Source organism: Mesorhizobium sp. M7D.F.Ca.US.004.01.2.1 (assembly GCF_003997785.1).
Classification (GTDB): Bacteria; Pseudomonadota; Alphaproteobacteria; order Rhizobiales; family Rhizobiaceae; genus Mesorhizobium; species Mesorhizobium loti.
Window position 1 is genome coordinate 1 of the sequence record NZ_RZRQ01000004.1, and the last position, 55,734, is coordinate 55,734.

Here is a 55,734-nt window from a genome sequence, read left to right on the forward strand (position 1 = left end):
CATCACCACGATGCGGTCGGCGTTCCGTAGCACCTCGCCCAGCACATGCGAGATCAGGATGCAGCTTTTGCCGCCGGCAACGAAGCGGCGTACGAAGGCCAGCAGCTGGCCCGCCGTATGCGCATCGAGCGATGATGTCGGCTCGTCGAGGATGACGAGGTCGAGCCGGTCTTGCGTCACCGTGAAGGCACGCGCCACCTCGACCATCTGGCGACGGCCGATCGACAGGTCGCCGACAATGTCCGACGCCGAGATGCTGTGACCCGGAAAGATCTCGTCGAGCTTGGCGGCGATCAGATCGGCCGCCTTGCGCCGCCAGCCGAAGCCACGCAGCGACGCATGGTTGATGCGTGTGTTCTCGGCGACGCTGAGATTGGGGCACAGCGACAGCTCCTGGAACACGCAGCGTATGCCGAGCTGCTGTGCCCGCGACACCGAGTAGTTGTCCTCGATGCCGCCATGCACGCCGATCTGCCCGCTGTCGGGCACCAGCGTGCCCGCCACCATGTGCATCAGCGTCGATTTGCCGGCGCCATTGTGGCCGACGAGACCGACACACTCGCCGGATCCGACGTGAAAATCCACGCCGCCCAGTGCGCGAACGGCGCCGAAATGCTTTTCGGCGCCGTTCAGTCTGATGATGTCAGCGTTCCCTTCAGGCATGCTCAACGATATCCGCTCGGCGATACGGACGGCAACGCTGCCGTGACATTCACTTGATGTTGGCTTTGATGGCCGCGATCGCATCTTCCTGCGTGTATTCGTGGCTGGCAACGCCGCCCTTGACGATCTTCGGCAGTTCGGCCTCGAAATCGTCCTGGGTGAAGGCCAGATACGGCACCAGCAAATCGTGCGGGATATCGGTGCGGCCGTCGAGCACCTGCTGCGCCACCCAGAAGGCGAGCGACGAGACGCCAGGCGCGATCGAGGCCGACCAGGTCTTGTAGCCGTCCTTGTCCTTCTGTTCCTTCCACCATTGCAGCTCGTCCTGGCGGTTGCCCATGATGATGGTCGGGCGCGGCTTGCCGGCGGCGGCGAAGGCCTGTGCGGCGCCATAGCCGTCACCACCCTGGTCGACGATGCCGACGATGTCGGGCAGCGACGGCAGGATGGTCGCCACCGCCTTTTGCGCCGTCGTCTGGTCCCAGTCGCCGGTCACCGAGCCGACGATCTTGAACTCGGGATGGGCAGCCACACCTTCAAGGATGCCGGCATGGATGGCATCGTCGATCGAGGTGCCGGCAAGGCCGCGGATTTCAAGGAGATTGCCGCCCTTGGGCTGGAATTTGGCCATCTGCTCGACTTCCTGCTTGCCCATGTCCTTGAAGTCGACGACGACGCGGTAGGCGCAGGGTTCAGTCACGGTGCCGTCGAAGGAGACGACAGTGATGCCGGCGTCGCAGGCCTGCTTGATGGCGCCGTTGAGTGCGTCCGGCGAGGCGGCATTGATGACGATCGCGTCATAGCCCTGCAGGATCAGGTTCTGCACCTGCGCCGCCTGCGTCGGCACTTCCTTGTCGGCGGTGGTGAAGATGTCGGCCGCGCCGACGATCTTGTCGGCGACCGCCTTCTTGGTGACGATGCCATAGCTGTCGAGCATCGCCTGCCGCCAGGAATTTCCGGCATAGTTGTTGGAGAAGGCGATCTTCTTGCCACTGGTGTCGGCCAGCGCCGTGCCCGAGGCGAGCATCGCCGCCAGGGCGCCCAAGACGAACAGTTTCTTCATGTCGTAATCCTCCCAGATGTTGACTGCTGCATTTCCCGCCGGCTTTGACCCCGGCCTCACTCCCAATCTGATTTGAGCACGGATCGTCGCGGGCTCAAAACAGTCTCAATCCCGGCACTCGCACCCGGAGCCGGTACAGCGACGTCGACGCGGCGATGTAGAGGCTCTGCAGGTCGTCGTCGCCGAAGGTGAAATTCGCGCAATTTTCCGGTGTCCGGATAACGCCGAGAATGGCGCCCGACGCATCGAAGACATGGATGCCACCGGGCCCGGTGCAGTAGAGATTGCCGCGGCTGTCGATCTTCATACCGTCGGGCGCTCCCGGCTCCTCGCCCTCGGTCACGGCCCAGACGGCGCCGCCATTGAGGTCGCCGTTCGCTTCCACGCCGAACACCCTGATGTGCCCCCGTTCGGTGTCGTTGATGAACAGCCGCGACTCGTCCAGCGAAAAGCAAAGCCCGTTCGGCTGGACAAAATCGTCGGCCAGCAATGTCAGCCGGGCGCCGTCGCCATCGATGCGGTAGACGCCCTGGAACGGCAGCTCCTGTGGCCGCGGCACGCCATAGAATTCCACCCGACCATAGCCGGGATCACTGAAGTAGATCGATCCGCCGGTGGCAACGACGATGTCGTTCGGACTGTTGAGCTGCTTGCCCTGATGGTGCGTGGCAAGCACCGTCACGCTGCCGTTGGGTTCGGCGCGGGTCACCCGGCTCGTCGCGTGCTCGCAGGTGACCAGCCGCCCGTGGCGGTCCAGCGTGTTGCCATTGGCCTTGTGGCTCGGTTCGCGGAACAGCTCGATCTCGCCCTCGGCACTGCGGCGGTACATGCGGCTTTCCGGAATGTCGGAGAAGACCAGCCACTTCTCGTAGGGGTGCCAGACCGGCCCTTCGAGGAAGCCGAAGCCGCTCGCCAGCGTCTCGATCGTCGCATCGCCGACGACGTCGTCCAGGCCGGAATGGCGGGCGCGCGCCGACACCGACATCACCGGCTCCCGGCGGTGCGAATCCGCATGGTGACGAATGGCATGAGCGCTTCCCCGATATATCTTCTTGTTGGGGTTGAGCGTAGTTGCGGCGCCGGCGTGGCGATACGGGTCAAAGCGCATGGCCGACTGTGCGTTTGCACAGTCGCGCAGGGGCTAATCGGGGCAGAGTGTTAGCGGCTACGGCGAGGTCGGACTAGGGCCGGCGAACACCCAGCAAAAGCGCGGTCAAGGTCGCGCTCGCGCACGCCACCGCCACGAGCACGACCACGCCAGCAGAGTTGGATTTTTGCCCTGCGCAAAATGGGTTGTGCTGCGTGGGCAAGGGACTGTGAATCAAGGTTTTCAGATCGGACCTGCTGCCGTGCCTAATGGAATAGGCGCGCGTTAACTCGGCACCGAGAAGGAAAATTTCCGACGAATAGTAAACCCAGAGCAGTACGACGAGCAGACCACCCGCCGCGCCATACGAGGACGCAGTCGCGCTGGTGCCGATATACCAGCCGATAAGCGATTTCCCCAACGTGAACAGGGCAGCGGTCACAACAGCGCCAATCCCTACATCGCGCCATTCCAGGGTTCGATCGGGCAAAACTTTGTAAATGGCAGCGAACATCACGGAAATGAGCGCAAACGAAACGACGCCGTTGATCCCACTGAGTATGATCGTTCCAAACGGCAGATGGACGTTGATGAAATCGCTCAGCGCCGAAATCGCAGCGCTTGCTATGAGAGAAACCAGCAACAGGAACCCGAGCGCGGCCACCAACCCTAGACTGGCGGCCCGTGCCCGCACCAGACGCGACAAGGAGTTGCCCTGCGGTTCAACCTTCCAAATTGTGTTCAACGACTGCTGCATTTCGCCGAAGACGCCAGAGGCGGCCACCAACAAGGTGGCCAGCCCTATGATTGCGGCCCACGTCCCGTACAGCTTGCTAGATGCACTTTGCAGTGCGGTCTTGAGGAGATCGGCGCTTTCCGGCCCCATCAGCCCGGAGATCTGGGCCGACAAAGCCAATTGTGCGGCATCATGACCGAATACGAGACCAGCAATCGCAACCACAATCAGCAAGATCGGCGCCAGCGAGGTGGCAGCATAAAAGGCCATCGCAGCACCGTGACTAAGAGCATTGTCGTTGATGAAGCCGGCTACGCTTTCACGCACCAAGTGCCATGAATCTGTGATTGAGGGTCGCACTTTGAGTCCGCAGGCAGTGAATTGGAATGGCGTTCACTAGCAATGCGCCGGAACTTCCGATGTTCCGGTTGGCCGTGCCACCAATTTCACGAACCCATCGGAATCGGGTGTGGACACTCCAGTCATGAGGCCGAGGCGCAGAAGACGAGGCCCGCTATTGCTCCGCCAGCCAGGCATCGAGCCGGTCCTGCTCGCGGCGCAGCGCATCGACGTTGATCAGGCCGCGCGCCATGGCGAGATAGATCGCCCGCGTCCGCGAGTTGAACACCGAAGCATCGCTGGCGCCGTCCTCCGCCGGAACGATGCCAAGCTTGTCGTAGACATGTTTAATGCGGCTCTGCGCGCCACGGATCGACAGGCCGCGGCGTGCTGCGATCGCCCGGTCGGTCAGGCCGAGCGCGATGTCGATCAGGCTTTCATATTCGCCGTCGGTGATGCCCTCGAACCTGTCCTGCACGCGGTGTTGGATGCCGCGGATCTCGCGGTCGATGATGCAGTGGCCATCGCGGAAAACGCCGCGCAGGGCGGACCGCATGCCCTCCTCCGTCGCCGATTTGAGCACATAGCCGTAGACCGAGCCCGGCGGCACGATGCGCGCCACGCCACGCACATAGGCCTCGTCGGCGAAATTCGACCAGAACAGGATGTGCGTGCCGGCGCGGCGGTTCCAGATCGCCCTAGCAACCTCGATCCCGGTCGCCTTCGGCATCTGCAGGTCGAGCACGACATGCGGCGGCTCGCGTTCAGCCGCCAGGTTGATCGCGTCCTCGCCGTCGCTCGCTTCGATCACCTCGACGTCGCCGGGCCACAATTGCTCTACGGTCCGGCGCGCGAAGGTGCGGTGCAACCCATCGTTCTCGGCGATCATCACAAGCATCACATGGCCTCCGACACGGCGAACTCGCCGGGTGCTGTTGCAGCCGCCGCAGCCGGTAACTCCCGCGACGGCGGGCGGTCGATCTCGACGACGACACGGGTGCCGCCGCTCTTGCGGCCGGCCTGGCCCATGCGCAGCCGCGCCCCGATGAGGGCGGCCCGTGTGTGCATATGGCCGATGCCGCCATGGGCGGCCGGATCGACAGCGCCGCAGCCCTGGCCGTCATCGGTGACGATCACCCGAAGCACGCTCGTTGTCGACGCCAGCAGCACGTCGATGCGGTGTGGCGCGGCGTGGCGAACGGCATTGTTGATCGCTTCCTGCACGATCCGGTAGAGCGCGGTGCGAACCGGCTCCGGCAGACTGTCGGCGCCACCGTCGCTGGTGTCGGCGATGTGCACGGCGATTGGCGGCTTGGCTCTGGCGACGCTGCGGTTGAGATGCGCCTCGACGGCATCGCGCAGGCCGAACAATTCGAGCACGCTCGGGCGCATGTCGTCGACGATGTGGCGCAGCTCCGTGAGACAACCGGCGACCTCCTGCTCGAGGTCGGCAAGCTGCGCCGCCCGCGCCACGCCCTGGCCGCGCAGGGCCGAAAGCTGGCGCGCGATGCGGGCGAGGTCGGCAAGCGTCTGGTCGTGCAGGTCCATGGCCATGCGCCGGCGTTCGCGCTCCATGCCTTCGGTCAATTGCGAGGCGCCGACCCGCAGCAGTTCGACGCGGTTGCGGGCCTCGCTCTCGGCAAGCATCGCCCGGCGGGCCTCCTCGGTCTGGATCAGCGCGAATATATAGGGCGCGATCAGATCGGCGCATTGCTGGGCGACGGCGACATCGGCAAGCGTGTAGCAATCGACCTCGTGCCGGCTGATGTTGAGCGCGCCGATGATGCCGCCGCGTGCCCTGAGCGGCACGACGATGCGGCTGCGCAGTCGGGCGGCGAAGATCGGCCCATCTATGGCCGTGGCGAAATGGAAGCGCTGGTCGCTCAACGCGTCGTCGGCGAGCAGATAGGGTACTTCGCCCCACAGCACCGAGCGGATCGGGCTGACTTCGGTCGGCAGCGGATGCTGGGCAAGCTCGCTCCAGCTGGTGTGGAAGCCGGCTTCATAACAGGCGTGCCGGCGGCCATCATGCGACAGCACCGCCAGATCCATGTGGTCGTGCGGAATGAGCGAGCCGATCTCGATGGCTGTCGCGCGGAACGCCGTGCCGGGGTCGATATGGCCGGCAAGCGCCCGCGAGATCGCCAGCAGCCGGTCGATCAGGACCAGGGACACCTCCGGCATTGGCTTTCACGATCCTCCCGTGCCGGGAAATAGTGGACGCATGCCGGCGCTGCTGTCAACGACGCGCCATTGGCGGTGTCCGATCAACTTGCGGTGCAATGATTGTAAAGGGTTCGCGTCCTGGTCTAGGGAGGGGGCCAGGAGACCGAAACAGAATGCCAGTGACGCCAACCGTTGCTCCGGGCGCCCCGGGAATTCCGGCCCGCTGGACGTCAAGCGCCAAGAGCGGCGTCGGAACGTCGCTTTCGCCAGCCGGCCAGATCTGGTTCACGATCAGCCACGGCATCCTCAACGAAATCTACTATCCGCGCGTCGACAGCGCCTGCACGCGCGATTTCGGCCTGATCGTCACCGGTCCCGACGGCTACTTCTCGGAAGAGAAGCGTGATGCCGCGCACACCATCGAACCGTTCGAGGACGGCGTACCTGCCTACCGGCTGGTCAACACGGCGAGCGACGGCGCCTGGCGGATCGAAAAGCGCATCCTCGCCGACCCGGCGCGTCCCGCTTTGCTGCAGGAAATCACCTTCACGCCGCTCAAGGGTGCGCCCGGCGACTACCGCGTCTATGCGCTTCTGGCGCCGCATCTGGTCAATGCCGGCATGGGCAACACCGCCTGGGTCGGCGAGCACAAGGGAAAGCCCGTGCTGTTTGCCTCGGGGCGCGGCTCTTGCCTGGCGCTGGCCTCGTCGCTGCCTTGGAAAAACAGCGCGGCCGGCTATGTCGGCTTTTCCGACGGCTGGCAGCAACTGCACGACACCGGCCAACTCGATCCGGCTTGCCAGCGGGCCGAGGACGGCAATGTCGCGTTGACCGGCGAGATCGGTTTTTCCGCCGCAAAGACCAAGGCCTTGCTGGCGCTGGGCTTTGGCGCAACGCCCGACGAGGCCGCGGAAAATGCCTTCGCCAGCCTGAAGCGGGGTTTTGCGGCGGCGGCCAAGTCTTACATCCAGAACTGGCGCAAGTGGCAGACTGGCCTGCTGTCGCTGGATCGGCACACAGCATCAGGCATCAACAGCTATCGCACCAGCACCGCGGTACTGGCGACGCACCGGTCGATCGTCGTGCCGGGCGCCGCGGTCGCCAGCCTGTCGATCCCGTGGGGCTTCAACAAGGGCGACGACGACCTCGGTGGCTATCATCTGGTCTGGCCGCGCGATCTGGTCGAGACGGCGGGCGGCTTCCTCGCCGCCGGCGATGCCGCGGCGGCATTGCGGATTCTCGGCTACCTGCGCTCCATCCAGCAGCCGGACGGCCATTGGCCGCAGAATGCATGGCTCGACGGGTCCCCCTATTGGCCCGGCATACAGATGGACGAATGCGCGTTTCCGCTGCTGTTGGCCGATGCTTTGCGGCGCGCCGGCCATTTGCCGCGCGCCAGGCTCATAACCTTCCTGCCGATGATCGAGGACGCCGCCAGCTATGTCGTGCGCAACGGACCGGTCACCGGCGAAGACCGCTGGGAAGAGGATGCCGGCTACAGCCCGTTCACGCTTGCAGTCGAGATCGCGGCCCTGCTAGCTGCGGCGGACTTGCTCGATGTCTGCGGCAAGGACGACGCCGCGACCTATCTGCGCGAGACCGCCGACGTCTGGAACGACCAGGTCGAGCGCTGGACCTATGTCAGCGGCACGGCGATCTGCAGGCAAGTTGGCGTTGACGGCTACTACGTGCGCATCGCGCCGCCCGACAGCGCCGACGCCGGCTCGCCGAAGGACGGCTACGTACCGATCAAGAACCGGCCGCCCGGCGACAGCGACCGGCCCGCCGAGGCAATCGTCAGCCCGGACGCGCTGGCGCTGGTGCGTTTCGGTCTACGGGCGGCCAACGATCCGCGCATCGTCAACACGGTCAAGGTCATCGACGCTCAATTGCGCTGCGACCTGCCGCAAGGGCCGCTCTGGTATCGCTACACCAGCGACGGCTATGGCGAGCACGAAGACGGCGCGCCATTCGACGGCACCGGCCAGGGCCGCCCCTGGCCGCTATTGGCGGGCGAACGCGCCCATTATGAGCTGGCGGCAGGGCGCAAGGACAAGGCAGCCAGCCTTCTCGAGGCGCTGGAAGGCTCGGCCGGACCGGGCGGTCTGTTGCCGGAGCAAGTCTGGGACGGCCCCGACCTGATGGAGCGCGAATTGCTGCATTGCAGGCCCTCGGGCAGCGCCATGCCTTTGGTCTGGGCGCATTCGGAGCATATCAAGCTGTTGCGCTCGCTGCGCGACGGTGCGGTCTTCGACATGCCGCCGCAAGGCGTCAAGCGCTACATCGAGGACAAGACCGTATCGCCGTTCAGGACCTGGCGGTTCAACAACAAGATCCGCACCATGCCGGCGGGCAAAACGCTGCGCATCGAGCTGTTGGACCCGGCAATCGTTCACTGGAGCAGCGACAACTGGGCAACTGCCCATGACAGCCAGACGGCAGAGAACGCTTTCGGCATCCATCTTGCCGATCTGCCCGTCGCCGGCCTCCCCAAGGGAAGCACGCTGACCTTCACTTTTTTCTGGCCCGCAACCGGCGATTGGGAGAATGTCGACTTCTCCGTCATATCAGGCGAGCAGGATAGCCAGTAGATCTTCCCCCGACAAACCCCGTAAATCTCCTAGAAAACAGGGACGAAACCATGCAAATCGGAATGATGGGACTGGGCCGGATGGGCGCCAACATGGTCCGGCGCCTGATGCGCGACGGCCACGAATGCGTCGTCTACGACATCAATCCCGCCAGCGTCGCGGCTCTGGTGACTGACGGCGCGCTAGGGGCGGCTTCAATGGAAGAATTCGTCGGCAAGCTCGCCAAGCCGCGTTGTGTGTGGCTGATGCTGCCGGCAGCCATCACCGGCAGGATCATCGATCAGGTGGCGGCCCTGATGGAGCCCGCAGACATCGTCATCGACGGCGGCAATTCCTACTATCACGACGCCGTCGACCAGGCCGCGAAACTGGCTGGCAAGGGTATCCATCTTGTCGATGTCGGCACCAGCGGCGGTGTCTGGGGCCTGGAGCGTGGCTACTGCCTGATGATCGGCGGTCCCGATGTGGCGGTGCAACACCTCGATTCGATCTTCGCCACGCTGGCGCCGGGCGCCGACGCCGGCTCCAATCCGCCCAAGGATGCCGGGACCGCGCCCTTTGGCTATCTGCATTGCGGACCGAGCGGCGCAGGCCACTTCGTCAAGATGGTGCACAACGGCATCGAATATGGTGTCATGGCCGCCTATGCCGAAGGCATGAACATCCTGAAATCGGCCAATGCCGGCAAGCGGCAGCGGACGGCGGACGCCGAGACCAGCCCGCTGGAAAACCCGCAATACTACCAGTTCGATATCGACCTTCCCCAGGTGGCCGAGGTCTGGCGGCACGGCAGCGTCATCGGCTCCTGGCTGCTCGACCTGACGGCCGGCGCCTTGAAAGGCGACCCGGGCCTGGCGAATTACGGCGGCCGCGTCTCGGATTCCGGCGAAGGACGCTGGACACTGAAGGCGGCGATCGACACCGGCGTGCCGGCGCCGGTGCTGTCCTCTGCGCTGTTCGACCGCTTCTCCTCGCAAGGCGAATCCGAATTCGCCGACAAGCTGTTGTCCGCCATGCGCTATGCCTTTGGCGGTCATGTCGAAAAGCCGAAGGCAGGCAAGTGACGGCGATAGGGGAGACACGCTCATGAGCCAGGAACGGTCCGACACGCTGGTGCTCTTCGGAGCAACCGGCGACCTCGCCCACAAGAAGATATTTCCGGCACTTTACCAGATGGTCGCCAAGGGCACGCTCACCGAACCGGTGATCGGCGTCGCCTTCGACGCCTGGGACCTCAAGCAGTTGCAGGCCCGCGCCCGCGACGGCATCGTCAATGCGCTGGGCAAGATCGACGAAAAGGTGTTCGCCAAGTTCGCCTCGCTGCTGCGCTATGTCAGCGGCGACTACCGCGATGGAGCGACGTTCGAGAAACTGAAAAGCGCGCTCGGCACCGCGCAGCGGCCGCTGCACTACATGGCGGTGCCGCCGACCATGTTCGAGACCGTCGTCCAGGGGCTGGAACAATCGGGCACCGCGCATGGCGCACGGCTGATGGTGGAAAAGCCCTTCGGTCACGATCTGCAATCGGCGCGCTGGCTCAACCGGGTCCTTCACCTGGTGTTCGACGAACAGTCGATCTTCCGCATCGACCACTATCTCGGCAAGGAAGCGATCCAGAACCTGCTCTATTTCCGCTTCGCCAACTCTTTCCTCGAGCCGATCTGGAACCGCAACTTCGTCGAGAGCGTGCAGATCACCATGGCCGAGGATTTCGGCGTCGAGGGGCGAGGCCGCTTCTATGACGATGTCGGCTGCATCAGGGACGTCATCGAGAACCACCTGCTCAACATCCTGTTGCTGCTTGCCATGGAGCCGCCTGTCGGCCGTTCCGCCGACGATTTGATCGACGAGAAGGTGCAGGTGCTGCGCGCCATCCGGACGCTGACCAAAGACGATGTCGTGCGTGGCCAGTTCACCGGCTATCTCACTGAACCGGGCGTGGCGCCGAACTCGCCGGTCGAGACCTTCGCGGCGGTGCGTTTCTTCGTCGACACCTGGCGCTGGCAGGACGTGCCGTTCTTCATCCGCGCCGGCAAGAACATGCCGGTGCATGTCACCGAAGTGGTGGTGCGGTTGAAGCGGCCGCCGCTCGACGTCTTCGATCCGATCAAGCCCGCCGACCAGAACTACGTCCGCTTCCGCATCGACCCACAGGTGGTGATCGCTATCGGCGCCCAGCGCAAGGCGCCGGGCGACGACATGATCGGCGAGCAGGTCGAACTGACGGCGCTCGACGACAGCAAGGGCGACATGCCGCCCTATGAGCGGCTGATCGGCGACGCCATGAACGGCAACGGCCAGCTGTTCACCCGCCAGGATGCCAGCGAGCTGGCCTGGCGCATTGTCGGCCCGGTGCTTGGCGACACCACGCCGCCGCACCTCTACGAGCCGGGAACATGGGGGCCAGCGGACGTCATGGCCGGGTTCGGGCCGCCCAATGGTTGGATTGATCCAGTGAAATGAGAGGGGACACGATGGCCAAGGCGGTGAAGCAACCAACGTTGGGTATTGAGACATCGGGCGCTGAGAAGATCGTGCTCTCGATCGATATTGGCGGCTCGCACGTCAAGATCCTGACCAGTGCCGGCGGCGAAGAGCGCCGCGCCGACTCCGGACCGGGCCTGACGCCGCAGCAGATGATCGATGCGGTGAAGAAGCTTGCCGAGGGCCTGCCTTACGATGTCGTCTCGATGGGCTATCCCGGCCCGGTCAATCACAACAGGCCGCTGACCGACCCCGCCAATCTCGGCGCGGGTTGGGCTGGATTTGACTTCGCAGGTGCATTCGGCAAACCGGTGAAGGTGGTCAATGACGCGCTGATGCAGGCCATCGGCAGCTATGAGGGAGGACGCATGCTTTTCCTCGGGCTCGGCACTGGCCTTGGTGCAGCGATGATTGCCGACAACGTCGCCCAGCCGATGGAACTTGCGCACCTGCCCTACAAGAAAGGCAAGAGTTTCGAGGATTATGTCGGCGAGCGCGGCCTCGAAGAGCGCGGCAAGAAGAAATGGCGCAAATATGTCTTCGACGTCGTCGACCGGCTTCGCGCCGCCCTGCAGCCTGACTATGTCGTCATTGGCGGCGGCAATGTCGACAAGCTCGATGAATTGCCCGCCGACTCCAGGCGCGGCGACAACACACGTGCGTTCGAAGGCGGATTTCGTTTGTGGCGCGACAAGGCACTGATAGTTTGATACTGTTATTGTTTAATATAGTTGTTCAAAATAACGTGTGATATGACACCAAGTCATTGCATTACGCAGATTTGCCGACTAGGAATTCCGCGCCACAACAACGCCATTCGTCCCGTGGACGCACGACGGACGCCATAGCATTTTTGATTTCGCGCATGATCCTTTCCGGAAATCGAATCCGATTTTCAGGTCATTCGCTGTAGACGGAGAAATAGAGTGACCGACGATAGCAACAGTGCCCGTAAAGACATCGACCTGCTCGAGCTGACCGCTCACATCGTGTCCGCTTACGTCGAGAAGAACCGGTTGCCCGCCTCCGGCCTGGCCGACCTCATCGCCAGCGTCAGCACCTCGATAAGCGGGCTCGGCAAGCCGGTGGTTCCGGTGGCTGCGCCCCTGGTCCCGGCGGTCAATCCCAAGAAGTCGGTGACGCCCGATTTCATCATCTGCCTCGAGGACGGCAAGAAGTTCAAATCGCTGAAGCGTCACCTCGGTGTGCATTTCGGCCTGACGCCGGACGCCTATCGCGCCAAGTGGGGCTTGCCGTCGGACTATCCGATGGTCGCCCCCAACTACGCGGCCTCGCGCTCGCTGCTGGCGAAGTCGATCGGCCTCGGCCGCAAGGCCGCCCCCGTGAAGGCACCTGTCAAGGGCAGGAAGGCCAAGGTTTCAGCCTGAGGCATGTCGCCCAAAAGCATGCCCTTGGGCTTGACCCAAGGGTGCGCAGCGCTTTTGGGACAACGACCTGCCTGAAGCAAAGACCTAATTCGGCCCTGAGCCAATAGATTGATTGGAACCTGCCGGCGAATCCGCCTTGGCAGGCTTCATGTTTTTATGGCTTGGATGGGGCCGACAAGGTCTTTGGGGGGAAGCCATGAACTACACCAGGATGGTGATCGAGAAAGAGGCGCCGGAGGAATACGGCTACGACCGCATCCGCTACAATCTCTCCGAAAGTTCGATCGCCGACCAGAAACTCTCGGACATCGGCCTGTCACTGCCTGATCTCACGCTTTTCTATGGCGAGCATCGCGGCGACAAGGATTTGCGCGCGCTGATATCGGCGCAGGACGCCGGCACTTCGCCTGACGATGTCCTGGTCACCGCCGGTGCCGCCGGCGCGCTGTTCATCATCTCGACCTCGCTCTTGTCGGCGAACGACCATCTCGTCGTCATCAGGCCCAACTACGCCACCAACATCGAAACCCCAAGGGCGATCGGCTGCGCCATCAGCTTTGTCGACCTGGCCTTCGAAGAAGGCTTCGCCATCGATGTCGAACGTGTCAAGGCGGCGATACAGCCGAACACGAAACTGATCAGCGTCACCTGCCCGCACAACCCGACCGGCACGATGATGAGCCGAACCGAGCTCGATGCGCTGGTGGCGCTCGCGGAAAGCAGGAACTGCCGTCTGCTGGTCGACGAGACCTACCGCGACCTCTCCTACGGCCGCCGCCTGCCGTCGGCGGCATCGCTCAGCCCGAAGGCGATCAGCGTTTCATCGCTGTCCAAGGCTTTCGGCATTCCCGGCATCCGCATCGGCTGGCTGGTCACCAGGGATGCGGCACTTCAGGAGAAATTCCTCGCCGCCAAGGAGCAGATCGGCATCTGCGGCAGCGTCATCGACGAAGGCATTGCGCGCGGCATGCTTGAGCGCCGGGACGCCTTCCTGGCGACGCTGCTGCCCGAAATGGCCAAACGCCGCGACATCGTCCAGACCTGGATCGACCGCGAACCACTGGTCGACTGGGTTCGGCCTGAAGGTGGTGTCGTCGGGTTCCCCCGCCTGAACGTCGATCCCGGCTTCGACCTCGACCGGTTCTATGTGAACCTGCTGGAGAACCACGGCACCTATGTCGGACCCGGCCACTGGTTCGAAATGGAGAAGCGCTTCTTCCGCGTCGGCTTTGGCTGGCCGACGGAAGCCGAATTGAGCGGCGGCCTCGACGCCATTTCCGCCGCGCTGAGGCAGTAACTTCCCCGTGCGGGCGATGAAGCAGGCTGAAAATTCCTTGATCCAGCACTGATTTTAACGCATATCCGCGGCGAACTTTACTAGAAGTTCCCTTGGTCGGAACAGCACCCATCCGGGAAGTGCCCCGCCGGCCGATGCCATCGCAACGGGGCCTCACTCCATGACATCAGCACAAACCTCGCCGGACCAGCGCTATGCCGCGTTCCGCCACCGCTCCTTCCTGAGCTATTGGGCGGCGCGCTTCCTCACCACCTTCGCCACCATGATCGTGTCCGTCGCGGTCGGCTGGCAGATGTACGATTTGACCCGTGACCCGCTCGATCTCGGCCTGGTCGGCATCGTCCAGTTCCTGCCGTCGCTGCTGCTGGTGCTGGTCACCGGGGTCGTCGCCGACCGCTTCGGCCGCCGCCTGATCATGGCGCTGGCCGTGGTGGTGGAAGCGATCTGTGCGCTGGCGCTGCTGCTCCTGACGCTGCGCGGTATCAGTGGACCGCTGCCGATCTTCGCCGTACTCGCCATGTTCGGTGTCGCCCGCGCCTTCTTCGGCCCGGCCTCGGCCTCGCTGTTCGCCAATCTGGTGCCATCGGAGGATTTCGCCAACGCCATCGCCTGGAATTCATCGGCCTGGCAGACGGCGACCATCGTTGGCCCGGTCGCCGGCGGCCTGCTCTACGGCGTTTCGCCGGAAGTGGCCTACGGCACCGCCGCTGTCCTGATGCTTGTGTCCGGGCTGCTGATCTTCACCATCCCGAAGCCGTCGCAGCGCACGGAGACGGAAAAGCCGACCATGCAGCACCTGTTAGGCGGGTTCAGCTATATCTGGAGCGAGAAGATCGTGCTGGGCGCCATCTCGCTCGATCTGTTCGCCGTGCTCCTGTCCGGCGCCTCGGCGCTGCTGCCGGTCTACGCGCGCGACATCCTCCAGCTCGGTCCCTGGGGGCTCGGCCTGCTGCGCTCGGCGCCCAGCGTCGGCGCCATTTGCGTCGCGATCTGGCTGGCCGGGCATCCGCTCCGCAACCACGCCGGCATGATCATGCTGGCCTCCGCCGCGTCGTTCGGCGCCTTCACCGTGCTGTTCGGCCTGTCGACCATCACCTGGCTGTCGATCGTCGCCCTTGCCTTCCTTGGCGCCACCGACATGTTCAGCGTCTACATCAGGGAGACCCTGATCCAGCTGTGGACGCCCGACCACGTGCGTGGCCGTGTTAATGCCGTCAACCAGGTCTTCGTCGGCGCCTCCAACGAACTGGGCGAATTCCGCGCCGGTACCATGGCGGCGCTGATCGGCACCGTGCCGGCCGTGGTGGTCGGCGGCGTCGGCGCCATCGTCGTCGCCGGCCTGTGGATGGTGCTGTTCCCGCAACTGCGTAAGGTCCGCCACCTCAACGGGCGAAACTGACCTTATCGCGCTGCCGGCTTGCCGAAAATCACCCGCAGGAATTCGTCCAGCCAGCGCTTGAGATGCATGTCCCAGATCAGCCGGCCGCCGAGATGATCGCGGCCGGGCTGCGCGCCCGGCAACTCGAAGCGATGCGCGCCGCGCACCACCCAGCGCTGCATCATCACCCTGGTCAACTCGCCATGGAACTGGATGCCCCAGGCATTGTCGCCATAGCGGAAGGCCTGGTTGGGATAGGTCTCGGCCGTCGCCAGCAGCGTCGCGTCCCTGGGCAGCGAAAAGCCCTCGCGGTGGAACTGATAGACCATCTCAGGCCAGTGCATCAGTTGCTTGCCGGCTTCGGTCGCCTTCAGCTTGTACCAGCCGATCTCGACCAGCCCTTCGCCATGCCCCACGACCTTGCCGCCGAGATGATTGGCCAGCATCTGCGCGCCAAGGCAGATGCCGAGGAACGGTCGGTTCTCCTTGAGCGGTATTTCCAGCCAGTTGGTCTCGCGGCGGACGAACTCGTCATCGTCATTGGCGCTCATCGGGCCGCCGAACACCACCGTGCCGGCATGGCCGTCCAGCGTTTCCGGCAAGGTGTCGCCCAGCGGCGGCCGGCGGATGTCGAGATCGAAGCCCTCCTCCAGAAGCATGTGGCCGACACGTCCGGGGCTCGAATTCTCCTGATGCAGCACGATCAGGATTTTGGGCTTCGAACTCGTTTGGCGCGGCATGGGTAGGCGAAATCCCGTCTATTCGTCGTTCGATGTTCCGGTGGCGCCGGGCGCGTGCGCCGCCGCCTTGCGGCGCGCCTCGACGCGGTCGCGGCGTTCGACGCCGATCAGCTCGGCAACGCGCCAGACGGTGTTATCCTCCAGCTCGTGCAGCTCGCCATCGGCATAGACGATCTCCCACATCAGGCCGATGAAGGCCTTGCGCGCATCGGCATCGAGATGGCGCTTCAAGACACTGGTGAAGGCATAGAGATCGATCGCCTCATTGTCGGCCCGCTCGCCGGCGGCGACGAGCGCTTCGAGTTCGGCGCCGCTGATCGAGTAGCTCTCCGCCAGCACCGCCTTGAACCGCTCCCACTCGACATCCTGGCGCACACCATCGGCATTCATCACATGGTAGAGAAGCGCCGAGGCCGCGATGCGCGGATCGTCCGTGCTGGCATGCGTGTCGGCGCCGGCCGGCAAATCCCTGAGAAATGACAGAACGCGTTCAAACATAAGTCCATTCCTCAGAGCATGATGCCGAAAAGTGTGAAGCGGTTTTCGGACGACATCGTGCTCTATCTCCTTGAGTCAGAGGGGGGCTGACGGCCGGCCCAATTCAAAACAGCCGAAACCGGCGCGGCGATTTTTCCGCTTCCTCGTCCGGATCGACGCCGGGATCGTCCGGCAGCCGTGCAAGCTCCTCGGCCGGCTCGACAGCCTCGGCATCGGTCGGCACCGCGGCGAAGGCCGCCGCCGTGATTGGCTTGACATGATCCTCGTGGCTCTCGGCGTCCTTGCCGCCTGCCTCGCCCTGACCGGCGTCATCGATCACGTCGGCCGGCTTTTTTTCGCTTATCGGCTTTGCCAGTGCTTCAATGACCGGCGCCGCGCTGGCTGGTGCATCCTCATGGCTGTCGATCAACTGGCCGAGACGCTCCATCGGCGCGCGCCATTCGAAGGCATCGAGCCGGCCGGTAATCGGTGACACCGGCGCCCAATGTTCGGACACCACGCCGTCGGCGACCCAGGCCGGATCGCGCGGCGCCCGCACCGCCCTCGACAGCAGTTGCCGCACCTTGCCCTGGTCGCCGGTCTCGGCCTCCTCGATGTCGGCGAGCAGCAGATAGGCGCCCTCGCGGCGATCCATCCGGATCGCGGCCTCGGCCTCGCGGCGGGCGGTCGAGAAATCCTGCGCGTCGAGTGCGGCGCGCGCCACCGTCATCGACGACTCGGCGTGGTTCTTCTTCATCTCCTGCAGCTTCTTCGCCCGGTTGAGGCGGTCGAGCACGGCGTCGCCCGGTCTGGCATGGGTATAGAGTTCGGCGACCTCCGGATGCGGCTCGGCCTTCCACGCCGCCTCGAGGATCTTTGAGCCCTTGCGCACGTCGTTCTGTTTGAACAGCGCGGCGGCGGCGGCAACGGCGGCGGGCGCGAAGTCCGGTCGCAGCCGGTTTGCCTCGATCGCCGCGGTTCTGGCGGCAGCGGGATCGCTGTCGGCAAGCGCCTGCGCCTTGGCGGTCAGCAGCACGGCGCGGCGGCGGGTGGCCGCGTCGCGTTCGATCTGCCGTGTCGACTTCTGCGCGTCGACCAGTTTCAAGGCGCCGTCCCAATCGCCGCGTGCGGTCAGCTCTTCCAGCGTCGATTCGGCTGCCCACGCCAGCTGCGGCGCCACAGCGGCAGCACGGCCGGCATAGTGCCGGGCGGCGTTGCGGTCGCCGAGCCGTTCGGCTTCGAGATAGAGCCCGCGCAAACCCAACAGCCGCATTTCGGGATCGTCGAGCATGCTCTCGAATTTCTGCCGCGCGCCTTCATGATCGCCTTCGAGCAGCGACGCCTGCGCCTCGAGCAGATGGATCAGCGGTTCCTGGTCGGAGCGGATCAGCTTGGCGGCTTCCTTGGTCTTCTTACGGGCCAGCGCGCCGTCACCGGCGCCGGCCGCGATCATGCCGGTCGACAACGCCTGATAACCACGGTCGCGGCGGCGGACACGGAAATAGCGCGAGATGGTGTAGGGGCTGTTCCACAGCGACTTGAGCAGCCACCAAAGGATCATCACGGCCGCGACCACGGCAACGACAGCCACCGCCGCCACCATCAGGCTGACCTGGTATTGATAACCGTTGAAAGTGACGACCATGTCGCCCGGCCGGTCGGCCAGCCAGGCAAAGCCCAGCCCGAGTGCGAAGACGACGATGAGGAAGGCGAGCAGGCGGATCATAGTGTTGCCCTCATGCCTTCATCGCGCCGGAGATCAGCGCGTCAACCTGGGTTTCGACCTCGATGCGTGCCTTCAGTTTGCCGGCAAAATCAGCGCCGGCAGCCTTGGCGGCTGCGGGCAGCGTGTCGTATTCACTGAGCGCCTTGGCGTAGTCGCCCTGGTTGACCGCCGCCTCCATGCGCGCGACGGTTTCCGGTGCACCGGCGCCCTCGACGGCGCCGATCGGCCTGACCTTGACCAGCGATTCGGCGCTCGACATCAGATTCTGCAGGAAGCCGGCATTCTCATCGACAGGCGTCGCAGCGGCGACCATGGCACTGGCGGCGGCATCCGCTTGCGTAGCGATCTCGGCGCGGGTCGGAACGCCCTTTTCGGCGTAGGTGCGCAAGATCGCAAGCTGCGGTGCGTCCGGCGAAATCGCGGCGAAGGTTTCGAGTTCGGCCGAGAACGGCGCGCCACGCTCGAGCGCCGCCTTCAATGCCGAGGCAGCGATGGCGAGCGCGATCTTCGGCTGTCCGGCCGCCGCCTCGACCTTGCCGGAAAGCTGCGACACCGACTGCTCCAGCGCGGTCAGCCGGCCATCCTGCGCCGTGGTCGCCTCGCCGACCGACTTCACCTGCGCGTCGAGACCAGCCAGTTTTTCGTTGAGCGGGCCGAGATCGACCGGGGCCGTGCTGCCGGCCTTGCCGAGCGCGGCGACCGCCGTTTCGATCTGCGCGACCTTGTCACCCAGTGCAGTGAGCCCGGCGGTGTCGCCTGCTCCACCTTTCTCGACCGCCGATTTCAGCGCCGCGACATCGGCCTTGACCTGCTCCAGGCCCGAGGACAGGCCGACCACCTTGGCCGCTGCATCGCTGTTGCCGCCAGAGTCCTTCAAGCCGGCGATTTCGACCTTCAGCGAAGCGATATCGCCATTGACGCCATCGAGCGAGACACTGGCGCCGGAGCCCGGTGCGCCGAGCAGGCCGGCAAACTGCAGCCCGCCGGCGCCGACCAGCGCGATGACACCGCCGATGATGCCGGCAGCGATGCCGTTGAGGCCGCCACGCTTTTCAGGGGGAGGTGCCGGCGCCATTCTGTCGTCCCGTGTCTCGGCTTCTGCCTTGCTGCTATCGGTCTGGGTGCGCTTTGCCGACGCATCCTCGAAACTGTAGTCGAAGGCTTTGGCGCGGTTGGGCGGAGCATCCGAACCGGGATAAGGGAGCTCTGGTTCGGCGGCCTTGGCTCCGGCATCTGCCGGCGCTTGCGTCTCCGCTGGCCCTGCGGCGGCATCCGCATGCTCCCAGGGCTCGAGATCGGTCTGGTCGGCATGAACCGGCTCTTCGGGAACTGCGGATCGAGAGGTTTCCGTGGCCTCCACTGGCGCTTCATCTGTGCCGGCCTGCGTCTTGGCGGCATCCTCGTCGGCGATGCGTGAGACGGCGCCCGGCTCCAGATCGATGGTCACCGGCTCGCGGCGGCTTTTTGAGTGTCGCATCTTCGGCGTCTTGACCATGCCTGGGCTCCGCACAATTCGCTTCGTCTCAACGCCCTGCGGCGCATGATGGTTCAGAAAGGGTCTAGCACATCACCAAGCGGTGAAAAGGGGCCGTGTGATGACGCGGCTCAGCTCACGCTCGCAAAAGCGCCAGCAGCGCTTCCTCGTCGGGCTGTGCGGCAATGCGGATTCTTTCGCTGGCGGTATCGTCGAGGACTGCCGCGATGCGGTTGGAAAGTGCGAAAAACCACGTTTTTTCAAAGAGCCCGTGCAGAGCGGGCCGTCTAGCCAGGACCTGCATCGCGGCAGCCGCCTTGGCTGAATAAAGCAGCACCGCATCGGCAGGTTGGCCGGACAGACGCTCGAGGATGGTTTCGTCCGAATAACCCATCTGTAGCGTGTCATATGTTTCGACGGCGTGGACCTGAACGCTCGCCGCCTTGAGCTCATGTTCGAAGGCCGGAAATCGCACGCGTCCACAGAGATAGACAATGGTCTTGCCCGAGAGATCAGCAGCAAGACTGCCGGCGAGACCTTCGGCATTGCCCGGGCCTTCGCTGACCGACAAGAACCCCGCTTTGCGCGCGGCTTCCGCCGTCCTTTTGCCGACGGCATGGCAAGGCAAGGCGGCGAGCGCCGCGATGACGTCTTCCGGCGCATGGCGCACGGCATTGGCGCTGGTGATGGCAACGGCGATGGCATCGTCCGGGACGAACCCGGGATCAACCGGCAGCGCCACCGTTTCGGTCAGAGGCAGAAGAATCGGCAGAAACCCTGTCTCCCGAAGCTGCCGCGCTGTGCGCGAGGCGCCCGGTTCCGGTCTCGTCACCAGGACGTGAAGCATTTCAGAGCCAGCCGTCGAAGAACTTTTCGCCGGCCTTGTCCCTCACCGTCCTGGCTGCTTCGGCGCCGATACGGGCGGCGTCTTGCGCCGGTCCCTGCAGCTCGACTGTGTGCGACAGCGTGCCGTCGGGCGATATGATCAGCCCTGCGAACGACAGTTTCCCGGCCTCGATCGCCGCATAACCAGCGATCGGCGTGCGACAGGAACCGTCGAGCGCCGCCAGGAAGGCGCGCTCGCAGGCCAGCGCCTGACCGGTCGGAACATCATGGATTGCCACCAGCATCTTTTCGGCATCGCGATCGCCGATGCGGGTCTCGATGCCGATCGCGCCTTGCCCTGGCGCCGGCGGGAAGAGGTCGATCGGCATCAGGTCGGTGGCGACATGCTCGAGCCCGAGCCGCTTCAGCCCGGCATAGGCGAGGATCGTGCCGGCGGCGACGCCTTCGTCCAGCTTGCGCAGGCGCGTCTGCACATTGCCGCGGAACATAACCACGTCGAGATCCGGCCGCATGCGGCGGATCAGCGCCTGCCGCCGCAGCGACGACGAACCGACTTTCGCCCCTTGCGGCAGGTCCGCAATCGTCTTCGCCACCCTGCCGACAAAGGCGTCGCGCGCATCCTCCCGCGGCAGGAAGGCTGAGAGTTCGAGACCGTCGGGCAGTTGCGTCGGCATGTCCTTCGACGAATGCACGGCGATGTCGATCCGGCCCGCCAGCAGCGCCTCCTCGATCTCCTTGGTGAACAGACCCTTGCCGCCGGCTTCCGACAGCGGCCGGTCCTGGATGCGGTCGCCGCTGGTCGAGATGACGACGATCTCGAAGGCCTCCGCCGGCATGCCGTGCGCGGCCATCAGTCGCGCCTGCGTTTCCTGCGCCTGTGCCAACGCCAGCGGGCTGCCGCGTGTTCCGATTCTCAAGATTGTTTGCATGGCGCGCGGTCCGTGATAACCCCCGGCCTGAGCATTTTGCAGCCAAGTGGAACCACTTGGCGTCGCAGAAATGCGGCTAAAATAACCGAGGCCTTTCCGGACTTTCTCCTAACGGGGAAAGGCCTGACAGACAATCTCTTGGGATAGCGACGAATTGATCCGCGTGCTGGGCATAGAGACGAGTTGTGACGAGACCGCCGCCAGCGTCGTGGCTGTGGATGGCAATGCCGCGCCAAAAATCCTGTCCAACATCGTGCTCAGCCAGATGGAGGAACATGCCGCATTCGGCGGCGTCGTGCCGGAAATCGCAGCGCGCGCCCATGTCGAGGCGCTGGACGGCATCATCGAGGCGGCCCTTGCCGATTCGGGCGTGGCGCTCGCCGACATCGACGCGATTGCCGCCACCGCCGGTCCCGGCCTCGTCGGCGGGCTGATCGTCGGGCTGATGACGGCCAAGGCGATCGCCGCTGCGGCAAACAAGCCGCTGATCGCCATCAACCACCTCGAAGGTCATGCCTTGACCGCACGGCTGACCGACGGGCTCAATTTTCCCTATTTGCTGCTGCTGGTTTCCGGCGGTCATACGCAGATCCTCGCCGTGCGTGGCGTCGGCGACTATCAGCGCTGGGCAACCACCATAGACGACGCGCTCGGCGAAGCCTTCGACAAGACGGCCAAGATGCTCGGCCTGCCCTATCCCGGCGGACCGAATGTCGAGAAGGCGGCACAGGCCGGCAATGCCTCACGCTTTGCCTTTCCGCGTCCGATGAAGGGCTCGGCTCAGCCCGACTTCTCCTTCTCCGGCCTCAAGACCGCCGTGCGTCAGGCGGCGACCGCCATTGCTCCCTTGAGCGACCAGGACGTCGCCGACATCTGCGCCTCCTTCCAGGTGGCCGTCGCCGATGCGCTGGCCGACCGCGTTTCTCGCGCGCTGACGCGCTTTCGCGAGACGTTTCCCGACGCCAGGAACCCGGCACTCGTCGTGGCCGGCGGTGTCGCCGCCAACCGCACGATCAAGGCGATGCTGGAGCGGCTCTGTGCCGAGGCCGACTTCAGCTTCATTGCGCCGCCGCTGAAACTTTGCACCGACAATGCGGCGATGATCGCCTGGGCCGGCGTCGAGCGGCTGCGCGCCGGCATGGCGCAGGAGAACGGCTTCGATTTCGTGCCGCGCTCGCGCTGGCCGCTGGACAGCATTTCGACGCCGATGGTCGGCTCCGGCCGGCGCGGAGCCAAGGCATGACTGGCCAGGATATGAACCTGGGCAAGAGCGGCTGGCGTGTCACCGTGCTTGGCGGCGGCGCCTGGGGCACCGCGCTGGCACTGGCGATGCTACGCGCCGGTCATTCGGTCCGGCTGTTCGCGCGCGACCCGGAAACCGTCGCTGCGATCGGCCATGGCGAAAATCCGCGCTATCTACCCGGCATCGCCATTGCACCCGGTATCGAAGCGACGGGCGACATCAAGGTGGCACTTGCCGGCGCCGATTGCGTGCTGGCGGTGACGCCGGCGCAATCGCTGCGGGCGACGCTGGCAGCCGCGAAGGACCATATGCCGGCGGGCATCCCGCTGGTTCTCTGCGCCAAGGGCATCGAGCGCGACACGGGCGCCTTGCTGTCGGCAATCGTCGAAGAGATCCTGCCGCAGAATCCGGTCGCCGCCCTGTCGGGTCCAAGCTTCGCCACCGATGTCGCCCGCGGCCTGCCGACGGCCGTTGTGGTCGCCGCCCGCGACGAGGCATTGGCCGCCGACCTCGCCGCCCGCTTTTCGGCGGAGAACCTGCGCTGCTATTCGAGTGACGACCTGATCGGCGTCGAGATCGGTGGCGCCTTGAAGAACGTCTTCGCCATTGCCGCCGGTGCTGTCACCGGCGCCGGGCTCGGCGCCAGCGCCCAGGCCGCCATGGTGACGCGCGGCTTTGTCGAACTGCGCCGCATCGGCGCCGCCTTCGGCGCCAGGCCCGAGACCTTGATGGGGCTTTCCGGCCTTGGTGACCTGCTGCTCACCTGCTCGTCCACACAGTCGCGCAATTTCGCCTATGGGCTGGCGCTTGGGCAAGGCAAGCCGCTTGCCGGATTGCCGCTGGCCGAGGGCGTGCCGACGGCCGCGATCGCTGCCCGCATCGCCACCGAGCGCAACATCGACGCGCCGATCATCGCCGCCGTCGCCGCCATACTGGACGGCACCATTACTATCCGGCAGGCTGTGACGGCTCTGATGACCCGGCCGCTGAAGACCGAAACCAACGATTGATCCCCACGACTTTGATCCCCAAGACCAGGAGAAGACCATGCTGTTTGCCGTGATTTGCAAGGACAAGCCCGGAAGCCTGCAGGTGCGCCTCGACACGCGGCCCGAACATGTTGCCTTTCTCGAAGGGTTGAACGGCGACAAGAAGCTGGCCTTCGCCGGTCCGTTCCTTGACGCCGAAGGCAAGCCCAATGGCAGCCTCGTCGTCGTCGAAGCACCCGACATGGCGGGTGCACAGGCCCTGTCGGCCGCCGACCCCTACGCTAAGGCCGGGCTGTTCGAAAGCGTCGAAATCCGCCCGTGGAACTGGACGTTCAACAAGCCGGCAGCTAGTTGATCCCGGTCGTCGGCGCGCAACCCCAAGGAGGAGAAAAGACATGAACTACTGGCTGTTCAAATCCGAACCCTCGGTCTTCTCCTTCGAGGCATTGAAGGCCAAGGGCAAGGCCGGCACGCAATGGGACGGCGTGCGCAACTATGCGGCGCGCAACAACATGAAGGCGATGCAGATCGGCGATCTCGGCTTCTTCTATCATTCCAACGAGGGGCTGAACGTGGTCGGCATCGCCGAAGTCTGCGCGCTTGCCCATCCCGACACCACGTCGGATGATCCGCGCTGGGAATGCGTGGACATCCGCGCCGTCCAGGATGTGCCGAACCCGCCGACGCTGGAAGAGGTCAAGGCCAATCCAAAGCTTGCCGACATGGCGCTGGTGCGGCTCGGACGGCTTTCCGTGCAGCCGGTGACGCCGGCCGAATGGAAGGAAGTCTGCCGCATGGGCGGCCTGACGCCCGCTCCGTGACGGCGCTGACGCCGAACAGCGCGAAACAATTCATTCTCGACAACACGGCGCTGATGGCGCCGCCGCACGTGCCGGAAATCCTGCTTCATCTTGCCGATGAAGCGCATGATCTGTGGCAGCGGACAGAGGACGAGCTGGTCGAGATCGGCCTGCCGCCGCCCTTCTGGGCCTTTGCCTGGGCCGGCGGCCAAGGCCTTGCCCGTTACGTCCTGGACAATCCCGGCACGGTGCGGGGCAAGCGCGTGCTCGACTTTGCCTCCGGCTCCGGCCTTGTCGCTATCGCCGCCGTCAAGGCGGGTGCTGCCAAGGTGATCGCCACCGACATCGATCCGTTTTGCGCGACCGCGATCCGGCTCAACAGCGAGGCCAACGATGTCGGGATCGAATTCCTCGGCACGGATTGCATCGGCACCGATGCGGGATGGGACGTGATCCTGGCCGGCGACGTCTTCTACGACAAATCCTTCGCCGACCGGCTGATGCCGTGGTTCGCAACCCTGAAGGCGCGTGGCGCCGAGATCCTCGTCGGCGATCCCGGCCGGTCGTATATGCCGAAGGCGGGGCTGGAACCGCTTGCGGTCTATGAAGTCGCCGTCACGCGGGCACTGGAGGATTCCCTGATCAAGCGCACGACCGTCTGGCGCTTTGCTTGACGTGATCGCCGAACAGGCGTTCCATCACACCCGCATCTGAGGGGGAAGCTCATGGATTTTTCAGCAGTGAACTGGCTGGCGGTGATCGCCGCCGCAATCGTGGCATGGCTGTTCGGCGCCGCCTGGTACATGGGCCTGAGCAAGCCGTGGCTGAAGGCCGCCAAGCTTGATCCGGCCACGATGAAGAAATCGCCGCTGCCCTTCGTCATCAGCTTCATTGCCGAACTGGTCATGGCCTACATCATGGCCCTGGTCGTCGGCGCGATGACCGGCGGCGAGCCGACACTGCTGGCCGGCCTTGTCTTCGGCTTCGTGCTTTGGCTGGGCTTCGTCGCCACGACGCTCTCGGTCAACCACCGCTACGAGAATTTCGGCTGGGACCTGACCCTCATCGACGGCGGCCACTGGCTTGGCGTGCTGCTGATCATCGGCGCAGTGATCGGCTGGTTCGGCGCGGCGGCAAGCTGATCAAAGGCAGGGGAATAGGGGGCCGAAGGCGGCACCGACGCCCATCCCTACTGCCCTACTGCCCTACTGCCCTACTGCCCTACTGCCCTACTGCCCTTTGTCCGTGGTCCGCGTCTTGGCGACTTCCTCGAGAATCCATTCGCGAAAGGCGACGATACGCGGATCGTCGCCAGCGCTCTCGGGATAGACCAGGAAATAGGCGAACTCGGGCGCCACCCGCAGGCCGAGTTCGAAAGGCTGCACCAGCCTGCCTTGGGAGAGGTCGTTGGCCACCATGGCGAAATCGGCGAGCGCGACGGCATTGCCGTCGAGCGCCGCCTGGACGGCGTCCGTGGAGTTTCCGAACACGACAGTCCGGCTGTCGTCGAAATCGTGGACGCCGGCCGCCGCCATCCACATCCGCCAGTTCGGCCATGTCACGCCTTGTCGCGACCATTCGATATGGGCAAGCGTGTGATTGAAAAGATCGCGCGGTTCGCGCAGCGGCGGACCGGACGTCAAGAGGCTCGGGCTGCACACCGGAATGAGGATGTTGTCGAACAGCCGGTGGGCGCGAAGGCCCGGATATTTGCCGGCGCCGAACCGAATGCCGACATCGATGTCATCGAGTTCGAAATCCCGCACTTCGTAGGCGATGTCGAATCTCAGCTCGATATTGGGGTGATGCTTGCGAAAATCGTCGACGCGCCGCATCAGCCATTTTGACGCGAACTGTGCATCGAGAGTCACTTTCAGCAACGCGGTGCCGCGCGTCAGCTTTTGCGCCCGCGAAACGGCCCGGCCAAGCAGGTCGAGCGCGTCGGTCGACGCCTCGAAGAGCACCGTGCCCGCCTCGGTCAGCCGGATGGTGCGGCTGGTGCGCGTAAACAGCACAAGCCCAAGCTGATCCTCGATTTCCTTGATCTGGTGGCTGACGGCGGCTGGCGTCAGGCCCAGCTCGTCGGCCGCGCGAGTGAAATTGAGGTGCCTGGCCGCGGCTTCCAGCGTCCTCAAGGCGCGAGTTCCTGGCAGCAGGCGAGCCATTCTATCCTCAAATAAAACTTGATAATCTAGAGAAAACTACTCGTTTCTCACAGCGATTTCAATCTGGCATGATCCAACCATCGAAACATCATCAAGCCGGATTTGATATCCGGAGAGAACGGATCACACCATGTCCATCATCGCTTTGAATTCATCCATCGCTCGTCCGAACTGGCTGACCGAGACCCTTGACTGGTTACGTCACGCCAGGGTCGCGATCAATCTCCCACACCAGAACGTCGAAGACCTGTCGGATCGGCAACTGCGCGACGTCGGCGCCAGGCGCAAGGACATCGCACGCGCCATGGACCGCGAGATGGGCCGCCTCGGCCTTCTCGACATCGGCTGGCAGCAGTCTGGTCGTAAGGGAAGGGAGTAGGGCAGTAGGGAAAATCAAGGCGCACTGCCCTACTGCCCTACTGCCCTACCTCACCACCCTCACCACCGTCCGGTCCGACAGCAGCGGCAGCAGCCGCGCCATGGTTTGCGCCGTCACAGCCACACAGCCTTGCGTCGGCGTGAAGCCGGGGCGCGCTAGATGAAAGAAGATGGCGCTGCCGCGCCCGCGTCGGCGTGGCGCCAGGTTCCAGTCGAGCACCAGGCAGGCGTCGTAGAGCCGGTCGTCGCGCCGCATGCGTTCGTGGCTGGCGCCATAGGGAATCTTGACCGGCCTGTTATAGTTGCGGTCGTCAGGCACTTCGCACCAGCCGAGATCAGGCCCGATCGGCGTCATCGCCAGACGGGTCTTGCGGCCGCTGGTGAACTGATCTCCCCGGAAATATCCCGACAGGATCCGCATCGAGGCCAGCGGCGTGGCGCCGTCGCCTTCGCGCTTGCCGGCCGAGATGCCGCCCCGCCCCAGCGCACAGGCAAACACCGTTTTGCCGGCCTGCAGCAGGCCCTGGCTTGGATGACCGGGCCTGGCCCGCACGGTCAGCACGCGCAGCCCTTTTCGCAAAATTGCGCCGGCTGCATTGCGATCGTGTTTTTTCTTGTATGATCGTGCCACGGAACAAATCACTGTGATCGGGTGTTGTGCCGGTCAGCTTCCGCATAAACAGGCAGCGGTCAACTGAATTTTCTTTTCAAAACAACGGATTGATCCATGACTTCACGCACCATTCTGATCGTCGACGACGATGACGACCTGCGCGGCACACTGGTCGAGCAATTGTCCCTTTACGAGGAATTCGACGTGCTGCAGGAATCGACTGCGGCAAAAGGTGTCGCCGCCGCACGCGGCGGCCTCATCGATCTGCTCATCATGGATGTCGGGCTGCCCGACATGGACGGCCGCGAAGCGGTGAAGATCCTGCGCAAGGGCGGCTACAAGGCGCCCATCATCATGCTCACCGGCCACGACACCGATTCGGATACGATTCTGGGTCTCGAGGCCGGCGCCAACGACTATGTGACGAAGCCGTTCCGCTTCGCCGTGCTGCTTGCGCGCATCCGGGCGCAATTGCGCCAGCATGAGCAGAGCGAGGACGCCACCTTCTCGGTCGGGCCCTACACCTTCAAGCCCAGCCAAAAACTGCTGCTCGACCCGCGCGGCGGCAAGGTGCGGCTGACGGAGAAGGAGGCCTCGATCATCAAATATCTCTATCGCGCCGACCAGAAGGTGGTGACGCGCGATGTGCTGCTCGAGGAAGTCTGGGGCTACAATTCCGGCGTCACCACGCACACGCTGGAAACCCATGTCTACCGGCTGCGTCAGAAGATCGAGCGCGATCCTTCCAATGCGGAAATTCTTGTGACAGAAAGCGGCGGCTACAAGCTGGTTCCTTAAACATTTCATTATCCAATGAGCGGTCGGGCGGGGACGCTTTTCGGGTACGGTCCTGAAGCTGGAGGTGGTTTGGATCGAACTCGCAGAGGAGGAGTCGGACTGTCGGTTCGGGGACATAGCTAGATGGCGCTGGATGACGACATCCGCATCCTGTCCGCCGTGAGGCTCTTCGAGGGCTTCACGCAGGAACAGCTGCGCCTGCTCGCCTTTGGCGCCGAGAACACCAGGCTGAGCGCCAACCACAAGCTTTACCGCGAGGAGGACGAGGCCGATTCTGCCTATATCGTGGTCAGCGGGCGCATCGTGCTCTACCGTGAGCAGAATGGCGAACGCATCCCGATAGGCACGGCCGGCCCCGGCACGATCCTGAGCGAACTGGCATTGATCGCCGACACCAATCGGCTGACCAGCGCGTCGGCCGAAATCGATTCGGAAGTGATGCGGCTCAGCCGCAAGATGTTCCGCCGCATCCTGGAGGAATACCCCGAGATCGCGGTCAAGCTCCACCAGCGCATCTCCGAGGAATTTCAGGCGATGATCCGCCGCATCGAGGAACTGGCGCCACGCTTCTCTGGCTGAGGCGCACATGAACTTCCAGCTCGTACGCGCTACCGGAAATGACCTGCCCTTCATCATGGCGACCGAGCGGCGCGAGGGCTATGACGCCTTTGTCGGGCGCTGGGACGAGGCGCGTCATCGCGAGGCCCTTTTCGACGACAGTCATGCCTATTTTGTCGGTGTCGATGGTTCAGTGCCGATCGGCTTCGTCATCCTTCGCCAATGGGCCTCTGCCGAGCGCGTGACGCTGGTCAAGCGCATCGCCGTCATCGCACCAGGACAAGGCCACGGCAGAATGCTTCTGGCAGCGACGGTTGATCGGGTTTTCGTCGAGACCGACGCCTATCGGCTCTGCATTGGGCTTTTCCCGGACAATCATCGCGCCCGGCGCGCCTACGAAGCTGTCGGCTTCACGGCTGAGGGTATTTCGCGCGGCAGCGCGTTTTTCAAAGGCGTGCACCGCGACGAGCTGGTCATGGCGCAACTGCGGCCGGAGTGGGAGGATCGCCGACGGGTTGGCCATCCCGTTGCCCGGACCTGAGCGCCGAGGTTCCGTTGACAGGCAAGAGGTGAAATCCTACAGAACCTCGAAGGCGGGCGGCCCAGCAGGCACCGCCACCACCAAGCTCCTGGGGGGAGCGAGGCATGCTGCCAGCTCGGTACGAGACGATTATCTTGTATTCCCGCAATGACGCGTTCGGCGACGGATTGATCCGGATTCCGGCTTTGCGCGCCGCCAGAACGGCATTCCCCGATAGTTTTATCGTCTACGGAACCACCGGGTCATCGACCCTTGAACACGTCCTCAATCGCCATGTCGATCACCTCGTCGATGCGATCAATGTGCGGACGCCCCTGATGCAGCTGGTGGCCAGCCACCGCAAGGGCAAGGGGCGATTGGCCGTTGTCGATTTCCGCATCTCGGGGCGTTGGCTGCTTCAGACCTGGGGCTCGCTGCTCGGTCGCGGTATCGCCTATGAGGCGAACTTCCCGGCTTTCGCTCTTTCCTGGCGCCCGGGCCAAAAATCCGAAGCACGGCCCGAGCGCAACGCATGGCGCTACCACCGCCTCATCGAGCGTCTTGCGGGCAAACGGTTGCCTTTCGATCATCGCCTGGAGCCCACCCCAGCCGCCCGGGCGGCGGCCAGGAGCCTGGGGGACGGCAAGCATGCTCCATTGATCGTTATCGCGGCGCATGGCGATGGCGGCAAACGCATGACCGCGGATCAGGTTGTCGCGATATCCGACAGTATGATCGCCGACGGGGCAAACCTTCTCTACGTGAAAACGCCAGGCGACGGCCCTGATATGGCTGAACTGGCTCAACGCGCGCCCAAGTTGCAGCTTGTCGATTCCGGTACGGTCGAGGGTGTCAATGTCAGCGATGTTCTGCTGGCGCTAGGGGAGTTTGCCGATCTTTACATTGGCGCCGAAGGCGGCACGGCACATCTCATGGCAGCGGTGATGACGCCGATGGTTATCGTCAGTGGCGGTGCCAGCATGGCCCGTTGGCGGCCGCTTTCGAACTGCGTGGACGTGATCGAATCCCGCCATGCAAGTCCAACCGGCCTGGTCGCCAATGTCCCGGCGCCGATAATCATCGAAGCGGCCCAGCGCATGCTGGCGACGCGCCACCGCGACCATCCCCATCTGCTGGATCACGCGGCAGACCTGTCAGCGCAGCTGTCGCCCAACAAAGACTTGAAGCACGCCATTTGAATTTGGAAGCGCAGGAAGCCGCCGTTTGCAGGCTGGCCTCACCTGAATATCGACGCACCTAATCCAGATCGAACCGCGCGATGACGGGCACATGGTCCGACGGGCGCTCCCAGCCGCGCGCCAAGCGCAGGATCTCGTAGCCGGAAAAGCTGGACACCAGATTCGGCGACGACCAGACATGGTCGAGCCGCCGGCCGCGGTTCGAGGCTTCCCAATCCTGCGCGCGGTAACTCCACCAAGTGTAGAGCTTCTGCTCATGCGGCACGTTGAGCCGCATCAGATCGATCCAGTTGCCGGCGAGACGCATCGCCTCGAAATTTTCCGTCTCGACCGGCGTGTGGCTGACCACATTGAGCAATTGCTTGTGTGACCAGACGTCGTGTTCGAGCGGGGCGATGTTGAGGTCCCCGACCAGCACCGAGCCGGACACCTCGTCATGTTCTGCCCGGATGGCATTCATCTCGGCGACGAAATCGAGCTTGTGCTTGAACTTCCTGTTGATGACAGGATCCGGTTCGTCGCCGCCCGCCGGAACGTAGAAATTGTGCAGCAGGATCGCCTTGCCGCCGGCCCGCACGGTCACCGAGAGATGCCGGCTGTCCTCGATCTCGCAGAAACGCCGCTTCTCGACCACTTCGATCGGCCGCCGCGCCACCGTCGCGACGCCGTGGTAGCCCTTCTGGCCATGGAAGGCGATGTGCTCATAGCCGAGTTTGCGGAAGGCCTTTTCGGGAAACAGTTCGTCGGGAACCTTGGTTTCCTGCAGGCAGAGCACGTCAGGCGCATGCTCGACGAGCAGGCGCTCGACGATCGGCATGCGCAGCCGAACGGAGTTGATGTTCCAGGTGGCGATGGAGAAGGGCATTTGGCAATCCAGGACAGCGTGCGGCCAGCCAGAACCGATGGGCCCTGACGGGGAAGACGCCTTTTGACGGAGTCAGTCCGGGAAACTGCCAGCCGCAAGCCGCAAAGACAAGCCGGCCAACGCCCGACGAGGCGCGGCCCGGTGCTTTCCACAGCTATAACGACAGGGTTAGCGCGACTTGTTGGTGTTGAGCTCGCGATTCGCCGTGTAGTCGATGGCGAAAGTATCGGGGGCGAAGCTGACGCCTTCCTTGGTGTTGAAGATCATCACCGTTGTGTCCTTGCCCTGCGCGTCGGTGATCGTCCACTGTCGCAAATCAAAGGTTTTAGGATCGAACATCATCGTGATCTTCGAATTGCCGAACACCGATTTGTCGGCGAGCTGGATGGTGGTGAGGTCATCCTCTTGCTTGACGCTTTTGACGCGGTCGCCGGAGAGGTCGATCCTGTTGTCGAGCAGCAGCTTCAAGGGTGTCTTCGACAGCGGATAGAGATCGGACGTGTTGAGCTTCTTGTTCAGGATGACCACCGACTGGCCGTCTGAAATCACCCGGAAGTTTGAAGAGCCGTCATAGTTGAAGCGGATCTTGCCCGGCCGTTCGAGGAAGAACTTGCCGCCGGTCTGCTCGCCCTTCGGGCCGAACTGCACGAATTCGCCGCTCATCGATTTCACCGAGGAAAAATGGTCGGCGATCTTCTGTGCCGCGGCCGGCACGGCCGCCTGCGCCGAAGCCAGCACCTGGAAGCCGGGCACCGCGTTGAAGGCCGCCGCCCCTGCAAACGCCAGGCCGAGGCCCAGCAACTGACGCCGGGAGGGAGCAAACGTGCTGAGCGCTGAAGGATCATTTTTCATGTCGGTCACTCTCATCTGATTCCTGAGTTGTTCTGGTGCTTGGACCCCCAGTTAGGCTGAAGTTTGGCGGGTCAGGGCTCCCTCAGTTGCTTCAACGTCTTGAAAGGTTCAAGGTTGCGAGACCGGGATGTCACAAGGGTCAGGCCTTCTGGTCAGAATTTGTCCTCTTCGGTCGGTACCAGGATCTCGCGCTTGCCGGCGTGGTTGGCCGGGCCGACGATCCCTTCCTTCTCCATCTTCTCTATGATCGAGGCGGCGCGGTTGTAGCCGATGCCCAGCCGGCGCTGGATATAGCTGGTCGAGGCCTTGCCGTCGCGCAGCACCACGGAAACCGCCTGATCGTAAGGATCGTCGGAATCCTCGAAATTGCTGTTGCCGCCACCGCCGCCGGAACCACCCTTGCCGGACGGCTCGTCGTCGTCCTCGCCGTCATCCTCGGTGATGGCGTCAAGATATTCTGGCACGCCCTGCAGCTTCAGATGCGCGACGATCCTCTCGACCTCTTCATCGGCAACGAACGGGCCGTGCACGCGCTGGATACGGCCGCCGCCCGCCATATAAAGCATGTCGCCCATGCCGAGCAGCTGCTCGGCGCCCTGCTCGCCCAGAATGGTCCGGCTGTCGATCTTCGACGTCACCTGGAAGGAGATGCGGGTCGGGAAATTGGCCTTGATGGTGCCGGTGATGACGTCGACCGACGGGCGCTGCGTGGCCATGATGACATGGATGCCGGCGGCACGCGCCATCTGCGCCAGGCGCTGCACGGCACCCTCGATGTCCTTGCCGGCGACCATCATCAGGTCGGCCATCTCGTCGATGATGACGACGATATAGGGCATCGGCTCGAGATCGAGGTTCTCGGTCTCGTAGATCGCCTCGCCGGTCTGGCGGTCGAAGCCGGTCTGCACGGTGCGCGAGATCTTTTCGCCCTTCTTGTCAGCCTGGCTGACACGGGCATTGAAACCGTCGATGTTGCGCACGCCGACCTTGGACATCTTGCGGTAGCGGTCCTCCATCTCGCGCACGGTCCATTTCAGCGCCACCACCGCCTTCTTCGGATCGGTGACAACGGGCGTGAGCAGATGCGGGATGCCGTCATAGACCGAGAGTTCCAGCATCTTCGGATCGATCATGATCAGCCGGCAATCCTGCGGCGTCAGCCGGTAGAGCAGCGACAGGATCATGGTGTTGATGGCAACCGATTTGCCCGAACCCGTGGTGCCGGCGACCAGCACGTGCGGCATCTTGGCGATATCGACGATGACCGCCTCGCCGTTGATGGTCTTGCCCAGCGCCAGCGCCAGCTTGGCCTTCGTCGTCTCGAAGTCGCGGCTGGCCAGGATCTCTCTGAGATAGACGGTCTCGCGCTTGGCGTTCGGCAGTTCGATGCCTATGGCGTTGCGGCCGGGCACCACGGCGACGCGGCAGGCGATGGCGCTCATCGAGCGGGCGATGTCGTCGGACAGGCCAATGACCCGCGACGACTTGATGCCGGGCGCCGGTTCAAGCTCGTAGAGGGTGACCACCGGACCCGGACGGACGGCGATGATCTCGCCCTTGACGCCAAAATCCTCCAAGACGCCTTCGAGCAGGCGGGCATTCTGCTCCAGCGCATCCTTGGACAGGCTGGCGTCGCGCACCACGTTCTTCGGCTCGGACAGGAAATGCAGCGACGGCATTTCGAACTTTTCCGAGCCGATCAGCGATGTCTGCGCCTCGCGCTGCACGCGGGCGCCTGGAGCCGGACGCGGCGCCGGCGCCTCGACGCGGGTGGCGGCATCGGAGCGGAACGGCTGGACCTTGGCGGTCGGCGCCGCACGCCGCTGGATGGCGGGCTCGTCCTGCTCGAAATCCATGTCGTCGTCGACGTCGAAGATGTCGGCATCATCGGGGTCGAGCGAGACGCTGCGGTCGTTGACCATGGCGGCGAAGAATTCAGGCTCGACGCGGGCGCGGCCATCGGGGCTCATTCGCGATTCGGCGAACTCGGCCGATTCGACCCGTTCGGCGGCGCGGCGCCAGGCGGTGGAGCGCTGCTCCATCTCCGGCTCGTACTCGTCCCGCTCCTGCCTGCGGCGCACGGCGCGGCGGTGCATCCACGCGCGGAACGAGAGCCACCAATGAGTAATTGCCCCGAGCGCCAGGATGCCCTCGTCGCCTTCGTCCTCGTCATTGTCGAACAAAAGGTCGTCCTCGCGCGGATCGACGGCAGGCTCGTCCTCCATGACGGCGAAGCCGTTCTTGCGTCCGATCAGCGCCGAGCCAAGGGCGAACAGCCACAGCGCGGGTGCGGCCAGCAGGATGGCGATGATGCTGGCGATCAGCCCGGTCGGATAGCCGCCGATGACGACGCTGGGGATCTTCAGCACCATGTCGCCGAACACGCCGCCGAGGCCGGTGGGCAGCGGCCAGGTCTTGGGCGGCACAACGCAGCCGGCCATTGCAGCGGCCAGCAGCGCAAAGCCGAACCAGGACAGCCCGCGTTTGGGCAGCCTGTCGACGCCGCGTGCGGAAAACAGCAGGAAGCCCCAGATGACGGCCGGAACCAGGGCCGCGACGGCGGCGAGGCCGAAGAACTGCATGGCCAGGTCGGAGAACACCGCACCGGCATAGCCCATGGCGTTGGTGACGGTGTTGTTTGTCGCGTGGGAGAAGCTCGGATCGGCTACGTTCCAGGTGGCAAGGCTGGCCACGCCAAAGGCGACAGCCAAGAACAGCCCGGCACCGACCAGCCGCCCGACCTGACGCCGCGCGAACGCCTGGATGCCGTGCCCCGTATCGGCCAGCGCAAGCGGTGCTGAAGCCCCTGAACGCATGCTCTTCCCCGTCTGTCATGGACTCGCCGGGTGCGTGGCGCACTTCGGCAGATTCGGGTGTCAGACTATCGGCGGGAAGGTTAAGGGCGCATTAACTATAAGAGGTTGAGATGATCAAACCTCGTTACCGCCGGTTGAGCAGCTTGCTGCTCGAGGGATAGCCGAGAGCGGGCCGCAGGGGTCACCGATTTGGGTAGAGGCATGCAATCCGTCCTCCTTCGCGTGGCAGCACTGGCCTGGGCGGGGCTCAGTCTCCTGCTCGCCCTGCACTGGTTTGTCGAACTCGGCATGGTGGGTTTCCCGGATGGTCACGTGACGCCCTTTGCCAGAGCGACCGGCCCGCTCCTGCACGTCCTCGCCACGGCCTGCCTGGCACAAGGCCTGTATTTTCTGTGCATGGGTCTCTTCGGCAAGGGATTTGGAGCGCATGGCCTCGGCCTGCAGGTTCTGATCGCCGCGGTCCTGACGGTGGCGCCCGTGCTGATTGTCAGGAATTGCCCCCAGTCCCGGACATGCAGCAGCGCCTATGAGGCACTGACGAACACCATGATGGACGACGGCGCCGGTGGATAGCGCTGCCGCTTGCCGAAACACAATGGCGGACCCGCGAGCCCGCCATTGGTCGTTTGGCAACAAAAGATCGGGCCTCGGTCCGATCGCGGCAAAATCAGTTGGCGCCGCCAAGCGCCTGCAGGTTCGCGCAGAACTCCGCATGCGGCTTGCTCATCGCCGCGTCCTGGCATTCCTTCATCATCGCGTCCTGCTTGTCCTTCGCCATCGAATCCCAGGCAGCCTTGAAGTCGGCCTTGGGCTTCATGGTTTTCATGCCGGCGTCGGTGAAGAACGGTGCCATGTTGTCCGGTTCATCGAGAGCGCCGGCAAATGCCGTGCCGCTGACCATGGCAAGAGCGAGCGCTCCGAGGCAGATGTTCTTGAGGTTCATGAGATGGTTTCCTTCCCTGTTGTTTGGCACGAGCGTCAGAACGACGATCGTCCCCACAGTTCGGAACCAGAGCGGTCGATGTTTCCTCAAAAATCTTGATCACACGAACGTGATTGCGCGTATCCCGGCATTGGCAGGGCGATTGTACCAAAAAAAGAGGCCCGGACGTGATCCGGGCCTCAATGCGTGAACTCCTTTCGGGAGCGTCACGACGGGATTTTTAAAGCAATTCCAGGAAAAGTGTGTAGCGGTTTTCCGTCCGGAATTGCGTCGGAAGACAGGGGGCCGGCGGGAGGAGGGTTCCGCCGGCCCCGTGGCTAAGTTGGCCTTACGGCACCACTTCGCCATGCTGGGAGATGTCGAGGCCTTCGACCTCTTCCTGAGTCGTCGGACGCAGGCCGACCAGCGCCTTGACGATGTAGAGGATCACGAAGGTGGCAATCGCCGTCCACACGATGGTGACGGCAACGCCGTAGATCTGCTTGCCGAGCGAAGCGCCCGCACCGAGGCTGTTGATCGCCGGGTCGGCGAGCACGCCGGTGAGCAGAGCGCCGATCACACCGCCGACGCCGTGCACGCCGAACGCATCGAGCGAGTCGTCATAGCCGAACATGTGCTTGACCTTGACCGCCGAGAGGTAGCAGAGCACGCCGGCAACGATGCCGACGATAAAGGCGCCGGTCGGGTTGACGAAGCCGGAAGCAGGCGTCACCGCGACGAGGCCGGCAACGGCACCCGAGATGATGCCGAGCACCGAAGGCTTCTTTGCGACAATCCATTCAGCGAACATCCAGGCCAGAGCCGCGGCGGCGGTGGCAACCTGGGTGTTGAGCATGGCAGCGCCGGCAAGGCCGTCGGCTGCGAGTTCCGAACCGGCGTTGAAGCCGAACCAGCCGACCCACAGCAGCGAAGCACCGATCACCGAATAGACCAGGTTGTGCGGCGCCATGTTGGTGGTGCCATAGCCTTCGCGCTTGCCGAGAACCAGCGCGCAGACGAGACCGGCGACACCGGCGTTGATGTGGACGACCGTGCCGCCGGCAAAGTCGAGCACGCCAGCCGTGCCGAGGAAGCCGCCACCCCAGACCCAATGCGCGATCGGCACGTAGACGACGAGCAGCCACAGCGCCATGAAGATCAGCAGCGCAGAGAATTTGAAGCGTTCGGCGAAGGCGCCGGCAATCAGCGCTGGGGTAATGATGGCGAAGGTCATCTGGAACATCGAGAAGACGAATTCAGGAATGTTCGCGACGCCCGGCAGCCACAGCGAGGCAGTGGTGATGCCGTGATGGAAGAATTTCGAGGTGCCGCCGATATAGCTGTTCACGCCGCCGCCGTCGGAGAAGGCCAGCGAATAGCCGAACATGAACCACAGCACCGTCACCAGGCAGGTGATGGCAAAGCTCTGCATGATGGTGGCGAGCACGTTCTTCTTGCGCACCATGCCGCCGTAGAACAGCGCCAGGCCCGGAATGGTCATCATCAGCACGAGCGCCGTCGAGGTCAGCATCCAGGCGGTGTTGCCGGTGTCGAGCACCGGGGTCGGGGCAGCAGCCGGCGCGGCCGCGGCTGCGGCAGGAGCCGCTTCCTGCGCGAAGGCGGCGACCGTGCCCAATGCTGCGAGAACGAGCGAACCCAAAAGGGCGGCTCGTCCCGTCGTCTTCAAGGTGGAAGGAATATTCATTGAACTCTCCATTGGAATACGTGATCGCCGCTCAGAGCGCGTCGGTGTCTGTTTCGCCGGTGCGGATGCGCACCGCCTGATCGATGCCGAAAACGAAGATTTTGCCGTCGCCGATCTGGCCGGTCTTGGCGGCGGCGGTGATGGCTTCGACGGCCTTGTCGACCATGTCGGCACTGACCGCGACTTCGATCTTGATCTTCGGCAGGAAGCTGACCGCGTATTCCGCCCCGCGATAGATTTCCGTATGCCCTTTCTGACGCCCGTAGCCTTTGACTTCGGTGACGGTCAGGCCCTGGATGCCGACGGCGGTAAGCGCTTCGCGTACCTCGTCGAGCTTGAACGGCTTGATGATTGCCATCACGATTTTCATAAGGTTTCACCCTTTGCTGTTGCGGTCCCCCGCGTTTGCACACCTTCACCGATCCCAAAGAGCCGGAGAGTGCCCACGAGGATTCAAGCTCCGTGCCAAGTGCCGAAGCAGGGTGTTAACCCGTTGTAAACAAAGAGATCGAGGAGCGTCCCGACGCAACCTGCCCACAGCTGCGGCGATGCATCTGCTTAAAAATTAGGCAATTTTTCCAAAATGCCTACTCTGCAGGCGATCGCTTGAGCCGGATCAGCCCTTCCTGCGCAACCGAGGCGATCAGCGTGCCGTCGCGGGCAAACAGCGACCCGCGCGTAAAGCCGCGCGACCCTTGCGTCGACGGGCTGTCCTGCGTGTAGAGCATCCAGTCGTCGAGCGCATGGCTGCGGTGGAACCACATGGCGTGGTCGAGGCTCGCCGCCTGGATATCGCGATCGAAAATGGCGCGGCCATGCGCGAAGGTCGAGGTGTCGAGCAGCGTCATGTCGGAGAGATAGGCAAGCACCGCCGCCTGGATGGCGCGATCCGCGGGCACCGGACCGGTGGTCCGGATCCAGATGTTCTGCTTCGGCTCCAGCTTCTCGCGGCTCGTGTAATGCTTCAGCATCACCGGCTTCATCTCGATCGGCCGGTCACGCTCCCAATAGCGTTTGATGCCTTCGGGCACCGCTTCGCCGAACTTGCCCAGCAATTCGCGCTGCGACAGCAATGTGTCCGGCCCCGGAACGTCCTGCGGCATCGGCACCTGGTGCTCGAGGCCGACCTCGTCCTGCTGGAACGAGGCCTCCAGCGAAAAGATCGCCTGGCCGTGCTGGATCGCCACCACGCGCCGCGTGGTGAAGGAGCCGCCATCGCGGATCCGGTCGACCTCGTAGACGATCGGCACCTTGGTGTCGCCGGGCCGCATGAAATAGCCGTGCAGCGAATGCACGTGGCGATCGGGATCGACGGTTCGCTGCGCCGCCACCAGCGCCTGGGCAATGGTCTGGCCGCCGAAGACGCGCTGCCAGTCGAGCAGGGGGCTGCGACCACGATACAGATTGTGTTCCAGCTTCTCGAGGTCGAGAATGCCGAGAAGCTCGTCCATGGCTGCCGTCATATTTCGCGCCCTCGCAGCAGAAGTGTTATGGCGGTTTCCGACAGGACGGACAGGCAGTCAAGGGCGCAAGACCCGGCCGGCGCGCAAGGAGCGAAGATGATGGAACGCAAGGCGGACGCGAAACCCAGATCCGGGCTCGATGTTCTGGTCGCCGGCGCCGGCTATGTCGGCTTGGCCGCAGCCGTGTCGCTGAAGCAGGCGCGCCCGGGTCTCGCCATCGCTCTTGTCGATGCCGCGCCCGCTGGCGTCTGGCAAAGGGATGGCCGCGCTTCGGCCATTGCCGCCGCCGCCTGCCGCATGCTCGACCAGCTTGGCGTGTGGGCCGAAATCGCGCCGCAGGCGCAGGCGATCACCGAGATGATCATCACCGATTCGCGCACCTCCGATCCGGTGCGTCCGGTGTTCCTGACCTTCGACGGCGAAGTGGCGCCGGGAGAGCCGTTTGCACATATGGTTGCCAACAGGGTGCTGAATGGCGCCTTGCGGGCCAATGCGGAAAAACTCGGCATCGACATCATCGAAGGCGTCGCCGTGCAGGGTTTCGAGACCAACGGCGCCGGCATCACCGTGCACCTCGCCGACGGTGCGACGCTGAAGGCCCGGCTGCTGGTCGCCGCCGACGGCGTCAACTCCAGGCTGCGCGACATGGCCGGCATCAAGACGGTGAAGTGGGAGTATGGCCAGTCCGGTATCGTCTGCACCGTGGCACATGAACGCCCACACAATGGCCGTGCCGAGGAGCATTTCCTGCCGGCGGGACCCTTCGCCACACTGCCGCTCAAACCCGGCGAGGACGGCACCAACCGCTCGTCGATCGTCTGGGTCGAGCGCTCGCAGGATGCCGAGAAGCTGGTGGCCGGTGACGATCTCGTCTTCGAACACGAACTCGAACAGCGTTTTGGCCTGAAGCTTGGCGAGATCCGCGTTGCTGACAAGCCGCGCGCCTGGCCGCTCGGCCTGACCATCGCGCGTGCTTTCGTCGCACCGCGCATTGCGCTCGCCGGCGATGCCGCCCACGGCATCCACCCGATCGCCGGCCAGGGTCTCAATCTCGGTTTCAAGGATGTCGCCGCGCTTGCCGAGGTGATCGTCGAGGCCGACCGGCTCGGCCAGGACATCGGCGCGCTCGACGTGCTTGAGCGCTACCAGCAGTGGCGCCGCTTCGACACGGTGCAGATGGGCGTCACCACGGACGTGCTGAACCGGCTGTTTTCCAACGACATCGGCCCGCTCCGCACCGTCCGCGACATCGGCCTTGGCTTGGTCGAACGCATGCCGCGCCTCAAGGAATTCTTCATCCGCCAGGCATCGGGGTTGTCCGCCGGCACGCCAAGACTGTTGAAGGGCGAGGCGATCTGAGCGCTGTCGCTCAATTGACTTCGAAGCCGAGCTTCTGCCGCAGTCGCAATATCCTCTGGTCGGATATCTCCAGGCGTTTCTCGCCGCCCTGCGCCGCCCGGTTGACCATCTGCAGCAGATCGTTGCGCTCGGCGACATCGAGGCGTTCGCGCAGGAACGGCGCCAGCTTGTCGATGACAATTGTGGTGTCGTCGATCTGTGACGCCGCCCATTTGGCGTAGACCACCGCTTCGTCCGTTTTCTTCTTGTCGGCAATCTCGGAAATCACCGCGCGAATGACGGCCTCGCGCTGCGGCAGGATCGGCCCGTTCTCGGAGACGATGGCGGTGATGAGCGTTGCCGCCGCTACGACCGGATCATCGATCGCCGTCAGCGGCGACAGGGCCGCCTGCTTGCGCAGCTTCTTGCGGCGGATGTTGCCCTGCACGCGCCCGACGACGTCCGCAACCTCGCGAGCCGCATCGTTCATCGCCTTCATCCGATACCACCAGAACGCCGCCGCGCCCAACACGCCAAGGATAGCAATCAAGAACGGCATGCCGACATCCCCCCAAATCCTGGCGACGATAGGAGAACTCTCGCCTTGCTTCAACGCGCAAAAGTTGCGCACGAAACCGACCCGGAACGTCGGCTCAGCCAGACGCCCGGTTTCGAAGCGGCCGCAACGCATGGCAGGCTCTATGACCCCGGTATGTCGTAGACCGCCCGGACCTCGATCGTGCCGAGTTCGGCCAGCGGAATACCGGCGGCAATATCCAGCGCCTCTTCGAGATTTTCAGCCTCGATCATGACGAAACCAAGCAGTTGCTCCTTGGTCTCAGTGAAGGGGCCGTCTGTGACCAGCCGCTTGCCCTTGCGCCGCCGCACGGTTTTGGCTGTCGTCACCGATTGCAGCGCCTGCGCGACGATCAGCAGGCCCTTCTCCTCCAGCGATCGGTCGTAGGCCAGCGAATCGGCGTCGAGCTTGGCCGACCCTGCCGGGGTCAGCGCGTGAAGATCCTTTTCCTCACCATAGACCAGACAGACATATTTCATTTCCAGCTCCCTTGCTGCGGTGAACCATAGGATGCGGTGACGAGGGTGTCAGCGTTGCCCCTGACCGCGGCTGCATGGTCGAGAAGGCATGCCGCGATGCCGATGATGGCAACCGCCGCCAGAAGCCGGCCAAAGCCGGACCCCGGCGGATGCAGCCAGAAGTCTTCTCGTCGCCCGGCCTTGCAGCCTGCGCCTCTCCAAAGTGCGAAAAACAGATTGTCCATGTGAACCTCCATCCGGCCACAAAACCCGTGGCCGCCCGCAGGACGGGCGAGGGGGACCAAAGTCGACATTTTTGCACCTGCATTTTTTCAGAAAAGATTTGACCACCATCGCCGACACCGTGCCGTGGTTCAAAGTGCGCAGTGGCCTTCGCGCCCGCGCGCGCTATAGTTGACCGGAAGCCGGGCTCAGCCCCGACAACAAGTCACGACAACCCAGCCACGACAACCAAGGAGGAATTCATGGACCGCACCGCAAACGCCGTCTGGAAAGGCAATCTGAAAGAGGGCAAGGGCACGCTCGACACCCAGAGCGGAACCCTGAAGGGCACGCCCTATTCGTTCAAGGCGCGCTTCGAGGACGAGAGCGGCAAATCCGGCACCAACCCTGAAGAGCTGATTGCCGCCGCGCACGCCGGCTGCTTTGCCATGCAGTTCTCGCATTTCCTGGCCGAGAACGGCACGCCTGCCACCGAACTCGATGCCAAGGCGGTGGTGACGCTGGTTCCAGGCACGGGGATCACCGGCAGCGCCCTCACCGTGGTCGGCAAGGTGCCGGGCATCGATGCTGCGAAATTTGGCGAGTTGGCCGAAAAGGCCAAGGCCGGCTGCCCGGTGTCGAAGGCGCTCGGCGCCATAAACGTATCGCTCGACGCCAAGCTCGGCTGAGAACGCTGCATCCGGTGTGAAGACCCGGCGCGAACGCTCAGGCGCGCGCCGGGACCTACGCGCCCAGCGCGTCTAGCCGGGCGCGGAGTGCGGCGACTTCCTGCTCCAGCGCCTCCAACCGTACCTCCAGGTCGGAAGCAGGCAGGGCCGATGCACTCCGCTGTGCCGAAAGGGCTGCAACGTCCATTGGGCCGCTGAGGAGATGCACGTAGCGGTCCTCGCGCTGGCCCGGTCCGCGCGGGATTTCCTGGATGAGTGGCGGTCGGCGGCCGATCAGCATGTCGAGCTCGGCGCGCAGATCTTCGATCGATGAGAACCGTGCCATGCGCTCGGTGCGCGCCGACAATTCATGGGCCGTCTGCGGCCCGCGCAGCAAGAGCAGGCCGATCAATGCGGTCTGCGGCGTGGTCAGCGAGAAGCGCTGCGCCATCTGGTGCTCGTATCGCTCGACGCGCGAGCCGAACATCTGCCGCACCAGCCCCTTTTGTTCGAGCAGCTTCAGCCCCCGGTGCACCTCGGCCTGTTCCAGCGCCATCACCGGCTCGCGCGCCGTCTTCTGGTTGGCGGCGGCCAGTGCTGCATTGAGCGTCAGCGGATAGACATCCGGCGTCAGCTCCTTCTTCTCGATCAGGCAGCCGAGCACGCGGGCTTCGACGGGATTAAGGATGGGAAGGTCTTCGCTCATGGCTCTCTCATACCCGAAGCTCCCGATACCATAGCTGTTCGCGAAACGTCTCCTACTTTCGATCGACGGATGTAGCTATGGAGCGTCACACCTTTCAGTCCTTTTTCTCGCATCGGGGCGATAGCTAGCATGGGACATATGCACTAGCGCGCTTCGGCACTCATGCAATATCGCCCAAAAATTGGCTCCGATTTCTGGGAGAACGACATGCATGAAGACAAAAGCTTAAAGCGCATCAGTCCCAGGCCCCGCAGCCTTCCGCTCCGGTTTCGGCTGCCAGAATGATCTGACCAGCACATCCTCGGCATGGATCGCGTCGTCGAACCGGGCCTGTCCAAGTTCCTGGGCCAGCGTCGGTCGATCACCGAGCAGCGAGACGCCAAAAGCGGCCTGGCCATTGGGAGGCGGCACGCCCAGCGCGTCCAGGATGGTGGGAAATATGTCAATCGTGCCCGAAAGCCCGGTGTGCGTTTTGGCAGGAACGCCAGCCCCCGACAGGGAGAAGAAGTTGCGTCGCTCATGCGTGTTCAGGCGATCCGTAACTTTGCTCGGCGCGCTGAGATGGTCGCTTTGCAACGCCAGGACGGTATTGGCCATCAGACCTTCGGCCTCGGCTTTGTGAATGAAGTCCGCGATGAGCATGTTCGTGCATTTCACGGCATGGAGAATGTTGGGGGTTTGTGGAGACAGTCCCGTCTTGCCGATACATTTGTCGGTGAGGTAGCCGTCCATCGCATGCCCACCACTGACGGCGATCGTCAGCGAGAACGGTTTGCCGTCCCGCTGCGCGCGCCGCAAAACGTCAAGGCTCAAATCGAGAACTTCGGCGTCATCGGCGCCAAAGGCGCTGCCGCGCCCGGCGACGGCAGCCACGACTTGGGATCCCCCAAAAAGCGATGAATAGCCATGGGTGGAATAGAATGTCCCCTGGCCGGTGAAGCTGAGCGCCCAACCGGTGACAAAGTTCTGCTGATAGCCCCGCGCCTTCAGGACATCGCCCAGGCAGGTCAGGCCTGGCAGGAACTGCGAATTCTCCTCCAGGTACTGGCGCGTCGTGAAGAACGTTATCAGCAGCGGCGTTCCGCAGTTCGCAGCGACCATCCCTGAGATGGAGTTGTTGGTGTAGGCAAGTTGCACCATGTTGGCCGCCGAAACACCCCGCCTCTCGAATTCGAGTAGCGGCCCCATGACGTCGCCGAACTCCTCGTCCATGTAGGTGCGCTCGGCGCTCTCGATGAAAATATGAATGAGGTTCTTTGGCCCCGCGGTGGCGGACGCTGCTTCTGCCTCCGGCTCTGTCAGAGAGCTGATGTCGACGAACCGCTTGGATAGGAAATCATGCAGCGGGTTGGGGTGGATCGCGGCGGCAATCGGCCGTGTCAGCATCGGGTTTGCCGCCAGGAAGAACGCCATCAGGGCGACATCCAATCCTCTTGTCAGCGTGCCGCGCGCCTTCAGGGCGCCGAGACCGAAAAGAACGACGAGAATGACCAGCATCGTGTTTCCGGTATTCCACAAATAGTCAAAAACGACACCAGGCGTGAGCATCCCGGCGCCGGCATGCATGAACATCGCACCCCAGTCAAAATAGCCAAAAACACTTTCGAGATAGACATAGACAAGGAAGAGAAAGCAGGGAATGAGCGAAAAATAGAGCCTGAACCACCTGCTTTCTCGCTGATCCGCCCTCTTGTCCCGGAGCCCGTCAAGCAAGACAAGCGCGACCAAAACCCCCAGGCCGAGAGCCGCAAGCAGCCCCTTCTCCTGAAAATAGATCAGCGACACAAGCCAGGTGAGCGATCCCACTGTTGTGACGCTGATCAATGACCCGGATACCGAATACCCATTCACGGTGAAGCCGCGCATCATTTTGCACCCGAACGACGCTCTGGGAAGTGAATATCGGGGACCACTTAAAACTATACTAAGACAATACCGAGCCGCCTTGCGTATCCAGCAATCAATTACTTGCGATATCGCTAATATATGCCGCCAAGACTCCCTCGACTCCAGACTAGCGAACGAGATGTTTGGAAAAATGAAAAATGATCGGGCGCGGCCGGCGGCCGCCTGACAAGAGCAGGCTAAGCGAGGCGGACCGCTGCGCAGTCAGCGAGAACTGCCGAGCCATCTGAGCTGATCGCGTTCGACACGCGAGCCGGACATCAGCCGCACCAGCCTTTCTGCTCAAGCAGTTGGGCGCTTGGAGCATCCCCGCCGGCTGCCATCACCGGCTCCCGCCGTCTTCTGGGTGGCAGCGGCTCCGCATTGAGCGTCAGCGGATCCGACGGCAGCCCCTTCTTTCGACCAGCGAACCAGGTCTTCGATCAGAAGGACTGCCTTGGCCCCGCTAAACCCTTCTCTCCACCATCATCTTCTTGATCTCGGCGATCGCCTTGGCCGGGTTGAGGCCCTTGGGGCAGGTTTGCGCGCAGTTCATGATGGTGTGGCAGCGATAGAGCCGGAACGGGTCTTCGAGATTGTCGAGCCGCTCGCCCTTGGCCTCGTCGCGGCTGTCGATCAGCCAGCGATAGGCCTGCAAAAGCGTTGCCGGGCCGAGATAGCGGTCGCCGTTCCACCAGTAGCTTGGGCACGAAGTCGAGCAGCACGCGCACAATATGCACTCGTAGAGCCCATCGAGCTTCTCGCGGTCCTCATGGCTTTGCAGCCATTCCTTGGCCGGCTCCGGCGACACCGTCTTCAGCCAGGGCTGGATCGAGGCGTGCTGGGCATAGAAATTGGTGAGGTCCGGCACCAGGTCCTTGACCACCTGCATATGCGGCAGCGGGTAGACCTTGACGGCGCCGGAAATGTCGTCGCAGCCCTTGGTGCAGGCCAGCGTGTTGGAGCCGTCGATGTTCATGGCGCAGGAGCCGCAAATGCCTTCGCGGCAGGAGCGCCGCAAGGTCAGCGTCGGATCAATCTTGTTCTTGATCCACAGCAGCGCGTCGAGCACCATCGGCCCGCAATCGTCCATGTCGACGAAGTAGGTGTCGATGCGCGGGTTCTCGTCATCGTCCGGCGACCAGCGGTAGATGCGGTACTCGCGCAGATTGGTGGCGCCCTCCGGCTTCGGCCAGGTCTTGCCCTGCTGGATCTTCGAGTTCTTGGGAAGCGTCAGTTCGACCATTACCTGCGGTCCTTTCGGATGACGAGCTTCAGCCCGGACCAGATTTCATTGACGGCGGCGACCTTGACGTCAACAAGGTCGCGCTTCAGCGCCTCGGCGCGGACAACGCCCTCGGTGACGTCGGTGGCCACCTTCGATGCCTTCTTTGGCCAGGACACCCAGACCATGCCGTCGCGCTTGATCGCCGCCTCGACATCGCCGAGGCGATCCTCGATCTCGACACGCTGCCGGGTGAAGGCATGGACGGCGTCATACTTCAGGGTCGTTCCCGAAATCCGCGACCAGTCTGCCAGCCGGTCGACTTGAGCGAAGTCCATGGATTCGGCGAGATCGCTGAGGTCGTCGGGGAGCGCGATGAAAGCGGCGGTCATGCCGTGCTTCAGGCCGAGCTTGGCCGGAAGGGGCGTGCCGGAATATCCCGAGGCCGCCAGCGCCATCGTCAATACACCCTGGCCTTCGGCGCGATCTTGGCGAGGCTGATGCCGCCGTCCTTTTCCGCCAGCTGCGGCTCGGTGTGCACCGGCCGATAGGAGAGCGTCACCTTGCCGTCATCGCTGAGCCGCGCCAGCGTGTGCTTGCGCCAGTTGGCGTCGTCGCGGGCGGAAAAATCTTCCCGCGCGTGCGCGCCACGGCTCTCCTTGCGCGCCGCGGCGCCGTAGACCGTGGTGATGGCGTTGGCCATCAGGTTTTCCAGCTCCAGCGTCTCGACCAGGTCGGAGTTCCAGATCATCGAGCGGTCGTACACTTTGATGTCCTTGAGCTCGCTCCAGATCTGCGAAATGCGCTTGCAGCCACTGTCCAGCGATTCCTGCGTGCGGAACACCGCCGCATCTTCCTGCATAGCCTTCTGCATCTTCTCGCGCAGCACCGCCGTCGGCGTCGAGCCATTGGCGTGGCGAAGCCGGTCGAAGCGGTCCATGATCTTTTCGACCGAGGCCTCGTTGGGCGAAGGGATCGCCGAATTGCGGTCGATCACCTGGCCGGCCCGGATCGCCGCCGCGCGGCCGAACACCACCAGGTCGATCAGCGAGTTCGAGCCGAGCCGGTTGGCGCCATGCACCGAGGCGCAGCCGGCTTCGCCGACCGCCATTAGGCCGGGCGACACCTTGTCCGGGCTCCTGGCCGTCGGGTTGAGCACTTCGCCCCAGTAATTGGTTGGCACGCCGCCCATATTGTAGTGCACCGTCGGCAGCACCGGGATCGGCTCCTTGGTCAGGTCGACGCCGGCAAAGATCTTTGCCGATTCCGAAATGCCCGGCAGCCGCTCATGCAGGACGGCCGGATCAAGGTGGTCGAGATGCAGGAAGATGTGGTCCTTCTTCGGGCCGACGCCGCGGCCCTCGCGGATTTCCAGCGTCATGCAGCGCGAAACGACGTCGCGCGAGGCAAGGTCCTTGGCCGACGGCGCGTAGCGCTCCATGAAGCGCTCGCCCTCGGAATTGACGAGATAGCCGCCCTCGCCGCGCGCGCCTTCGGTGATCAGGCAGCCGGCGCCATAGATGCCGGTCGGGTGGAACTGCACGAACTCCATGTCCTGCAGCGGAAAGCCGGCACGCGCCGCCATGCCGCCACCGTCACCGGTACAGGTATGCGCCGAGGTGGCCGAGAAATAGGTGCGGCCATAGCCGCCGGTCGCCAGCACCACCATCTTGGCCGAGAAGCGGTGGATGGTGCCGTCGTCGAGATTCCAGGCGACGACGCCGGTGCAGGTGCCGTCCGGCTCCATGATCAGGTCAAGCGCGAAATACTCGATGAAGAACTGCGCATTGTGCTTCAGCGACTGGCCGTAGAGCGTGTGCAGCATGGCATGGCCGGTGCGGTCGGCGGCGGCGCATGTGCGCTGCACCGGCGGGCCTTCACCGAAATTCATCATCATGCCGCCGAACGGCCGTTGATAGATCTTGCCCTCTTCGGTGCGCGAGAACGGCACGCCGTAATGTTCGAGTTCATAAACCGCGGCGGGCGCCTGCTGGACCATGTATTCCTGCGCGTCGATGTCGCCCAGCCAGTCCGAACCCTTGACGGTATCGAAGAGATGCCATTGCCAATTGTCGGGACCCATATTGGCAAGCGAAGCGGCAATGCCGCCTTGCGCCGCCACAGTGTGCGAGCGCGTCGGGAACACCTTGGTGATGCAGGCGGTGCGCAGGCCCTGTTCGGCCATGCCGAGCGTGGCGCGCAGGCCGGCGCCGCCGGCGCCGACGACCACCACGTCGAACTTGTGGTCGACAAAGGTGTAGCCTGCCATGTTGGCTTGTTTCGCGTCCTTGGCCAACTCAGCCTCCGAATGTCAGCTTGAGCAGGGCGAAGATCGAGGCGACGCCGACCGCTATTGTGAAAAATGTGTTGAGCGCGATCAGCGCCAGCTTCATGCCTTCGCCATGCACGTAATCCTCGATGATCACCTGCATGCCGAGCCGCATATGGGTGAGCCCGGAGACGAGCACCAGGGCCATCACCAGCGCCACGAACGGATTGGCAAGGGCTGCCCGCACATGCTCATGGTCAGCGCCGTTGAGCGCGATCAGGAAACCGACGAAGAACAGCGTCAGCGGGATGTTGGCGATCGCGGTCAGGCGCTGGCGCCAGAAATGTCCGGTGCCCTCGCGGGCGGAACCCAGGCCGCGAACCTTCGCCAGCGGCGTGCGCATGTCGGAGTTGTTGCCGCTCATGATCAGGCCCCTCGCGCCATGTAGCCGGCGATCCAGATCAGCAGCGTGAGCAGGATCGAGCCGACCAGCGTCGCCCAGGCGATCTTCGAGGCCGTGTGCTTTTCGAGACCGGCGCCGGTGTCCCAGACCAGATGGCGCACACCACCCAGCATGTGATGCATCAGCGCCCAAGTGTAACCGAACAGGATCAACCTGCCGAGCCAGGTGCCGAAGGCCCAGTTGACCCAATCAAAGGTCGCCTGCGAGCTTGCCGCCGCCATCAGCCACAGGGCGACCAGCAGCGTGCCGAAATACAGCGCGCCGCCGGTGATGCGATGGATGATCGACATCGTCATGGTGATCGGCGGCCGGTAGATCGTCAGATGCGGCGAGAGTGGCCGTTCACGTCTGGCAAATTCGCGGGTGGCTGGTGATTTGCTCATGGCTCCCCCAGTTCGACGTCCGGAGCCGCGATGGAAAGCGGCATTTGCCGCCTTATGTATGACTTCGGACAGCCGGTTTCTAATGCTCTTTTTGCACCGCGTCAAAGCCAGAAAATCGTTTTGGAAACGTCATTTAGTCTGACAAAAAGGCAGGCTCGGGCTTCAATCGATTAGGGGCTGATGGCCCGCAGCCGGCTCTGTATCGCTGCAGTGCAGCATACGCTGCTCATTAGCCGTGCGGCCTGTCGCTTGCAGGTCTGCGGCGTCGAGCCCCTCTTCATCACCAGCGCCTCACGCCCGTCGATCACGATTGCGTTATGTGTGGCGGCCTCCTGGTAGCGGCTGGACTGGTTGGCGGGCGACGCCGCAAACTCTTCAGTCGCGCCATCCGGCTCGATCACACGCAACGATGAGCCGAGATTCTGAATGGTGATCGCGCTGCCATTGCCGCATCCATAGGTTGCCGTACCCACAGTGGATCGCGGCGCGGTGAGGTCGGTGGTGATCTTGGTTGAAGCTGCCGGGGGCGCCGCGGCTGCGATGGGTTGCTGAGCCGGCGCAGGCGAGACGACGGTATTGGCCGCTTTCGGTGCGCTGCCCTGTGGCACACAGGCAGCAACGATAACGAGCAACGGGAAAACAGACACCCAAATCGGCCGGCGTAGCGCCATATGCTGTCCTCCCGCGCGGCAAACCAGCCGCGATGCTCTGCCAAGATCAAGGTCATCCCGACGCCGGGACGGACACCGGCGCGATGGTGCGGTCAAGCATGGCCGAATGATGGCCACAGGGTTTTCCATCCAGTCGGATATTAACGGATATTAACCATGTTTACCGAGACATCGCCGCGAAACGCGTCAGCCTCTTAACAAAGGTTAAGAAAGGGTTAATTTCTGATTCGAGGAAGCTTTCCTCAAGACACGGAGGACGCCATGCGTTCGAATTCGGGCAGATCGCGCCTTGCGGCGCTCATAATGGCGGCCTCGGTCGTCGGCCTTGCAGCGCCAGCGCTCGCCGGCGCGCGGCATCAGGATCGCGTCTACGCCGATTCCTTCGGCAATCTCGTCATCGACAGCGCCGCCGGCTACAAGCGCATCCTCGTCGGCGAAGGCAGGCTGGCCAAGCAATTGTCCGACTACACCAGCGCCGGCCAGCCCAAGGTGATCTACGAGAACGAAGCCGACGAAATATCAGGCTACAGCGATTGCTACCGGCCGCCGGTGCTGGTGAAGGGCCGCTCCTATATGTACGGCCTCTCCGACGGCGAGATGCCCGAACTCAGCCCCTGCCGCTAGCTCCCATTCCGGCTGACGACCAGTTGCCGGCCGGCCCGGCGGAGACGCGCACGCAATCGCGCCCGGCATTCTTGGCCTGATAGAGCGCCTGGTCGGCGCGCCGCATCAGATCGGCAAAGTCTTCGCTCGGATGAAGTTCGGCGACACCGAAGCTCGCGGTGCAGCGGTTGTCCGCCGGCAACCCGTCGATGGGCAGCGCGCCGAAAGCGCTGCGCGTGCCCTCGGCGAACAGCCGCGCGGCGGCAAGGTTGGTTCCCGGCAGGATGATGGCGAACTCCTCGCCGCCGATGCGGCCGGCGACATAATGCCCGGCGGCGGCTTCGCGCAGGAAGCCTGCGAAAGTCTCGATCACCCGGTCGCCGGACGCATGGCCGAAACTGTCGTTGACGCTCTTGAAATGATCGAGATCGGCGATGACCAGCGCGACCGGCACGCCTTGCCGCATCGCGCCCAGCACCGCCAGCTCCGCATGGCGGGTGAAGCCGCCGCGGTTGAGCAGGCGCGAAAGCGTGTCCGTCTCCGATTTCGACGTCACTTCGGCGAGCACGTCGCGAACCAGGATGGCCAGCATCAGCAGCGCCAGCGCCAGCGCAAAGACAGTGCCGAGCGATTGCGACACCAGCGCGTAGTTGCTTTGCAGATAGGCCTGCGGATTGGCGCCCCAGCCGCCAAGCGCATGCGCGATGAACGGCTTGGAGGCAAACTGCAGGCCGCTGGCCGCCAGAACGGCCATCAATATGCGATCGAGACGGGCGGGCCTTTGCCTCGATGACCAGACGATGGCCAGCCCGATGAATTGCATGACCGCATAGGGAAGCTGGTAGGCCATCATGCGGACCAGCGACTGGCGCTGCAGGTCTTGCACGAAATACACAGCTATGGTGGTGGCGACGAGGAACAACAGCATCGGCTTCCAGGGCGGCGCCACGCCGTATTTGCGGGCAAGCCCGCCATTGAACGCAATGGTGGCGCAAAGGAAGACCGCGAAGGCGGCAACGACCGGGAGCCGCGCGTCACTGAAAGCGGGAATGCTGAATTCGATGGCCGAATAGGCCATGCCCAGCAGATAGCCAAATGCCAGCCAGCGCGCCGGTGCGCGGCCGACATCATGGAAGGCGACCGCCATGAAGGACGCCGCCAGCAGGCCGGCTACCGACAAATTGATCAACAGGATGAAGTTGGCGCCGCTCATGTTCTTCCCGCACCCGCGCCAACAGCTAAGCATCGACGGGCGAAGAAGACGTTAACGCCGGCACGGCACGGCCGGATCAGCCCACCTTGAGCGGCTCCGGCACGAACGCCGTCTCCGGCCGCTCATAGGACAGGCGCACACTGTCGCGGCCGTTCTTCTTGGCCTTGTAGAGCGCGTCGTCGGCACGGCGCATCAGCGGCTCCAAAGCCTCGTCGCCGCTGCGGGCCGCCACGCCGAAGCTGGCTGTCACCTTCGTCCCGGCGGGGAGCCCGTCGACGTGGCCGGCCGAATAGAGCGTGCGCACCGCCTCGGCGAACAGCCGCGCGGCGGCGAGGTCGCTGAGCGGCAGCAGCACGGCGAATTCCTCGCCGCCGATACGCCCGGCAACACCGCGCGTGCCCGCCGCCGACCGAAGCTTGGCGGCGAAGTCGGCGATCACGCGATCGCCCGCCGCATGCCCGTGCACATCGTTGAGCGCCTTGAAATGATCGAGGTCGGCCAGCACCAGCGCGACCGGGAACCGGGCCGAGGCGCAGTGCCGCAGCAGCAGCATGCCTCGCTCCTCGAAGCCACGCCGGTTGAGCAGGCCCGACAGCGGATCGGTATAGGTTTCGGTCTTCAGCGCCTTCATCACGTCGAGGGCCGCGGCGGAGAACAGGCACAGTGCAATGAGCAGCGACAGCAGTGCATGCGATAGCAGCGCGGTCGTCCAATAGGACGAGCCATAGAACCCGTCATAGCCGGTGAAGGGCCCATGCGCGATGACGACGACAAGGGTGCGCACGAAGAAGTTGACGCCCGACAGCAGCGACAGCACGAACAGGATGTTTTCGGTCGGACCGTTGCGGCGCACCGGGCGCAGTTCGGCGGCGACCAGAAGGCTGATCCCGCCGAAAGCGAAATTCATCGCCAGAATGCGCCAGGTGAGATCCGGCGCGACGAACAGGAACCAGCATAGCGACGCCAGGCCGCCGCCTGCCAACACGCCGATCCCCACATAGGGCACCTTGCGGCCATAGCGGTGGACGATGGCGCTGGACAGGCAGCAGCCGGCGATGGTGAAGCAGATGTTCGACGCCAGCTTGGTCAGCGGCATGCCGATCGGCAAGGTGAAATACTGCAGCAGAAAGCCGACCGCCGAGAGACCGTAGCTGATCCCCAGCACGGCCAGATAGGGGCGGTGGCGTTGATAGGACCATAGCACGAGGAACGCGGCGCCGAGCGCCAACGCGATCGTCGGGTTGAGCAGCGCTATGAGCAGACCCGTGTCCAAACGACTGTAATTTCCCCACTTACGTCGGGGAAGACCTTAGAGCGCAAGCCCAAACAAGCGGTTAAGCGAAAGCGAACATGTCGACGAACTGGATGAAAAAGGCCCCGGAGCCGCAAAGCGGTCCGGGGCCTGGTCTGTGTTCGAAGCTGGGCGCTCCGGAGTTACTTCCACTCGCGGATGTCGACGAAGTGGCCGGCGATCGCCGCCGCCGCCGCCATCGCCGGCGACACCAGATGGGTGCGGCCCTTGAAACCCTGCCGGCCCTCGAAATTTCGGTTCGAGGTGGAGGCGCAGCGCTCATGCGGTTTCAGCCGGTCGTCATTCATGGCCAGGCACATCGAGCAGCCCGGCTCGCGCCAGTCAAAGCCGGCGGCGACGAAGATCTTGTCGAGGCCTTCGGCTTCCGCCTGTTCCTTGACCAGGCCAGAGCCCGGCACGATCATCGCATCGACATGCGGGCTGACCGTCTTGCCTTCGACCACTTTGGCGACGGCGCGCAGATCCTCGATGCGCCCATTGGTGCAGGAACCGATGAAGACGCGGTCGAGCGTGATGTCGGTGATCTTGGTCCCCGGCGTCAGACCCATATAGTCGAGCGCACGCTGCTTGGAGGTGCGCTTGTTCTCATCGGTGATGTCGTCCGGGTTCGGCACGATGCCTTGCACCGATACAACGTCCTCGGGCGACGAGCCCCAGGAGACGATCGGCGGCAGCTTGGCCGCGTCGAGCACGATCACCTTGTCGAAATGCGCGCCCTCGTCGGACTGCAGCGTCTTCCAATATTCGAGTGCCGCATCCCAGGCCGCGCCTTTCGGAGCGCGCGGCTTGTCCTTGACATAGGCGAAGGTCGTCTCGTCGGCTGCGATCAGGCCGGCGCGCGCGCCTCCTTCGATCGACATGTTGCAGATCGTCATGCGGCCTTCCATCGACAGCGCACGGATCGCCTCGCCGGCATATTCGATGACATAGCCGGTACCGCCGGCAGTGCCGATCTCGCCGATGATGGCCAGGATGATGTCCTTGGCGGTGACACCTTCCGGCAACTGGCCGTCGACACGCACCAGCATGTTCTTGGCCTTGCGCTGGATCAGCGTCTGCGTCGCCAGAACATGCTCGACCTCAGATGTGCCGATGCCATGCGCCAGCGCGCCGAAGGCGCCGTGGGTCGAGGTGTGGCTATCGCCGCAGACGATGGTCATGCCGGGCAGAGTAAAGCCCTGCTCCGGACCAATGATATGAACGATGCCCTGGCGGATATCGTTCTCGGAATAATATTCGACGCCGAAATCCTTGGCGTTTTTGGCCAGCGCCTCGACCTGGATGCGGCTTTCCTCGTTCTTGATGCCGAACTTGCGCTCGGGCGAGGTCGACACATTGTGATCGACCACGGCCAGCGTCTTTTCCGGATGCCGGACTTTTCTGCCGGTCATGCGCAGGCCTTCGAAGGCCTGCGGGCTGGTCACTTCATGGACGAGGTGGCGGTCGATGTAGAGCAGGCAGGTGCCGTCGTCCTGGCGGTCGACGACATGGTCGTCGAAAATCTTGTCGTAGAGGGTGCGCGGTGCGCTCATGTGCGTAAATCCGTCGATATGAGAATGGGAAAGAGCAGACGCCTGACTTTCGGCCCGGCGAAACGACCTGGATAGGTCGGCCTAGGTAAGTCGGCTGGTCAGCGCCCCGGACACGCGCGCGGAGAAGCGCGACGGCAGGCGTTTCCTGTCCTGCAGCACGAACCCCTTGTAGGCCGGATCGCCAAAAAGCTCTTCCATGGCGTGGCTCATACCAATGTTTTGGGTTTTCGGCAATTGCGGCGTTCAGCGCCGAGACGGTTGAGGGGTGTTGGAGTGCTGGCGGTGCCAAGCTGGAACACCCCTCATCCGACCTCGCTTCGCGGGGCCACCCTCTCCCGCAAGGGGAGAAGGGAAGTGGGGTCACAACACTTCAAACACAAAGGTCTTCACCAGCGCGTCAGGCTCGGCGATGGCGTAACACCTAAACCAAGAGCTTTCCTCGACCGGGCGCCATTTCCTCGCCTGCTCCAGTTCGTCGAACACTGCCTGGAAGCCGCCGCTTTCGAACACCTGGTCGCGCACGGTGAAGATGGCATGGCCGCCCTCGCGGGTGATGCGCACCAACTCGTGCAGGCCCGATGCCGGCGCATGGCTGATGGTGAACACGCCGGTCGAAAAGAAGGCGCGGAAATACCCGTCCGGCCATGGCAGCTTCCCGCCCAGCATCGCCTGTTTCAGCTCGCTGTAGGCATTGCGGCTGCCGGCGATCTTCAGCATGTCGTCGGAAAGGTCGAGCCCGGCAATGTCGCGGTAGCCGAGCGCCTTCAGCGACGGACCTGACAGGCCGGTGCCGCAGCCGGCATCGAGCAATGGTCCATCGCCCGCCGGCACATGCCGCGCTACCCAGGCGGTGATCAGGAACGGCAGGAGATAACCGAGCGAGGCGGTCTCGCTGTCATAGGTCGCGGCCCATGCGGCATAGGCCTCCGCCAGAGCTTCC

57 protein-coding genes and 1 pseudogene (1 of these 58 only partly in view) are annotated in these 55,734 nt (G+C 63.8%); 22 read left to right on the plus strand and 36 right to left on the minus strand.

All coding sequences use genetic code 11. The features are described 5' to 3' along the window. The 6 genes from EN993_RS01885 to EN993_RS01910 all read right to left on the minus strand — a co-directional run. Positions 1-663 (minus strand): ATP-binding cassette domain-containing protein (locus tag EN993_RS01885; RefSeq protein ID WP_164757514.1); only part of this gene is annotated, 663 nt, incomplete at its 3' end. Between the two features lie 49 nt (positions 664-712). After that, positions 713-1,726, minus strand: coding sequence for an ABC transporter substrate-binding protein (locus EN993_RS01890; protein ID WP_109664026.1), 1,014 nt, complete (start codon positions 1,724-1,726; stop codon positions 713-715). A gap of 94 nt (positions 1,727-1,820) precedes the next feature. Beyond that, positions 1,821-2,834: an SMP-30/gluconolactonase/LRE family protein gene (locus tag EN993_RS01895; protein WP_245468595.1), complete on the minus strand. Its 1,014-nt coding sequence runs from the start codon at positions 2,832-2,834 to the stop codon at positions 1,821-1,823. A gap of 73 nt (positions 2,835-2,907) precedes the next feature. After that, positions 2,908-3,876 carry a YihY/virulence factor BrkB family protein gene (locus tag EN993_RS01900; protein WP_245468599.1) on the minus strand — a complete coding sequence of 323 codons (969 nt, stop codon included), beginning with the start codon at positions 3,874-3,876 and terminating at the stop codon, positions 2,908-2,910. Between the two features lie 187 nt (positions 3,877-4,063). Further along, positions 4,064-4,786, minus strand: coding sequence for a response regulator transcription factor (locus EN993_RS01905; protein WP_109664011.1), 723 nt, complete (start codon positions 4,784-4,786; stop codon positions 4,064-4,066). Next, positions 4,786-6,072, minus strand: a complete 1,287-nt coding sequence (locus tag EN993_RS01910) for a histidine kinase (protein ID WP_109664007.1) — start codon at positions 6,070-6,072, stop codon at positions 4,786-4,788. Before EN993_RS01910 ends, EN993_RS01905 begins: the two co-directional genes overlap by 1 nt. Before the next feature lie 155 nt (positions 6,073-6,227). On the opposite strand from EN993_RS01910, the gene EN993_RS01915 reads away from it, so the two are divergent. The 7 genes from EN993_RS01915 to EN993_RS01945 all read left to right on the plus strand — a co-directional run bounded on the left by EN993_RS01915 (position 6,228) and on the right by EN993_RS01945 (position 15,213). Further along, positions 6,228-8,645, plus strand: coding sequence for a glucan 1,4-alpha-glucosidase (locus EN993_RS01915; protein ID WP_127262231.1), 2,418 nt, complete (start codon positions 6,228-6,230; stop codon positions 8,643-8,645). 50 nt (positions 8,646-8,695) lie between these two features. Continuing rightward, positions 8,696-9,709 carry a phosphogluconate dehydrogenase (NAD(+)-dependent, decarboxylating) gene (gnd, locus tag EN993_RS01920; protein WP_109663999.1) on the plus strand — a complete coding sequence of 338 codons (1,014 nt, stop codon included), beginning with the start codon at positions 8,696-8,698 and terminating at the stop codon, positions 9,707-9,709. Between the two features lie 22 nt (positions 9,710-9,731). Continuing rightward, positions 9,732-11,108, plus strand: coding sequence for a glucose-6-phosphate dehydrogenase (gene zwf, locus EN993_RS01925; protein WP_109663995.1), 1,377 nt, complete (start codon positions 9,732-9,734; stop codon positions 11,106-11,108). Between the two features lie 11 nt (positions 11,109-11,119). Further along, on the plus strand, positions 11,120-11,839 hold the full coding sequence (locus tag EN993_RS01930) for an ROK family protein (RefSeq protein ID WP_109663992.1): 720 nt from the start codon (positions 11,120-11,122) through the stop codon (positions 11,837-11,839). Positions 11,840-12,055: 216 nt separating this feature from the next. Further along, positions 12,056-12,517, plus strand: a complete 462-nt coding sequence (locus EN993_RS01935) for a MucR family transcriptional regulator (protein ID WP_056585880.1) — start codon at positions 12,056-12,058, stop codon at positions 12,515-12,517. A 196-nt stretch (positions 12,518-12,713) separates the two neighbouring features. Then, a complete protein-coding gene (locus EN993_RS01940; protein WP_127262232.1) occupies positions 12,714-13,814 on the plus strand; it encodes a pyridoxal phosphate-dependent aminotransferase in 1,101 nt (366 codons plus the stop codon). Between the two features lie 160 nt (positions 13,815-13,974). Next, positions 13,975-15,213, plus strand: a complete 1,239-nt coding sequence (locus tag EN993_RS01945; RefSeq protein WP_126066869.1) for an MFS transporter — start codon at positions 13,975-13,977, stop codon at positions 15,211-15,213. 2 nt (positions 15,214-15,215) lie between these two features. Here EN993_RS01945 and EN993_RS01950 read toward each other — a convergent pair whose 3' ends face one another. The 6 genes from EN993_RS01950 to hemC all read right to left on the minus strand — a co-directional run bounded on the left by EN993_RS01950 (position 15,216) and on the right by hemC (position 21,384). Then, on the minus strand, positions 15,216-15,932 hold the full coding sequence (locus EN993_RS01950; RefSeq protein WP_127262233.1) for a glutamine amidotransferase: 717 nt from the start codon (positions 15,930-15,932) through the stop codon (positions 15,216-15,218). Positions 15,933-15,950: 18 nt separating this feature from the next. Beyond that, complete coding sequence (locus EN993_RS01955; protein WP_126066871.1) at positions 15,951-16,430, minus strand: TerB family tellurite resistance protein; 480 nt, start codon at positions 16,428-16,430, stop codon at positions 15,951-15,953. 103 nt (positions 16,431-16,533) lie between these two features. Then, the gene (locus tag EN993_RS01960) at positions 16,534-18,135 is read right to left on the minus strand and encodes a heme biosynthesis protein HemY (protein ID WP_127262234.1); all 1,602 of its coding nucleotides are present in this window, start codon (positions 18,133-18,135) and stop codon (positions 16,534-16,536) included. A gap of 10 nt (positions 18,136-18,145) precedes the next feature. After that, positions 18,146-19,630: a COG4223 family protein gene (locus tag EN993_RS01965; RefSeq protein ID WP_127262235.1), complete on the minus strand. Its 1,485-nt coding sequence runs from the start codon at positions 19,628-19,630 to the stop codon at positions 18,146-18,148. 115 nt (positions 19,631-19,745) lie between these two features. Beyond that, positions 19,746-20,456, minus strand: a complete 711-nt coding sequence (locus tag EN993_RS01970; RefSeq protein ID WP_127262236.1) for a uroporphyrinogen-III synthase — start codon at positions 20,454-20,456, stop codon at positions 19,746-19,748. 1 nt (position 20,457) lies between these two features. Next, positions 20,458-21,384: a hydroxymethylbilane synthase gene (gene hemC / locus EN993_RS01975; protein ID WP_127262237.1), complete on the minus strand. Its 927-nt coding sequence runs from the start codon at positions 21,382-21,384 to the stop codon at positions 20,458-20,460. Positions 21,385-21,541: 157 nt separating this feature from the next. On the opposite strand from hemC, the gene tsaD reads away from it, so the two are divergent. Genes tsaD through EN993_RS02005 form a run of 6 tightly spaced genes read left to right on the plus strand, consistent with a single transcriptional unit; the run spans position 21,542 to position 25,558 of the window. Continuing rightward, a complete protein-coding gene (gene tsaD, locus EN993_RS01980; RefSeq protein WP_206532335.1) occupies positions 21,542-22,627 on the plus strand; it encodes a tRNA (adenosine(37)-N6)-threonylcarbamoyltransferase complex transferase subunit TsaD in 1,086 nt (361 codons plus the stop codon). Then, positions 22,624-23,637, plus strand: coding sequence for an NAD(P)H-dependent glycerol-3-phosphate dehydrogenase (locus tag EN993_RS01985; protein WP_127262239.1), 1,014 nt, complete (start codon positions 22,624-22,626; stop codon positions 23,635-23,637). The genes tsaD and EN993_RS01985 overlap by 4 nt, the downstream gene beginning before the upstream one ends. A gap of 37 nt (positions 23,638-23,674) precedes the next feature. Then, a complete protein-coding gene (locus EN993_RS01990) occupies positions 23,675-23,971 on the plus strand; it encodes a YciI-like protein (RefSeq protein ID WP_109663949.1) in 297 nt (98 codons plus the stop codon). Between the two features lie 40 nt (positions 23,972-24,011). Then, on the plus strand, positions 24,012-24,437 hold the full coding sequence (locus EN993_RS01995; RefSeq protein WP_109663946.1) for an EVE domain-containing protein: 426 nt from the start codon (positions 24,012-24,014) through the stop codon (positions 24,435-24,437). Positions 24,438-24,490: 53 nt separating this feature from the next. Continuing rightward, positions 24,491-25,090: a methyltransferase gene (locus tag EN993_RS02000; RefSeq protein WP_206532336.1), complete on the plus strand. Its 600-nt coding sequence runs from the start codon at positions 24,491-24,493 to the stop codon at positions 25,088-25,090. Between the two features lie 51 nt (positions 25,091-25,141). Then, complete coding sequence (locus EN993_RS02005) at positions 25,142-25,558, plus strand: DUF1761 domain-containing protein (RefSeq protein WP_109663939.1); 417 nt, start codon at positions 25,142-25,144, stop codon at positions 25,556-25,558. Positions 25,559-25,645: 87 nt separating this feature from the next. Here the strand turns inward: EN993_RS02005 and gcvA are convergent, their stop codons facing one another. After that, positions 25,646-26,581 carry a transcriptional regulator GcvA gene (gene gcvA, locus EN993_RS02010; protein WP_109663936.1) on the minus strand — a complete coding sequence of 312 codons (936 nt, stop codon included), beginning with the start codon at positions 26,579-26,581 and terminating at the stop codon, positions 25,646-25,648. Positions 26,582-26,711: 130 nt separating this feature from the next. Here gcvA and EN993_RS02015 point away from each other — a divergent pair, with 130 nt between their 5' ends. Beyond that, positions 26,712-26,960, plus strand: a complete 249-nt coding sequence (locus EN993_RS02015) for a hypothetical protein (protein WP_109663933.1) — start codon at positions 26,712-26,714, stop codon at positions 26,958-26,960. Between the two features lie 45 nt (positions 26,961-27,005). Here the strand turns inward: EN993_RS02015 and EN993_RS02020 are convergent, their stop codons facing one another. Further along, the gene (locus EN993_RS02020; RefSeq protein ID WP_164548813.1) at positions 27,006-27,542 is read right to left on the minus strand and encodes a L,D-transpeptidase; all 537 of its coding nucleotides are present in this window, start codon (positions 27,540-27,542) and stop codon (positions 27,006-27,008) included. Between the two features lie 144 nt (positions 27,543-27,686). Here EN993_RS02020 and EN993_RS02025 point away from each other — a divergent pair, with 144 nt between their 5' ends. The 4 genes from EN993_RS02025 (at position 27,687) to EN993_RS02040 (ending at position 30,647) form a co-directional block, all read left to right on the plus strand. Beyond that, positions 27,687-28,370, plus strand: coding sequence for a response regulator transcription factor (locus tag EN993_RS02025; RefSeq protein ID WP_013528898.1), 684 nt, complete (start codon positions 27,687-27,689; stop codon positions 28,368-28,370). Positions 28,371-28,493: 123 nt separating this feature from the next. After that, entirely contained in the window at positions 28,494-28,949 is a 456-nt protein-coding gene (locus EN993_RS02030; protein ID WP_126066875.1) for a Crp/Fnr family transcriptional regulator, read from the plus strand. Between the two features lie 7 nt (positions 28,950-28,956). Next, the gene (locus EN993_RS02035; RefSeq protein WP_127262240.1) at positions 28,957-29,469 is read left to right on the plus strand and encodes a GNAT family N-acetyltransferase; all 513 of its coding nucleotides are present in this window, start codon (positions 28,957-28,959) and stop codon (positions 29,467-29,469) included. A gap of 104 nt (positions 29,470-29,573) precedes the next feature. Further along, positions 29,574-30,647, plus strand: coding sequence for a glycosyltransferase family 9 protein (locus tag EN993_RS02040; protein WP_109663919.1), 1,074 nt, complete (start codon positions 29,574-29,576; stop codon positions 30,645-30,647). Positions 30,648-30,705: 58 nt separating this feature from the next. On the opposite strand, the gene EN993_RS02045 is transcribed toward EN993_RS02040, so the two are convergent. From EN993_RS02045 to EN993_RS02055, 3 genes are all read right to left on the minus strand, one after another. Then, the gene (locus tag EN993_RS02045; protein WP_126066878.1) at positions 30,706-31,512 is read right to left on the minus strand and encodes an exodeoxyribonuclease III; all 807 of its coding nucleotides are present in this window, start codon (positions 31,510-31,512) and stop codon (positions 30,706-30,708) included. 168 nt (positions 31,513-31,680) lie between these two features. Continuing rightward, a complete protein-coding gene (locus EN993_RS02050; RefSeq protein ID WP_109665359.1) occupies positions 31,681-32,364 on the minus strand; it encodes an outer membrane lipoprotein carrier protein LolA in 684 nt (227 codons plus the stop codon). Positions 32,365-32,516: 152 nt separating this feature from the next. Then, the gene (locus EN993_RS02055; protein ID WP_127262241.1) at positions 32,517-35,180 is read right to left on the minus strand and encodes a DNA translocase FtsK; all 2,664 of its coding nucleotides are present in this window, start codon (positions 35,178-35,180) and stop codon (positions 32,517-32,519) included. Between the two features lie 201 nt (positions 35,181-35,381). On the opposite strand from EN993_RS02055, the gene EN993_RS02060 reads away from it, so the two are divergent. Then, positions 35,382-35,753, plus strand: coding sequence for a hypothetical protein (locus EN993_RS02060; RefSeq protein WP_109663908.1), 372 nt, complete (start codon positions 35,382-35,384; stop codon positions 35,751-35,753). 94 nt (positions 35,754-35,847) lie between these two features. On the opposite strand, the gene EN993_RS02065 is transcribed toward EN993_RS02060, so the two are convergent. The 4 genes from EN993_RS02065 to tesB form a co-directional block, all read right to left on the minus strand. Then, positions 35,848-36,123 (minus strand): hypothetical protein, encoded by a 276-nt coding sequence (locus tag EN993_RS02065; protein WP_109665356.1) that lies wholly within the window; start codon positions 36,121-36,123, stop codon positions 35,848-35,850. A 328-nt stretch (positions 36,124-36,451) separates the two neighbouring features. After that, the gene (locus EN993_RS02070) at positions 36,452-37,807 is read right to left on the minus strand and encodes an ammonium transporter (RefSeq protein WP_109663905.1); all 1,356 of its coding nucleotides are present in this window, start codon (positions 37,805-37,807) and stop codon (positions 36,452-36,454) included. Between the two features lie 31 nt (positions 37,808-37,838). Next, complete coding sequence (locus tag EN993_RS02075) at positions 37,839-38,177, minus strand: P-II family nitrogen regulator (protein ID WP_013528889.1); 339 nt, start codon at positions 38,175-38,177, stop codon at positions 37,839-37,841. Between the two features lie 217 nt (positions 38,178-38,394). After that, positions 38,395-39,270 carry an acyl-CoA thioesterase II gene (gene tesB, locus EN993_RS02080; RefSeq protein ID WP_109663902.1) on the minus strand — a complete coding sequence of 292 codons (876 nt, stop codon included), beginning with the start codon at positions 39,268-39,270 and terminating at the stop codon, positions 38,395-38,397. Between the two features lie 99 nt (positions 39,271-39,369). Between tesB and EN993_RS02085 the strand changes: the two genes are divergently transcribed. Next, positions 39,370-40,629, plus strand: coding sequence for a ubiquinone biosynthesis hydroxylase (locus tag EN993_RS02085; RefSeq protein WP_164757517.1), 1,260 nt, complete (start codon positions 39,370-39,372; stop codon positions 40,627-40,629). 10 nt (positions 40,630-40,639) lie between these two features. Here the strand turns inward: EN993_RS02085 and EN993_RS02090 are convergent, their stop codons facing one another. The 3 genes from EN993_RS02090 to EN993_RS02100 all read right to left on the minus strand — a co-directional run bounded on the left by EN993_RS02090 (position 40,640) and on the right by EN993_RS02100 (position 41,888). Further along, entirely contained in the window at positions 40,640-41,167 is a 528-nt protein-coding gene (locus EN993_RS02090) for a hypothetical protein (protein ID WP_109663898.1), read from the minus strand. Between the two features lie 140 nt (positions 41,168-41,307). Next, positions 41,308-41,664 carry a YciI family protein gene (locus EN993_RS02095; protein WP_109663894.1) on the minus strand — a complete coding sequence of 119 codons (357 nt, stop codon included), beginning with the start codon at positions 41,662-41,664 and terminating at the stop codon, positions 41,308-41,310. Beyond that, positions 41,661-41,888: a hypothetical protein gene (locus EN993_RS02100; RefSeq protein WP_109663891.1), complete on the minus strand. Its 228-nt coding sequence runs from the start codon at positions 41,886-41,888 to the stop codon at positions 41,661-41,663. Before EN993_RS02100 ends, EN993_RS02095 begins: the two co-directional genes overlap by 4 nt. 240 nt (positions 41,889-42,128) lie before the next feature. On the opposite strand from EN993_RS02100, the gene EN993_RS02105 reads away from it, so the two are divergent. Continuing rightward, the gene (locus EN993_RS02105; protein ID WP_109663886.1) at positions 42,129-42,554 is read left to right on the plus strand and encodes an OsmC family protein; all 426 of its coding nucleotides are present in this window, start codon (positions 42,129-42,131) and stop codon (positions 42,552-42,554) included. A gap of 55 nt (positions 42,555-42,609) precedes the next feature. Here EN993_RS02105 and EN993_RS02110 read toward each other — a convergent pair whose 3' ends face one another. From EN993_RS02110 to EN993_RS02145, 8 genes and pseudogenes are all read right to left on the minus strand, one after another. After that, positions 42,610-43,239, minus strand: coding sequence for a DUF480 domain-containing protein (locus EN993_RS02110; protein WP_109663882.1), 630 nt, complete (start codon positions 43,237-43,239; stop codon positions 42,610-42,612). A gap of 225 nt (positions 43,240-43,464) precedes the next feature. Further along, positions 43,465-45,108, minus strand: coding sequence for an LTA synthase family protein (locus tag EN993_RS02115; RefSeq protein ID WP_245468597.1), 1,644 nt, complete (start codon positions 45,106-45,108; stop codon positions 43,465-43,467). A gap of 481 nt (positions 45,109-45,589) precedes the next feature. Beyond that, a complete protein-coding gene (locus EN993_RS02120) occupies positions 45,590-46,369 on the minus strand; it encodes a succinate dehydrogenase iron-sulfur subunit (RefSeq protein ID WP_109663877.1) in 780 nt (259 codons plus the stop codon). After that, entirely contained in the window at positions 46,369-46,806 is a 438-nt protein-coding gene (locus tag EN993_RS02125) for a DUF3052 family protein (protein WP_127262242.1), read from the minus strand. The genes EN993_RS02120 and EN993_RS02125 overlap by 1 nt, the downstream gene beginning before the upstream one ends. A 2-nt stretch (positions 46,807-46,808) precedes the next feature. Continuing rightward, a complete protein-coding gene (gene sdhA / locus EN993_RS02130; protein WP_126066888.1) occupies positions 46,809-48,644 on the minus strand; it encodes a succinate dehydrogenase flavoprotein subunit in 1,836 nt (611 codons plus the stop codon). A 1-nt stretch (position 48,645) separates the two neighbouring features. Next, positions 48,646-49,041: a succinate dehydrogenase, hydrophobic membrane anchor protein gene (gene sdhD, locus EN993_RS02135; RefSeq protein ID WP_109663865.1), complete on the minus strand. Its 396-nt coding sequence runs from the start codon at positions 49,039-49,041 to the stop codon at positions 48,646-48,648. Positions 49,042-49,043: 2 nt separating this feature from the next. Next, positions 49,044-49,463 carry a succinate dehydrogenase, cytochrome b556 subunit gene (gene sdhC, locus EN993_RS02140; protein ID WP_109663862.1) on the minus strand — a complete coding sequence of 140 codons (420 nt, stop codon included), beginning with the start codon at positions 49,461-49,463 and terminating at the stop codon, positions 49,044-49,046. A 245-nt stretch (positions 49,464-49,708) separates the two neighbouring features. After that, positions 49,709-50,134, minus strand: a pseudogene (locus tag EN993_RS02145) (hypothetical protein); the annotation flags it as partial. 261 nt (positions 50,135-50,395) lie between these two features. On the opposite strand from EN993_RS02145, the gene EN993_RS02150 reads away from it, so the two are divergent. Beyond that, entirely contained in the window at positions 50,396-50,758 is a 363-nt protein-coding gene (locus EN993_RS02150; RefSeq protein ID WP_127262243.1) for a hypothetical protein, read from the plus strand. Here EN993_RS02150 and EN993_RS02155 read toward each other — a convergent pair. The 4 genes from EN993_RS02155 to EN993_RS02175 all read right to left on the minus strand — a co-directional run. After that, entirely contained in the window at positions 50,742-51,950 is a 1,209-nt protein-coding gene (locus tag EN993_RS02155; RefSeq protein WP_127262244.1) for a GGDEF domain-containing protein, read from the minus strand. The two genes, EN993_RS02150 and EN993_RS02155, sit on opposite strands and share 17 nt — an antisense overlap. 76 nt (positions 51,951-52,026) lie before the next feature. Continuing rightward, entirely contained in the window at positions 52,027-53,223 is a 1,197-nt protein-coding gene (locus EN993_RS02160) for a GGDEF domain-containing protein (protein WP_109663848.1), read from the minus strand. Positions 53,224-53,384: 161 nt separating this feature from the next. Continuing rightward, positions 53,385-54,794, minus strand: a complete 1,410-nt coding sequence (gene leuC / locus EN993_RS02165; RefSeq protein ID WP_109663845.1) for a 3-isopropylmalate dehydratase large subunit — start codon at positions 54,792-54,794, stop codon at positions 53,385-53,387. Between the two features lie 360 nt (positions 54,795-55,154). Further along, on the minus strand, positions 55,155-55,734 hold the 3' portion of the coding sequence (locus EN993_RS02175; protein WP_127262245.1) for a class I SAM-dependent methyltransferase. Its footprint extends 56 nt past the window's final position; only the last 580 of its 636 coding nucleotides appear in the window; the start codon falls outside the window, past its right edge; it ends in the stop codon at positions 55,155-55,157.

Coding starts and splice junctions, on each gene's coding strand:
- EN993_RS01890 (WP_109664026.1), bottom strand. CDS start 1,726: ATGAAGAAACTGTTCGTCTTGGGCGCCCTGGCGGCGATGCTCGCCTCG.
- EN993_RS01895 (WP_245468595.1), bottom strand. CDS start 2,834: ATGCGCTTTGACCCGTATCGCCACGCCGGCGCCGCAACTACGCTCAAC.
- EN993_RS01905 (WP_109664011.1), bottom strand. CDS start 4,786: ATGCTTGTGATGATCGCCGAGAACGATGGGTTGCACCGCACCTTCGCG.
- EN993_RS01910 (WP_109664007.1), bottom strand. CDS start 6,072: ATGCCGGAGGTGTCCCTGGTCCTGATCGACCGGCTGCTGGCGATCTCG.
- EN993_RS01915 (WP_127262231.1), top strand. CDS start 6,228: ATGCCAGTGACGCCAACCGTTGCTCCGGGCGCCCCGGGAATTCCGGCC.
- gnd (WP_109663999.1), top strand. CDS start 8,696: ATGCAAATCGGAATGATGGGACTGGGCCGGATGGGCGCCAACATGGTC.
- zwf (WP_109663995.1), top strand. CDS start 9,732: ATGAGCCAGGAACGGTCCGACACGCTGGTGCTCTTCGGAGCAACCGGC.
- EN993_RS01930 (WP_109663992.1), top strand. CDS start 11,120: ATGGCCAAGGCGGTGAAGCAACCAACGTTGGGTATTGAGACATCGGGC.
- EN993_RS01940 (WP_127262232.1), top strand. CDS start 12,714: ATGAACTACACCAGGATGGTGATCGAGAAAGAGGCGCCGGAGGAATAC.
- EN993_RS01945 (WP_126066869.1), top strand. CDS start 13,975: ATGACATCAGCACAAACCTCGCCGGACCAGCGCTATGCCGCGTTCCGC.
- EN993_RS01950 (WP_127262233.1), bottom strand. CDS start 15,932: ATGCCGCGCCAAACGAGTTCGAAGCCCAAAATCCTGATCGTGCTGCAT.
- EN993_RS01955 (WP_126066871.1), bottom strand. CDS start 16,430: ATGTTTGAACGCGTTCTGTCATTTCTCAGGGATTTGCCGGCCGGCGCC.
- EN993_RS01960 (WP_127262234.1), bottom strand. CDS start 18,135: ATGATCCGCCTGCTCGCCTTCCTCATCGTCGTCTTCGCACTCGGGCTG.
- EN993_RS01965 (WP_127262235.1), bottom strand. CDS start 19,630: ATGGTCAAGACGCCGAAGATGCGACACTCAAAAAGCCGCCGCGAGCCG.
- EN993_RS01970 (WP_127262236.1), bottom strand. CDS start 20,456: ATGCTTCACGTCCTGGTGACGAGACCGGAACCGGGCGCCTCGCGCACA.
- hemC (WP_127262237.1), bottom strand. CDS start 21,384: ATGCAAACAATCTTGAGAATCGGAACACGCGGCAGCCCGCTGGCGTTG.
- EN993_RS01985 (WP_127262239.1), top strand. CDS start 22,624: ATGACTGGCCAGGATATGAACCTGGGCAAGAGCGGCTGGCGTGTCACC.
- EN993_RS01990 (WP_109663949.1), top strand. CDS start 23,675: ATGCTGTTTGCCGTGATTTGCAAGGACAAGCCCGGAAGCCTGCAGGTG.
- EN993_RS01995 (WP_109663946.1), top strand. CDS start 24,012: ATGAACTACTGGCTGTTCAAATCCGAACCCTCGGTCTTCTCCTTCGAG.
- EN993_RS02000 (WP_206532336.1), top strand. CDS start 24,491: ATGGCGCCGCCGCACGTGCCGGAAATCCTGCTTCATCTTGCCGATGAA.
- EN993_RS02005 (WP_109663939.1), top strand. CDS start 25,142: ATGGATTTTTCAGCAGTGAACTGGCTGGCGGTGATCGCCGCCGCAATC.
- gcvA (WP_109663936.1), bottom strand. CDS start 26,581: ATGGCTCGCCTGCTGCCAGGAACTCGCGCCTTGAGGACGCTGGAAGCC.
- EN993_RS02015 (WP_109663933.1), top strand. CDS start 26,712: ATGTCCATCATCGCTTTGAATTCATCCATCGCTCGTCCGAACTGGCTG.
- EN993_RS02025 (WP_013528898.1), top strand. CDS start 27,687: ATGACTTCACGCACCATTCTGATCGTCGACGACGATGACGACCTGCGC.
- EN993_RS02030 (WP_126066875.1), top strand. CDS start 28,494: ATGGCGCTGGATGACGACATCCGCATCCTGTCCGCCGTGAGGCTCTTC.
- EN993_RS02035 (WP_127262240.1), top strand. CDS start 28,957: ATGAACTTCCAGCTCGTACGCGCTACCGGAAATGACCTGCCCTTCATC.
- EN993_RS02040 (WP_109663919.1), top strand. CDS start 29,574: ATGCTGCCAGCTCGGTACGAGACGATTATCTTGTATTCCCGCAATGAC.
- EN993_RS02045 (WP_126066878.1), bottom strand. CDS start 31,512: ATGCCCTTCTCCATCGCCACCTGGAACATCAACTCCGTTCGGCTGCGC.
- EN993_RS02050 (WP_109665359.1), bottom strand. CDS start 32,364: ATGAAAAATGATCCTTCAGCGCTCAGCACGTTTGCTCCCTCCCGGCGT.
- EN993_RS02055 (WP_127262241.1), bottom strand. CDS start 35,180: ATGCGTTCAGGGGCTTCAGCACCGCTTGCGCTGGCCGATACGGGGCAC.
- EN993_RS02060 (WP_109663908.1), top strand. CDS start 35,382: ATGCAATCCGTCCTCCTTCGCGTGGCAGCACTGGCCTGGGCGGGGCTC.
- EN993_RS02065 (WP_109665356.1), bottom strand. CDS start 36,123: ATGAACCTCAAGAACATCTGCCTCGGAGCGCTCGCTCTTGCCATGGTC.
- EN993_RS02070 (WP_109663905.1), bottom strand. CDS start 37,807: ATGAATATTCCTTCCACCTTGAAGACGACGGGACGAGCCGCCCTTTTG.
- EN993_RS02075 (WP_013528889.1), bottom strand. CDS start 38,177: ATGAAAATCGTGATGGCAATCATCAAGCCGTTCAAGCTCGACGAGGTA.
- tesB (WP_109663902.1), bottom strand. CDS start 39,270: ATGACGGCAGCCATGGACGAGCTTCTCGGCATTCTCGACCTCGAGAAG.
- EN993_RS02085 (WP_164757517.1), top strand. CDS start 39,370: ATGGAACGCAAGGCGGACGCGAAACCCAGATCCGGGCTCGATGTTCTG.
- EN993_RS02090 (WP_109663898.1), bottom strand. CDS start 41,167: ATGCCGTTCTTGATTGCTATCCTTGGCGTGTTGGGCGCGGCGGCGTTC.
- EN993_RS02095 (WP_109663894.1), bottom strand. CDS start 41,664: ATGAAATATGTCTGTCTGGTCTATGGTGAGGAAAAGGATCTTCACGCG.
- EN993_RS02100 (WP_109663891.1), bottom strand. CDS start 41,888: ATGGACAATCTGTTTTTCGCACTTTGGAGAGGCGCAGGCTGCAAGGCC.
- EN993_RS02105 (WP_109663886.1), top strand. CDS start 42,129: ATGGACCGCACCGCAAACGCCGTCTGGAAAGGCAATCTGAAAGAGGGC.
- EN993_RS02110 (WP_109663882.1), bottom strand. CDS start 43,239: ATGAGCGAAGACCTTCCCATCCTTAATCCCGTCGAAGCCCGCGTGCTC.
- EN993_RS02115 (WP_245468597.1), bottom strand. CDS start 45,108: ATGATGCGCGGCTTCACCGTGAATGGGTATTCGGTATCCGGGTCATTG.
- EN993_RS02120 (WP_109663877.1), bottom strand. CDS start 46,369: ATGGTCGAACTGACGCTTCCCAAGAACTCGAAGATCCAGCAGGGCAAG.
- EN993_RS02125 (WP_127262242.1), bottom strand. CDS start 46,806: ATGGCGCTGGCGGCCTCGGGATATTCCGGCACGCCCCTTCCGGCCAAG.
- sdhD (WP_109663865.1), bottom strand. CDS start 49,041: ATGAGCGGCAACAACTCCGACATGCGCACGCCGCTGGCGAAGGTTCGC.
- sdhC (WP_109663862.1), bottom strand. CDS start 49,463: ATGAGCAAATCACCAGCCACCCGCGAATTTGCCAGACGTGAACGGCCA.
- EN993_RS02150 (WP_127262243.1), top strand. CDS start 50,396: ATGCGTTCGAATTCGGGCAGATCGCGCCTTGCGGCGCTCATAATGGCG.
- EN993_RS02155 (WP_127262244.1), bottom strand. CDS start 51,950: ATGAGCGGCGCCAACTTCATCCTGTTGATCAATTTGTCGGTAGCCGGC.
- leuC (WP_109663845.1), bottom strand. CDS start 54,794: ATGAGCGCACCGCGCACCCTCTACGACAAGATTTTCGACGACCATGTC.